This window comes from Mycolicibacterium baixiangningiae, assembly GCF_016313185.1.
GTDB classification, from domain to species: Bacteria; Actinomycetota; Actinomycetes; order Mycobacteriales; family Mycobacteriaceae; genus Mycobacterium; species Mycobacterium baixiangningiae.
Window position 1 is genome coordinate 457,874 of record NZ_CP066218.1, and the last position, 57,071, is coordinate 514,944.

53 protein-coding genes and 1 pseudogene (2 of these 54 running past the window's edge) are annotated in these 57,071 nt (G+C 68.2%); 29 read left to right on the forward strand and 25 right to left on the reverse strand.

Features of this window, described 5'->3' with window-relative positions:
• From fadD2 to I7X18_RS02145, 3 genes are all read left to right on the forward strand, one after another.
• Positions 1-367: the end of a long-chain-fatty-acid--CoA ligase FadD2 gene (gene fadD2 / locus I7X18_RS02135; protein WP_193044776.1), read on the forward strand. It extends 1,325 nt beyond the left edge of the window; only the last 367 of its 1,692 coding nucleotides appear in the window; its start codon lies off the left edge, out of view; the stop codon is at positions 365-367.
• A 282-nt stretch (positions 368-649) separates the two neighbouring features.
• The gene (locus tag I7X18_RS02140; protein WP_226862970.1) at positions 650-1,174 is read left to right on the forward strand and encodes a nuclear transport factor 2 family protein; all 525 of its coding nucleotides are present in this window, start codon (positions 650-652) and stop codon (positions 1,172-1,174) included.
• 36 nt (positions 1,175-1,210) lie between these two features.
• Positions 1,211-1,639, forward strand: a complete 429-nt coding sequence (locus I7X18_RS02145; protein WP_226862968.1) for an Atu4866 domain-containing protein — start codon at positions 1,211-1,213, stop codon at positions 1,637-1,639.
• Positions 1,640-1,925: 286 nt separating this feature from the next.
• Here I7X18_RS02145 and I7X18_RS02150 read toward each other — a convergent pair whose 3' ends face one another.
• The 3 genes from I7X18_RS02150 to I7X18_RS02160 all read right to left on the reverse strand — a co-directional run bounded on the left by I7X18_RS02150 (position 1,926) and on the right by I7X18_RS02160 (position 3,874).
• Positions 1,926-2,279 (reverse strand): aldehyde dehydrogenase family protein, encoded by a 354-nt coding sequence (locus tag I7X18_RS02150; protein WP_193045020.1) that lies wholly within the window; start codon positions 2,277-2,279, stop codon positions 1,926-1,928.
• 250 nt (positions 2,280-2,529) lie between these two features.
• Positions 2,530-2,904, reverse strand: coding sequence for a DUF1097 domain-containing protein (locus tag I7X18_RS02155; protein ID WP_408632900.1), 375 nt, complete (start codon positions 2,902-2,904; stop codon positions 2,530-2,532).
• Between the two features lie 208 nt (positions 2,905-3,112).
• Positions 3,113-3,874, reverse strand: a complete 762-nt coding sequence (locus tag I7X18_RS02160) for an SDR family oxidoreductase (RefSeq protein ID WP_193044774.1) — start codon at positions 3,872-3,874, stop codon at positions 3,113-3,115.
• Positions 3,875-4,363: 489 nt separating this feature from the next.
• Here I7X18_RS02160 and I7X18_RS02165 point away from each other — a divergent pair, with 489 nt between their 5' ends.
• Complete coding sequence (locus tag I7X18_RS02165) at positions 4,364-5,914, forward strand: acetolactate synthase large subunit (RefSeq protein WP_193044773.1); 1,551 nt, start codon at positions 4,364-4,366, stop codon at positions 5,912-5,914.
• A 26-nt stretch (positions 5,915-5,940) separates the two neighbouring features.
• Here I7X18_RS02165 and I7X18_RS02170 read toward each other — a convergent pair whose 3' ends face one another.
• The 3 genes from I7X18_RS02170 to I7X18_RS02180 all read right to left on the reverse strand — a co-directional run bounded on the left by I7X18_RS02170 (position 5,941) and on the right by I7X18_RS02180 (position 7,563).
• Positions 5,941-6,270, reverse strand: a complete 330-nt coding sequence (locus I7X18_RS02170; RefSeq protein WP_193044772.1) for a hypothetical protein — start codon at positions 6,268-6,270, stop codon at positions 5,941-5,943.
• Between the two features lie 52 nt (positions 6,271-6,322).
• Positions 6,323-6,631: a hypothetical protein gene (locus tag I7X18_RS02175; RefSeq protein WP_193044771.1), complete on the reverse strand. Its 309-nt coding sequence runs from the start codon at positions 6,629-6,631 to the stop codon at positions 6,323-6,325.
• A 728-nt stretch (positions 6,632-7,359) separates the two neighbouring features.
• Positions 7,360-7,563 (reverse strand): hypothetical protein, encoded by a 204-nt coding sequence (locus tag I7X18_RS02180; RefSeq protein WP_226862967.1) that lies wholly within the window; start codon positions 7,561-7,563, stop codon positions 7,360-7,362.
• Between the two features lie 444 nt (positions 7,564-8,007).
• Here I7X18_RS02180 and I7X18_RS02185 point away from each other — a divergent pair, with 444 nt between their 5' ends.
• Entirely contained in the window at positions 8,008-9,927 is a 1,920-nt protein-coding gene (locus I7X18_RS02185; protein WP_232375530.1) for a potassium transporter Kup, read from the forward strand.
• Between the two features lie 21 nt (positions 9,928-9,948).
• On the opposite strand, the gene I7X18_RS02190 is transcribed toward I7X18_RS02185, so the two are convergent.
• Both I7X18_RS02190 and I7X18_RS02195 read right to left on the reverse strand, forming a co-directional pair.
• Positions 9,949-10,470 (reverse strand): DUF6611 family protein, encoded by a 522-nt coding sequence (locus I7X18_RS02190; protein WP_193044769.1) that lies wholly within the window; start codon positions 10,468-10,470, stop codon positions 9,949-9,951.
• Positions 10,471-10,663: 193 nt separating this feature from the next.
• The gene (locus I7X18_RS02195) at positions 10,664-11,338 is read right to left on the reverse strand and encodes a hypothetical protein (RefSeq protein ID WP_193044768.1); all 675 of its coding nucleotides are present in this window, start codon (positions 11,336-11,338) and stop codon (positions 10,664-10,666) included.
• A gap of 254 nt (positions 11,339-11,592) precedes the next feature.
• Between I7X18_RS02195 and lysA the strand changes: the two genes are divergently transcribed.
• From lysA to I7X18_RS02210, 3 genes are all read left to right on the forward strand, one after another.
• On the forward strand, positions 11,593-12,999 hold the full coding sequence (lysA, locus tag I7X18_RS02200) for a diaminopimelate decarboxylase (RefSeq protein ID WP_193044767.1): 1,407 nt from the start codon (positions 11,593-11,595) through the stop codon (positions 12,997-12,999).
• Between the two features lie 26 nt (positions 13,000-13,025).
• A complete protein-coding gene (locus I7X18_RS02205) occupies positions 13,026-13,337 on the forward strand; it encodes a WhiB family transcriptional regulator (RefSeq protein ID WP_193044766.1) in 312 nt (103 codons plus the stop codon).
• 190 nt (positions 13,338-13,527) lie between these two features.
• Positions 13,528-14,226, forward strand: a complete 699-nt coding sequence (locus tag I7X18_RS02210) for a type III PLP-dependent enzyme domain-containing protein (protein ID WP_193044765.1) — start codon at positions 13,528-13,530, stop codon at positions 14,224-14,226.
• Positions 14,227-14,422: 196 nt separating this feature from the next.
• On the opposite strand, the gene I7X18_RS02215 is transcribed toward I7X18_RS02210, so the two are convergent.
• From I7X18_RS02215 to I7X18_RS02240, 6 genes are all read right to left on the reverse strand, one after another.
• Complete coding sequence (locus I7X18_RS02215; RefSeq protein ID WP_193044764.1) at positions 14,423-14,665, reverse strand: acyl carrier protein; 243 nt, start codon at positions 14,663-14,665, stop codon at positions 14,423-14,425.
• A 109-nt stretch (positions 14,666-14,774) separates the two neighbouring features.
• Positions 14,775-16,040, reverse strand: a complete 1,266-nt coding sequence (locus I7X18_RS02220) for an MFS transporter (protein WP_193045018.1) — start codon at positions 16,038-16,040, stop codon at positions 14,775-14,777.
• 77 nt (positions 16,041-16,117) lie between these two features.
• On the reverse strand, positions 16,118-16,414 hold the full coding sequence (locus tag I7X18_RS02225) for a DUF4193 domain-containing protein (protein ID WP_193044763.1): 297 nt from the start codon (positions 16,412-16,414) through the stop codon (positions 16,118-16,120).
• 100 nt (positions 16,415-16,514) lie between these two features.
• A complete protein-coding gene (locus I7X18_RS02230) occupies positions 16,515-18,719 on the reverse strand; it encodes an acyl-CoA dehydrogenase family protein (protein ID WP_193044762.1) in 2,205 nt (734 codons plus the stop codon).
• Between the two features lie 72 nt (positions 18,720-18,791).
• Positions 18,792-19,916, reverse strand: coding sequence for an alpha/beta hydrolase (locus I7X18_RS02235; protein ID WP_226862966.1), 1,125 nt, complete (start codon positions 19,914-19,916; stop codon positions 18,792-18,794).
• 111 nt (positions 19,917-20,027) lie between these two features.
• Entirely contained in the window at positions 20,028-20,645 is a 618-nt protein-coding gene (locus tag I7X18_RS02240; protein WP_193044760.1) for a TetR/AcrR family transcriptional regulator, read from the reverse strand.
• A gap of 75 nt (positions 20,646-20,720) precedes the next feature.
• On the opposite strand from I7X18_RS02240, the gene I7X18_RS02245 reads away from it, so the two are divergent.
• The 13 genes and pseudogenes from I7X18_RS02245 to eccE all read left to right on the forward strand — a co-directional run bounded on the left by I7X18_RS02245 (position 20,721) and on the right by eccE (position 36,550).
• Positions 20,721-21,632, forward strand: a complete 912-nt coding sequence (locus tag I7X18_RS02245) for an oxygenase MpaB family protein (protein ID WP_193044759.1) — start codon at positions 20,721-20,723, stop codon at positions 21,630-21,632.
• An 18-nt stretch (positions 21,633-21,650) separates the two neighbouring features.
• Positions 21,651-21,790 (forward strand): annotated as a pseudogene (locus I7X18_RS30030) (class I SAM-dependent methyltransferase); the annotation flags it as partial.
• Between the two features lie 195 nt (positions 21,791-21,985).
• Positions 21,986-23,818, forward strand: coding sequence for a type VII secretion AAA-ATPase EccA (gene eccA, locus I7X18_RS02255; RefSeq protein ID WP_193044758.1), 1,833 nt, complete (start codon positions 21,986-21,988; stop codon positions 23,816-23,818).
• Positions 23,815-25,347 (forward strand): type VII secretion protein EccB, encoded by a 1,533-nt coding sequence (gene eccB / locus I7X18_RS02260; protein WP_193044757.1) that lies wholly within the window; start codon positions 23,815-23,817, stop codon positions 25,345-25,347. The genes eccA and eccB overlap by 4 nt, the downstream gene beginning before the upstream one ends.
• Entirely contained in the window at positions 25,344-29,297 is a 3,954-nt protein-coding gene (gene eccCa / locus I7X18_RS02265) for a type VII secretion protein EccCa (RefSeq protein WP_193044756.1), read from the forward strand. Before eccB ends, eccCa begins: the two co-directional genes overlap by 4 nt.
• Positions 29,297-29,605, forward strand: a complete 309-nt coding sequence (locus I7X18_RS02270) for a PE family protein (RefSeq protein WP_193044755.1) — start codon at positions 29,297-29,299, stop codon at positions 29,603-29,605. Before eccCa ends, I7X18_RS02270 begins: the two co-directional genes overlap by 1 nt.
• Before the next feature lie 69 nt (positions 29,606-29,674).
• Positions 29,675-31,252 (forward strand): PPE family protein, encoded by a 1,578-nt coding sequence (locus I7X18_RS02275; protein WP_193044754.1) that lies wholly within the window; start codon positions 29,675-29,677, stop codon positions 31,250-31,252.
• A 49-nt stretch (positions 31,253-31,301) separates the two neighbouring features.
• Positions 31,302-31,595 (forward strand): type VII secretion system protein EsxG, encoded by a 294-nt coding sequence (esxG, locus tag I7X18_RS02280; protein WP_193044753.1) that lies wholly within the window; start codon positions 31,302-31,304, stop codon positions 31,593-31,595.
• 38 nt (positions 31,596-31,633) lie between these two features.
• Entirely contained in the window at positions 31,634-31,921 is a 288-nt protein-coding gene (locus I7X18_RS02285; RefSeq protein WP_193044752.1) for a WXG100 family type VII secretion target, read from the forward strand.
• 24 nt (positions 31,922-31,945) lie between these two features.
• On the forward strand, positions 31,946-32,836 hold the full coding sequence (locus I7X18_RS02290; RefSeq protein WP_193044751.1) for an ESX secretion-associated protein EspG: 891 nt from the start codon (positions 31,946-31,948) through the stop codon (positions 32,834-32,836).
• Positions 32,818-34,233: a type VII secretion integral membrane protein EccD gene (gene eccD / locus I7X18_RS02295; RefSeq protein WP_193044750.1), complete on the forward strand. Its 1,416-nt coding sequence runs from the start codon at positions 32,818-32,820 to the stop codon at positions 34,231-34,233. Before I7X18_RS02290 ends, eccD begins: the two co-directional genes overlap by 19 nt.
• Positions 34,230-35,600: a type VII secretion-associated serine protease mycosin gene (gene mycP / locus I7X18_RS02300; RefSeq protein ID WP_193044749.1), complete on the forward strand. Its 1,371-nt coding sequence runs from the start codon at positions 34,230-34,232 to the stop codon at positions 35,598-35,600. The genes eccD and mycP overlap by 4 nt, the downstream gene beginning before the upstream one ends.
• On the forward strand, positions 35,597-36,550 hold the full coding sequence (gene eccE / locus I7X18_RS02305; RefSeq protein ID WP_193044748.1) for a type VII secretion protein EccE: 954 nt from the start codon (positions 35,597-35,599) through the stop codon (positions 36,548-36,550). Before mycP ends, eccE begins: the two co-directional genes overlap by 4 nt.
• On the opposite strand, the gene I7X18_RS02310 is transcribed toward eccE, so the two are convergent.
• A complete protein-coding gene (locus I7X18_RS02310; protein ID WP_193044747.1) occupies positions 36,536-37,516 on the reverse strand; it encodes an L-lactate dehydrogenase in 981 nt (326 codons plus the stop codon). The two genes, eccE and I7X18_RS02310, sit on opposite strands and share 15 nt — an antisense overlap.
• A gap of 4 nt (positions 37,517-37,520) precedes the next feature.
• Complete coding sequence (locus I7X18_RS02315) at positions 37,521-38,717, reverse strand: alpha/beta hydrolase family protein (protein ID WP_193044746.1); 1,197 nt, start codon at positions 38,715-38,717, stop codon at positions 37,521-37,523.
• Positions 38,718-38,843: 126 nt separating this feature from the next.
• Here I7X18_RS02315 and I7X18_RS02320 point away from each other — a divergent pair, with 126 nt between their 5' ends.
• Positions 38,844-39,605 carry a trans-aconitate 2-methyltransferase gene (locus I7X18_RS02320; protein ID WP_193044745.1) on the forward strand — a complete coding sequence of 254 codons (762 nt, stop codon included), beginning with the start codon at positions 38,844-38,846 and terminating at the stop codon, positions 39,603-39,605.
• A gap of 12 nt (positions 39,606-39,617) precedes the next feature.
• Here the strand turns inward: I7X18_RS02320 and I7X18_RS02325 are convergent, their stop codons facing one another.
• The 5 genes from I7X18_RS02325 to I7X18_RS02345 all read right to left on the reverse strand — a co-directional run bounded on the left by I7X18_RS02325 (position 39,618) and on the right by I7X18_RS02345 (position 46,009).
• A complete protein-coding gene (locus tag I7X18_RS02325) occupies positions 39,618-40,853 on the reverse strand; it encodes an amidase family protein (RefSeq protein ID WP_232375392.1) in 1,236 nt (411 codons plus the stop codon).
• An 85-nt stretch (positions 40,854-40,938) separates the two neighbouring features.
• Complete coding sequence (gene cysC, locus I7X18_RS02330; protein ID WP_193044743.1) at positions 40,939-42,825, reverse strand: sulfate adenylyltransferase subunit CysN; 1,887 nt, start codon at positions 42,823-42,825, stop codon at positions 40,939-40,941.
• Positions 42,825-43,745: a sulfate adenylyltransferase subunit CysD gene (gene cysD / locus I7X18_RS02335; RefSeq protein WP_193044742.1), complete on the reverse strand. Its 921-nt coding sequence runs from the start codon at positions 43,743-43,745 to the stop codon at positions 42,825-42,827. Before cysD ends, cysC begins: the two co-directional genes overlap by 1 nt.
• Positions 43,742-44,545 carry a trehalose 2-sulfotransferase gene (gene stf0 / locus I7X18_RS02340; protein ID WP_193044741.1) on the reverse strand — a complete coding sequence of 268 codons (804 nt, stop codon included), beginning with the start codon at positions 44,543-44,545 and terminating at the stop codon, positions 43,742-43,744. Before stf0 ends, cysD begins: the two co-directional genes overlap by 4 nt.
• Before the next feature lie 66 nt (positions 44,546-44,611).
• Positions 44,612-46,009: a sulfatase family protein gene (locus tag I7X18_RS02345; RefSeq protein WP_232375393.1), complete on the reverse strand. Its 1,398-nt coding sequence runs from the start codon at positions 46,007-46,009 to the stop codon at positions 44,612-44,614.
• Positions 46,010-46,111: 102 nt separating this feature from the next.
• On the opposite strand from I7X18_RS02345, the gene I7X18_RS02350 reads away from it, so the two are divergent.
• Positions 46,112-46,534, forward strand: a complete 423-nt coding sequence (locus tag I7X18_RS02350) for a PPOX class F420-dependent oxidoreductase (protein WP_193044740.1) — start codon at positions 46,112-46,114, stop codon at positions 46,532-46,534.
• A 6-nt stretch (positions 46,535-46,540) separates the two neighbouring features.
• On the opposite strand, the gene I7X18_RS02355 is transcribed toward I7X18_RS02350, so the two are convergent.
• Complete coding sequence (locus I7X18_RS02355; protein WP_193044739.1) at positions 46,541-47,023, reverse strand: hypothetical protein; 483 nt, start codon at positions 47,021-47,023, stop codon at positions 46,541-46,543.
• 62 nt (positions 47,024-47,085) lie between these two features.
• On the opposite strand from I7X18_RS02355, the gene I7X18_RS02360 reads away from it, so the two are divergent.
• Positions 47,086-48,162 carry a permease gene (locus tag I7X18_RS02360; RefSeq protein WP_193044738.1) on the forward strand — a complete coding sequence of 359 codons (1,077 nt, stop codon included), beginning with the start codon at positions 47,086-47,088 and terminating at the stop codon, positions 48,160-48,162.
• 16 nt (positions 48,163-48,178) lie between these two features.
• On the forward strand, positions 48,179-48,841 hold the full coding sequence (locus tag I7X18_RS02365) for a phosphatase PAP2 family protein (RefSeq protein WP_193044737.1): 663 nt from the start codon (positions 48,179-48,181) through the stop codon (positions 48,839-48,841).
• Here I7X18_RS02365 and I7X18_RS02370 read toward each other — a convergent pair.
• A complete protein-coding gene (locus I7X18_RS02370) occupies positions 48,795-50,285 on the reverse strand; it encodes a bifunctional phosphatase PAP2/diacylglycerol kinase family protein (protein WP_193044736.1) in 1,491 nt (496 codons plus the stop codon). The two genes, I7X18_RS02365 and I7X18_RS02370, sit on opposite strands and share 47 nt — an antisense overlap.
• A 117-nt stretch (positions 50,286-50,402) precedes the next feature.
• Between I7X18_RS02370 and I7X18_RS02375 the strand changes: the two genes are divergently transcribed.
• Positions 50,403-51,056, forward strand: a complete 654-nt coding sequence (locus I7X18_RS02375; RefSeq protein WP_193044735.1) for a L,D-transpeptidase family protein — start codon at positions 50,403-50,405, stop codon at positions 51,054-51,056.
• 3 nt (positions 51,057-51,059) lie between these two features.
• Here I7X18_RS02375 and I7X18_RS02380 read toward each other — a convergent pair whose 3' ends face one another.
• Positions 51,060-51,518, reverse strand: a complete 459-nt coding sequence (locus I7X18_RS02380) for a nuclear transport factor 2 family protein (protein WP_193044734.1) — start codon at positions 51,516-51,518, stop codon at positions 51,060-51,062.
• A gap of 46 nt (positions 51,519-51,564) precedes the next feature.
• Here I7X18_RS02380 and I7X18_RS02385 point away from each other — a divergent pair, with 46 nt between their 5' ends.
• Positions 51,565-52,332 carry a DUF3159 domain-containing protein gene (locus I7X18_RS02385; RefSeq protein ID WP_226862964.1) on the forward strand — a complete coding sequence of 256 codons (768 nt, stop codon included), beginning with the start codon at positions 51,565-51,567 and terminating at the stop codon, positions 52,330-52,332.
• On the opposite strand, the gene I7X18_RS02390 is transcribed toward I7X18_RS02385, so the two are convergent.
• Entirely contained in the window at positions 52,333-53,838 is a 1,506-nt protein-coding gene (locus I7X18_RS02390; protein ID WP_193044733.1) for an FAD-dependent oxidoreductase, read from the reverse strand.
• Between the two features lie 82 nt (positions 53,839-53,920).
• Between I7X18_RS02390 and I7X18_RS02395 the strand changes: the two genes are divergently transcribed.
• Both I7X18_RS02395 and I7X18_RS02400 read left to right on the forward strand, forming a co-directional pair.
• Entirely contained in the window at positions 53,921-55,705 is a 1,785-nt protein-coding gene (locus I7X18_RS02395) for an Hsp70 family protein (protein ID WP_193044732.1), read from the forward strand.
• A gap of 240 nt (positions 55,706-55,945) precedes the next feature.
• Positions 55,946-57,071, forward strand: partial view of a fatty acid desaturase family protein gene (locus tag I7X18_RS02400; protein ID WP_193044731.1) — the 5' portion only. The gene runs 2 nt beyond the window's last position; the window shows 1,126 of its 1,128 coding nt (coding positions 1-1,126); the start codon lies at positions 55,946-55,948; its stop codon straddles the right edge of the window (only 1 of its three bases is visible, at position 57,071).

Consider the following 57,071-nt stretch of genomic DNA (forward strand, 5'->3'; position numbering starts at 1 on the left):
CGGATACTTCGACGAGCACGATCTGCTCTACGTGTCCGGCCGAGACGACGAGATGATCGTGTCCGGCGGTGAGAACGTGTTCCCGGCCGAGGTGGAGGACCTCATCAGCGGCCACCCCGAGGTGGTCGAGGCCACCGCGCTCGGCGTCGAGGACAAGGAGTGGGGGCACAGGCTGCGAGCGTTCGTCGTCAAGGCCGAGGGCGCCTCGGTTGACGAGGAAGGCATCAAGGGCTACGTCAAGGAACACCTGGCGCGGTACAAGGTGCCGCGCGAGGTCGTCTTCCTCGACGAGCTGCCGCGCAACCCGACCGGAAAGATCCTCAAACGCGAATTACGCGAGATGGAGCTTGGCGGCTCGTCGGAATAGTCGGCCGGACGCGGTCGTGCTGGGTGGGCGTGAACATCGATCTGAGCGGCAAGACCGCCCTCGCCGCCGACGTGACCACCGACAACGGTTGCGTCGGGAAGACGTCGCGCTGTTGGCAGGTCCCAGTGTCGATTACTTCGCACGTCTGGAGAAGGGCCCTCTGCAACTGATGGGTAGCTCGGCGGCTTTGCGTGGGCGAGTCATTATGCAACCGCGGGCCGCCTCGATCCAGGGAGGACTGGGTCCTCCCAGGATCGCGCCCACGCGCCTACCTTCATTTGCATGACGCTAGAACTCACGCGGTGGGGCACGCGGGTCAAGACCATCGCAATTGCCGCCGTACTGGCGCCGCTCATAGCGGTCGGTTCTAGTGGCACCAGTGCCGCAGACGAACCGCCAACGCCACAGGAACGCAACGCCGAAGTGGTGCGCAACGCTTTTGCGCTCGGCGTCGGACACGACGCGCACACCTTCTATTCCATTCTGGCCGAGGATGTGCAGTGGACGGTTGCGCGTGCCGACGCGCCGAGGACCTACACCAGCCGATCCCAGTTCTTGCAGGAAGGTGCGGGGCCAATCCAGTCTCGGCTCACTGGACCGATACAGGCGAATGTACGACAGCTGATCGCCGAAAACGATGTTGTCGTCGCGATCTGGGATGGCACTGCGACGGCGCGTGACGGCCGCCCCTACTTCAACAGTTACGCCTGGGTGTTGACCATGCGTGACGAACGGGTAGTGCGCGCGACGGCATTTCTCGACCTTGTGGTTCTCAACGAACTGCTAGAGCGGGTAGAGCCGGCCTGACGCACCTCGGAGTGCTAAACGATCAGAGGAGCGAACATGGCCAGCAGTCCACTCGACGAAGTCGAGGTCTCCACGGGACCAGCGAAACACGCCGGTAGGCGACGCACGCTCTGGTCGTCCGTCGCTATGACCATCGGCGTGTTCGTAACCGTCGCATGTCAATCGGCAGCACCACCCCCGGACGGCTCACGAGAGTCGACACAACAACGAGGGCCGGCCCAAGTCGACCACCCCTATGTCGGCATGTGGGTCACCAGCGACGGACTCATCCGGCAGGAGCTTCTGCCAAACGGACGCTACGACGAAGCCAGGGGTGAACGCGTGAGCGCCTACACCGGTCGCTACGAAGTGCGTGGCAATCACATTGATTATTGGGACGACACAGGGTTCACGGCGGACGGAATCTTCGTTACCGACAACGAGCTCCACCACGGCGGCATGATTTTCTACCGGCAACCACAGTAACTCCACTCTGCCAGTAGACCGGAATTCTTCCAGCCGAGATCGTCTCTTCGTCGGTGCGGAAGCGCAGCACTGAAACCACCACTGAAAGCACCGGGCCGAAGACTTCCTGTCCTGCGATGCGGTGGTTTGCCTATATCGAGCTCAGGACGGTGGGTTCGATGAGATGAATAGCCCTCGTTCGACGCCGAAAGAGTTTCCGTCGCCGGTCAGTACGTGGGCACCTTCTGAGGCGGCGTCAGAGATGAAGCTCAGGATACGGTCGTGCTGGACCGATTGACGATGGTGCCTAGCACTGCTGCGGGGCCGAGCGGAGACAGGTACGCGCGGCCGCAATGCATCTCGACAACCTGGCCCACCGATTCATGAACTTCTCGCGGTCCGGGCAGCCATCACCGGCGACGAGGCCCAACGCGCCCGGCGGCAGCCCCGTGTTGGCGATCTTGCCGAACTCGAGCGCGGGCGTTGCCTCAGCTAGTTTCAACATTACCGTGTTGCCGGCCACCAGCGGAGCCGCTATCTTGCTGGCGGCGAACATGATCGGGTGGTTGAACGGAACGCGAGCCAGCGAAGTAGTGCAGATGCTCGAGGAGAAGTTGTACGTCCGCCGCGATGGCGGAGATCGGTGCTCCGTCGTCGACAGCCTCGAGCACTGCCGTCGGGCACGTCGACGATTTGCATTGCGGTGTAGGGGTTGAAGACTGGAAAAGTTGCACCGTTGGAAGACGCCATCAGTTCGCCATCGATGAGGAAGCGTGGTTGGTCGTTCAGCAGATGACGGACTCGAGTAGTACTGTTGTGCAAATCATTTCGGCTTGATGTCGAAAGCGCGGTCTTGCACCTCCAGCGATCGCGGCATCCTTTATCGGCTAGCGGTGAGGAAGCATGCATTTCTAGTGTGCTGGTGCGAAGCGGTGGGTCACAGTTACGCTCGCCCACGCGGCCAGGCCGCCGATCGCTGATGCTGCGACGAGTTCGAGTATTGGTGCGGGGGCGATCTCGATGTGCGCTGCGAAGAAGGTGACCAAGCCCAAGAACCATGCCAGCATGTTGTTCACGAACGCGGTGGTGCGCAGTCCCACAATGAGGAGTGCTACCAAGAACACGACAATCGGCACCGCGAGTGCACCGAGAGTAGGCGTCAGGTTGTGCATGGACCAGTATGCGGCTGCACCCAGCCCGATGCCCAGCCACATGCAGGCCAAGGCGGACAGGCCGTCGCGGACCGATGACGGACGGGTGAACCAGGCGATGAATCCGGCGAACATGACCCAAACCTCGAAAGCCAGTGCGGTGCTGACAGTGGAGGCGGCCGCGGCTACGGCGGCGGAGAGCAGTGTGTAGGCAGCGAACTGCTTCACAGATGGTCGCGTACCGGATGGGGCCGGCGGTCGGATGGCAGCACTCATGGTCTTGTTTCCTTTCGAGGAGGGGCGTTACACGGGGTTTCGGTGTTTGATGAAAGTGAAGTTGGAGTCAGACCATGCCGCCGTTGGCGCGCAGGATCTGGCCGTTGATCCAATGGCCTCCAGGGCTGGCGAGGAATGCAACAACGTGGGCGATGTCTTCCGGAGTTCCGAGGCGTTGCAGCGGAGGAACTTTCGCCAGTGTGTCGATCTGTTCTTCGGTCTTTCCGTCCAGGAACAGTGACGTGGCGGTGGGGCCGGGGGCGACGGTGTTGACGGTGATGTCCCTGCCGCGTAACTCGCGCGCCAGGATCATGGTGAAGGCCTCCACGGCGCCCTTGCTCGCTGCGTAGGCTCCGTAGGTGGGAAGTTGCGAGCCGACGACGGAGGTCGACATGCCGACGAAAGAGCCGCCGGCTCGTAGGCGACGCGCGGCCTGCTGGGCCATGACAAACGTGCGGCGGATGTTGGTTCGATGCAGCTGATCGAGGACATCGAGATCGAGATCGACGATGGGAGACAACACCATCCGACCGGCTGAGTTGACGACGACGTCGACGCCACCGTACTGCGCTTCTGTGCGGTCGAAGAGCACTGCTACGGCGGCCTCGTCGGCGACATCAGCGGCAACGGCCATGGCCTGACCGCCACGTGCGGTGATCGATTCGACGGTCTCATCAGCCGCGGCGGTGTCGCCGGCGAAGTTGACGACGACAGCGAAGCCGTCCGCGGCCAGTTTCAGCGATATCGCGCGGCCAATCCCGCGGGAACCACCGGTGACGATCGCGACGCGTTGCTGCGCTGCGGCTTTTGGTGAGGTTGTGGTTGTCATGTGATCGATACTCCTGTGCTAAATCGGCGAGTGCCAGGGAGGGCTCCACCCTGGTTGGCGGGAATAGCGGTGCGTTCTTGGTCAAGGGATTACGAAGAACAGATCGGCGATCAGCGGGGCGATGATGATCATGCTGAGTGTCCAGACGAGGAGTTTGCGGGAACAGCGGTCGGCTGTCCTCGGGCGGTGCGCCGGCGATGGTGAGGGCACCGACAGTGTCGCGCCAAGGGGGCCTTGTGGTGACAGTCGAAGCGCGACTAGCTTTCCTCCTCTGGCAGCACAGTATTCGCCAAGTGCGATTGCGACCACGACAGCGCAAACAGGGCACAGCCAGCGGGGGCAACGTAAGCTAGCGAGTGCCACGCCGGGGGTGGCACGTCGGGCATCCCAACGAATCGCTTGTGTGTTCAACCGGCGGAAACGGCAGTTCGGTTGGTGGCGCGGGGATGGTCCGCGTAATGGCGACTAGTCAATGTCGAAGGTGTCCTGATGCATACGTATGCCGCTGAATTGTTAAGGCTGATTGCTGATTCCGGAGTGCGGACACTGTTTGCCAACGCTGGCACAACTGAAATTCACTACTTGGCGGCCTTGGAGGGTGAGCCTCGACTTCGGCCAGTGCTCTGTCTGTTCGAGGGAGTTGCGACCGGCGCCGCCGACGGATGGGCGCGGGTCATGCGTACCCCGGCGGCGACGTTGCTGCACCTGGGCCCGGGTTTAGCCAACGGGCTGGCCAACTTGCACAATGCCCGCCGCGCCGGGACACCTATGATCAACATCGTTGGCGACCACCCGGATGCACACGCTCGCTTCGACACACCCCTGCAGTCCGACGTACTCGCGTTGGCCCGCTGGACTCAGGGATGGACGCGGCGCGTCGGCGGCGGCTCGTCCCTCGGTTCGGACGCCGCGGATGCCTTCCGCGCGGCCGTTGAGGGGCAAAGCATTGCGGCGCTGATTGTTCCGGCCGACATCGCGTGGTCGGCAGTGCGTGACGCGGAAGGCGAGACCCCCCAGATTGCAGCCGCGTCGGCGGCACCAGCCGCCGACCGCGTGCATCACGCCGCGGGGCTACTCGCCGCCGGACCCCGGACGGCCATCGTCGTCGGTCGGCCAGCCCGCGACGAGGCAGCACTTCGCGCCGCGCACCGGATCCACGTTGCGACAGGCGCTGTGGTCCTCGTCGACACATTCCCCGCTCACATCGTGCAGGGCCGCGGCATTCCGTCATTCGAACGACTCGGCTATTTTCCGGCCGACTCGGCACGCCAGCTTGAGGGAGTCGATCAGGTGATCTTGGTTGGCGCCCGCATACCCGCCACGTTCTTCGCCTACCCGGGCGAACCGAGCCTGCCCCTGCGGCTCGACCGACTGCACCGGCTCGCGGGCGTGGAGGAAGATGGCACGGCCGCGCTCGAATCGCTGGCCGCCCTTGTCGCCTCCGAGGCGTCCGACGAGGTCGAGTACGTACCGCTACCTGAGGAAGAACGTGCAGCGCTCAATCCCCACAACTGGGCGCCTGTGGTCGCACGGCTGCTGCCACAGGGCGCCATCGTTTCTGACGAGGCTGTGACCATGGCTGGTGCGTTCGCCAACATTGCTCCCGCCGCGGCGCGCCACGACGCGCTCGGATTGTCTGGCCTGGCGATCGGTCAGGGTCTGCCGGTGGCCCTGGGGGCAGCACTCGCCGCCCCGGATCGCCCGGTTGTTGCACTGCAGGCCGATGGCAGCGCCATGTTCACCCTCACGGCACTGTGGACGATGGCCCGCGAGCGCGTCAATGTCACGATCGTGATCCGCGACAACGCCGGGTACGCCTCGATCGATCGTGAGACGGCCCGAATCGGCGGACTCCAATCTCGGAGTCGAGCCCTGACGGAGTTCAGTGAGCCATCCATCGACTTCGTCGCCATCGCCACCGGTATGGGCGTTCCCGCGACACGCGCCGACACGACAAGCGATCTCGGCCGGCAGTTCGAGGCCGCCCTCCGATCACCTGGACCGCATCTCATCCACGCGAAGATCGCTGGACCCAGCTGAACAAGTGGCGTGCGCCGACGACATGTTCAGCGACGTAGTTGGGCGCACGGAACGGGCATCAGGGGTCGGACGGGAGCCGCATCCTTGTGGCGCACGAGCCGGTAGAGCAGATCGGCGCCGGTGCCCAGGAGTACCCAAGCCGGATGCGGTTCCGTCCGCCCGGTCAGCGTGGCGAGGCCACCGAGGGCGCCGACGTCGGTCAGCGCGACCTCGCGGGTGCTGCGGGTGAACAGGGCGCACACCGACGAGGTGTTCGAGCTGCTTGATCGCAGTCGATAACGCGGGCTGGCGATGAACAGCCGCTCGGCGGTGCGGTGGTAGTTCAGTTCCGTGCGATCACAGCGCTGCCGTCCCATGGAACCTAGCAAGAACGATGCACATACCTGACCCGAAAGCATCTGTAGCTCCTCAACCCGTCATCGCCGACCCCGGTACCGACAGGCACACCAGGAACAGCGTGAACAGGAACCATCCCGCGCCGTGCCAGATCGGCCACGTGCCACGTGCTTTCCAGACGCGGTAGGTCTGGATGAACGCGCCGACCCCGCCGGCGAACAGCACCACCGGGACGAGCACCGCCGCGATGACGGAATGGTCGGCGGGTATCGCATAGAACGCGAAGCACACAGCCGCCACCGCGACTACCGCGACGACGTAGGTGACGGCGGCGCGGAAAGCCTGCGGATCGCGCCAGCGCTTCTCGACGTCGTCGGTCATGGGCACCGGTTTCCCGGGGAGCACCCGGGGGAAACTGTCGAGACGGCACTCGTGAAATTCGAGCCGCATGTACACACTGCGGGCCTGAGCACTCGACGGCCCCCGTGGCCTGCGTAAGGATTTCGTTCAGATCCGGATTGTCGAGATGACACTTTTGCTTGTGTAGGAGAGCATGGAGACCGCTACGGTCCGAGCCGGCCACCCCAAACTGAGAGCCACTCTTGACCTTTGGTCTTTGGCGATGGCCGAGCAACACGCGCCGTGACTCTCGCACGCGACCCGTCTCGTTCGGGGCGATGACGCCCGAAGCGGGGTGAATCGCGACCGGGTGGCGCGAAGTCCCGCACCCTCATAAAGGAGTCCATGTTGACTGAAGCGCAGTTGCAGCAGGTCCGCATACAGTGTCTGCGCTGTAGTGCGTCGCGTACCTTCAACCCTCCCTCCATGGCGAGTGCTGCGGTCGTCAAGAACAACATCAACGAGCTACTTGTCGACTTCGGTTGGTTTCCGACAACTCAGGGCGCTCTGTGCCCCATCCATGCCCGGCCCTTTCGCGAGATCGTGGACACCCGACGGAGGTCGCGCCATCGGGGGTGACCCGACCGCCAAAGGCGGTTATCACCAAGTGGAGACCTGTCCGCGGTGGTCGCGAAGTTCGCCAAAGTGGTTGGCGTACAGCATGGATAGCGAACTGACATCCACTAGCGCCTTCATGACCACCTCGGAGCTCATTCCACCTCGGCGCCGTACACGGTTGCGAAAACGAGCAGCGTTATCAGCAGTGCCAGCACGCCGAGGCTGCCGCCGTTCACCGCGTCGCGCCCGTTGGTGGCGTGCCCTTGGTCAGCGCGGTTGAAACCGATGAGACCGGCGATAACAGCCGCGATTGCGGCCGGAATGGCGACGAAATCGCCTAGGACCGGGACGAACACGAACGTGATTGCGACTATGCCGAGAGTCAGGGCAGTGCGTCCCGCACCGTTACGCGGTGGTGGTGTCGGAACGCTCGAGTCCGTCGTCAAAACTGTTCACGTTCAGGGGCCTCGCGTCGAGTCGAGGCGACATGGAGGAGGTGCAAGAGGTCTCCCACTAGAGAGATGGCACGGTGTGAGATGAGGCTACCTACACAGAGGCACCTGGTCACGTGTCGCTACCCGCGACGACACGGGGCGGGAGCATCCGCGGCGATTATGCCGATACGCGCATAGATTTCGTCAAGACGCTCGCTATCGGCGATGTCCATCCGCTGAGATTGGTGTCATGAGCCCTGTGTTGCTAGCGCTGCGTGGCGTCGGCGTCGATTCCAGTGATCCGGTCAGCGTGTCGTCTCAACCGACAGAAGACGGGTGTCTGTGAACACTCGATCAGTCGGTGAGGTGACGGCGACCTCCGGTCGGACGACGGCTCACCCGTTGCGGTTGGCGATCATCGTCGGCGCTCTCGGGGTGGTATTCGGCGATATCGGCACCAGCCCTATCTACACCATCCAGACCGTGTTCAACCCCGCCGATCCCCACCCGGTGCCGTTGAACGAAGCCAACGTCTACGGTGTGATCTCACTGATCTTCTGGTCGGTGATGGCGATCGTCACCCTCACCTATGTCACGTTGGTCATGCGCGCCGACAACCACGGCGAGGGCGGCATCATGGCCCTGATCACCCTCCTGCGGCGCGGCGCCAGCCCCCGCGGGCATCGCACCGCGATGATTCTGGCCGCGCTCGGCCTGTTCGGCGCGGCGCTATTCTTCGGCGACTCGATGATCACCCCGGCCATCTCGGTGCTTTCAGCGGTCGAAGGCCTCAAGACCATCGAGCCTGGACTCGAGACCTGGATCGTGCCGATAACCGCCGTCATCATCGTCGCGCTGTTCACTGTGCAACGGCACGGAACCGCCCTCGTCGGCAAATTCTTCGGGCCCGTGATGATCGCCTGGTTCGCCGCGATCGGCGCGTGTGGCGTGGGCGGAATCCTTACCAACCCCGGGATCCTTGCCGCGATATCACCGACGTACGCAATCGCGTTCATGACCAACCACTTCCACATCGCCTTCTTCGCGTTGGCGGCCATCGTCCTGGCGGTGACCGGCGCCGAAGCCCTTTACGCCGACATGGGCCATTTCGGTCGCCGCGCCATCACCGTCGGATGGCTGGGGTTGGTGCTGCCCGCCTGCACATTGAGCTACTTCGGACAGGGTGCGCTGCTGCTGACCGACCACGATGCCCGCAGCGCACCGTTCTTCCTGCTCACTCCGGAATGGGCACGAATCCCCATGGTCGCGCTGGCAACAGCAGCCACGGTGATCGCCTCGCAGGCCGTGATCACCGGTGCCTTCTCGGTGGTCTCGCAAGCTGTGCAGCTCGGTTATCTTCCCCGACTGCGCATCACGCACACCTCAGCCTCCACGATCGGACAGATCTACGTACCATGGATCAACTGGGTGCTCATGGTGTCGGTGCTGACGCTCGTGTTCGCCTTCGAAACCTCGGCCGCCCTGGCCTACGCATTCGGCATGGCGGTAATCGGCACCATCACCATCACCACCCTGCTGTTCCTGTATTACGCACGACAGCAATGGAAGTGGCCACTGTGGGCGATGCTCGCAGGTGGTGCGGTGCTGTTGACGGTCGACCTGTTGTTCCTGACCGCGAATCTGACCAAACTCGTGCACGGCGCCTGGCTCCCGCTCGTCATCGCCGTCGTGGCATTCACAGTGATGACCACCTGGCAGCGAGGCCGGCATCTGGTGACCACCGCGCGTCGTAAGATCGAAGGGCCGCTGCGGCCGTTCATCGACGACCTGGGCCGGCAACGCCCAGGTCCGGTCCGCCTCCCGGGCACCGCGGTATTCCTCAACCGCGGTGATGACACCACTCCGCTGGCGATGCGGGCAAATGTCGAACACAACCATGTCCTCCACGCACACGTCGTCATCGTCGCTGTCGAGACCATGCCGGTACCCAGGGTGCCCGACGCACAGCGGGTGACGGTGGACAACCTCGGCTACCGAGACGACGGCGTCCTCCATGTCACGGTGAACACCGGCTACATGCAGCGCCCCGACATCCCCGCCGCGCTGACGCTCGTGCCCGACGATGCCGCCGAGGGTGGGATCGACTTGGGCGCCGCATCCTACTTCCTGTCACACGTGGAACTCATTCCCGACGGCGACGGCGACATGGGGGCGTGGCGTAAACGACTGTTCGTCGCGACGTCGCTGATGACAGCGGATGTGGCGGGATACTTCAACCTGCCACCAGAGCGCACCGTCATCGTCGGCTCGCGGTTGCACTTCTGAGTCGGCACCCGCTGTGTCACTTCAGTCCTGCTGAGATGCGGTCCGAGGGTTGCGAGGTGGGCCGGACTCCGGTGCCATGGCGTCGTAGACGTGCCACCAGAGCATCTCGTACTCCACTGCGGACAGCTCACCGCGGCTGTGGTGGACGTGGGCGGCGAGCAGCGTTGTCGCGAACAACCGCAGCCGGCGTTGATCTTTCGCCGAGTCGGGATCGGCCCCCGCGGCGAACACGCAGGCCGTCAGGGTGCGCACCCGGCCCCGAGTGGCTGCGGCCATCACAAAGGCGGTAGCGCCCGCGGCGGAACAGACGCCGACGGCGGCGGCGATAGCGTGCCACGGAGCCATCACGTGGAACAGGCACACCTGCAGTGCGAACCACAGCGGTCCACCCCAGATGGCGAATCCGCGCCATAGTCGTAGCCACCGCCGGTCCGTCTTCGTGATGCCTGGCGGATAGACGATCAATTGTCGCTGGGTGGCGCCGTAGCGCAAGGGTGTGGAAATGACTGCACCCCAGGGAAAGTGGCCGTCGAGAAGCGTCATCGATTGCCGTCGCCACGTCCTGCGGAGAGATGCCACTGTACCCACAGCAGTCAGGTCTACCGGTCCGCGGACTCAATCCACCGGGTTCATACGCCTTCTTGATGGCGGGTAGCCACAATTTTGCGAGTTCTTTTCCACGCCCGGGACGTTCGCACCCCGGGCGTGCGATCCACCACCTGGGTACAGCGGTGGCTCACACAGCGGTCAAGGCCGCCAGTGTCACGGCTGGGCGGGTCAGCTGCCAGTGCTGACACTCGTCCCGTACCGCTTGATCGACAGCGCCGACGATTCTGCTCGCGTGCGAGGCGTCAGGAGCCAGCCACAACTGTGTCGACCCGCCGCTGAGGGCGATCCGTTTGACGGTCGACCCGCAGGCTTTCAGAACCGCCGAACGGCCTATCAGACGCTGCGCTGCACAGGCCCATTCGGCAGCGCTCTCAGGATCGGTGACCTCGGTGTGCAAGCCGATGACCTTCAGGCGCTTGTCGCCCAGCATGAGCGGCGCCTGGTCGTCAAGGTAGAGGTACCTCGTGCTGGGTGCGCTTTCGGCGATCCGAGCCATGTGTTGTGGTGTGCTGACGACGAATCGGGAGACGCCGAGTGCCACGGCGCGGCGGAGGGCAGTCGTGGCCGTCCCGCACCGGTACACCACTTGGACGGCCCGGATGTTGTGGTACTGCACCAGGTCGAGGTCGTGGTCGTCTCGTGCGGTGACCGAGACACTACGGGAGCGAACCCAGCCCGCCAGCTCCCGATCGGTCAGCGCGGCAGCGGGGACGCTGCAACCGGCGTTGACGAAGGCTCGTGGTGTCAGCGCGCGGGAGGTCGGTGATGGAGGTTCCTCATCGGTCTGCAAAGCAAGTGTCATGCGTTCAGGTGTACGGGAAAAGTGGCGCGCTGACCGGGTCCATACGTACCCCCTACATCGTCGGGGTGAATCTTTGCGCGATGTTGATGGGCACGCCCGTTCGGACGGCCTCCGACAGAAGCGGATCGAGCCGCCAATCCGGAGACGTCTCCACCGCGACAGACCGGTGGCAATGCGTCAAAATGCGGACCATCACCGTCAACGTGGCGTCAAGACAGTGGGTTTCGCGCCTCACTGCCCGCAAGGTGAGGAGTATGACCTCCCTTGACTGCGAAAGGCACGACGCTGTGCTCCCCGACCCGAAGCTCTCCACACCGATTTGGCCGCTCACGGCCGACCTCGACGCGTCGGGGCGGTTGTGCGTAGGCGGCGTTGCGCTGACCGAGATAGCCGGCAGGTTCGGGACGCCGGCTTATGTGCTCGACGAAGCTGATTTCCGGCATCGGGTCCGCAGCTACCGCCAGGCTCTGCCCGACGTCGAGCTGGTGTACGCGGGCAAAGCCCTTCTGACCACCGCGGTGGCACGGTGGGCTGCTGAGGAGCACATCGGCGTCGATGTGTGCTCCAGCGGCGAGTTGACGGTGGCGCTCGCCGGGGGCGTGGACCCCGCCCGCATCATCGTCCACGGCAACGCCAAGTCTTTCGATGATCTTCGTGGCGCCGTGACCGCGGGTGTGGGACGCATCGTCATCGACTCCCTGACCGAGATCGATCATCTTTCCCGCATCGCCCGTCGACCCCAGTCGGTGCTGATCCGCGTGACACCCGGTGTCGACATCCACGGGCACGCAGCGGTGACCACGGGCATCACCGACCAGAAGTTCGGATTCCCGCTTGGAAGCGCCCAGGCCACCGAGGCGGTGACCCGCGTACTTGCCGAGCCCGCGCTCTCGCTCGTCGCCTTGCACTGCCATATCGGCTCCCAGGTCACCGACCCCGCCCTCTACGGCGAGACGGCCCGTCGAATGATCATGGCAATGGCCGACATCCGCGACCAGCACGACCTGCTGCTCAAGGAGCTCAACATGGGTGGCGGGCACGGCGTTCCGTATGTCGACACCGACGCCGAGCTCGACATCACCGAGCTGGCGGCGGCGGTCGGCGAGGCAGTGGACTCCACGTGCGCGCAGCGCGACTTCCCGCGGCCGCAGATCGTGATGGAGCCCGGCCGCGCCATCAGCGCGCGCGCCGGAGTCACCGTGTACCGGGTCCTGGGGATCAAGACCCAGCCGGGCGCGCGGACCTTTGTGGCCGTGGACGGTGGCATGAGCGATAACCCCCGAGTCGAGCTCTACGGCGCGAAATACACTGCCACCGTGGCCAACCGCCGCTCCACGGCGCCCACACAGCTGATGACCATCGCCGGGCGTCATTGCGAAGCCGGCGACGAACTCGTCCGCGACGTCGAGTTGCCGTCCGACTTGAAGCCCGGCGACCTTCTGGCGGTGGCCTGCACCGGCGCCTATCACCACAGCATGGCCTCCACGTACAACATGGTGGGGCGCCCACCACTGGTGAGTGTCGACCGTGGCAGGGCGACCGGACTCGTTCGCCGCGAGACCATCGCCGATCTGTTGGCGCGCGACCGCGAATGGGTGGAGAGCGCTGTCGGTGCCCTGTGTCAGCGGGCCGGATATGCCGCACTGCTGGATGGCGAGTAGCTGCCTCACCGAACACAGTCCGCTGAATGAAAGGACATCCGTTGAGCGCGCATAGCCGGCTCGAGGCGTTGAAGCACGGTGGTTCGCCGGCGTTGCCACGACCGCTGTGGGACTTGTGGAGTTGGCAGATGCGCGGGCGCTGCCGGGACTATCCCGCCGAGCTGTTCTTCCCCGAAAGCGGCGGGCGGGACGGTCTGAGGTCACGTGAGGAGCGGGCCAAAGACATATGCCAGGAGTGCCCGGTGATCCTCAGCTGCCGTGAGCATGCGCTGCACACCCCGGAAATGTACGGCGTGTGGGGCGCGATGACGGCGCGTGAAAGAGCGAACCTGCAATGAGTTGCACCGCAGCCGGATCACTCGGTGAGCTGGTTGTCACAGAGCACGCAGCCCTTGACGTCCCTTTGATCCTGATCCGGCGCGGGCAGAAACAGGTGCGGTGTCAGGAAGCCGTCAAAATTCACCGCAGCGGCGTCAGTGTTGCGTTGGGTCAGCCCCCTCAGGGCGCGGAGCGGGGTAGGTATGAAACATGACAACCGCACTTGCACAGGAAGACACCGCCGTCGACCTCGGCGCGTCTTTGACGGCTGTTCGCCGCGTCCTGCCGTCGGCGGGGTACGGCGTCACGGCGACGGACCTGATCGACCGTGGGGCGGCACGATGGGTGAGAGCGCACGGCGTCTCGGTCTTCGCGCAGAACGAGGACGATTTGGAGGTGCTGGCGCGCAACAGCATCCGTCCGGTCCAGGTCGTCCTGCGGTGCGGCTCGACACCGGAGACGATCCGCCGTGCGGTGAATGCCGGCGTCTCGCGGTTCGTGGTGTGCACTGCCGCCGAATCGGCGCTTCTGGCCGAGTTCGCCCACCGCACCAAGTACATCTATCTAGGCGGCGGTGCGCCGGTCCCCGTACCTCACCGCCGACTACAGGTCATCGGATTACATTGCGAAGTAGATGATTCCAGCGGCCGGATCGAATGGGCAGACGCCACTGAGCGGATGCTCTGCAGGCTGGCCTACCTACGCTCCTGCGCATTGCGTCCGGTGCGGTTGACCCTGACAGGACGTCCGACGCCCCAGGGGCGCTGCGCGTCGGCCGAGGAAACATCGCTCATCGCCTCCGCAGTCCGCGACGCCCTCGACGAGGGATGCCATCGGTGGCGATTGAACCGCCCCAAAGTCCTCCTGGGTCCCGGCCGCCTCGCCGGTATGGACACCGTGGCCGCTTGAGTATTGCCCCGCAGCCAACCGTTTTCTGTGGTCGTCTCCACCCGGTACGAGAAATCGTCGATCATTGTGGGGAATGCCGGACCGGGGCGATGAGGGGATGAGACGGTGGCTTCGACGCACGAACAGTCCCCCGGGCGCCACTTCGGATGACACCGCGTTGACACTGCCGCGGTGCTCCGGGTGTCGACGGGTTGATTCAGCTGGTGGCGGGACCCGCGGCCGAGGATCCCTGCATCCTGCCCAGGAATTCGTGGCACTGGCGCGCCCGCGCCGAGTCCTCGGACATCACCTGTTCGAAGAACGACGCGATGTCGTCGAGGCCGGCGTTGCGTGCGTCCCGCACGTACTGCCCGTAGTCGTGCCCCGCTTTGAGCGAGTGGTACTGAACTGAGATCAAGTCGAACGTCACATCGTCGAAGCCGGTCTCTCCAGTAGCCATGTCTTCCTCCGATCCGAGTTTTTTCTGGGATACCGCAGGCACTACCCGGCGCCGGTATCTGTAAACGAGGCGATGTGAACGCGTCCATCCCGGCGCGGCGACCGGGCGCCTAGTTTCTCGTGGCCGGGTCGGGGGCCGTACGTAGGACGAGCACGACCGCCGCGGAGATCACCATCATCACCCCGACCGCCCACATGCCCGCCCTGGCCGAGTCCATCGCATCGTCGAGGGCACCGGTCAGGTACGGGGCGGCGAATCCGCCCAGATTGCCGACGGAGTTGATCAGCCCGATCGCACCGGCCGCGGCGGCACCGGTGAGGAACCGTGACGGCAGGGCCCAGAAGCTGGGGATCGCGCTGAACACCCCCATGGCGGCGAGCGTCACCGGGATCATCACCAGCACCGGGCTGTCGAGGTACAACGCGACCGGTATCGCCAGCCCGCCGATCAGCATGGGAATCGCGACGTGCCAGGCGTGTCCGCCGGTGCGGTCGGCGTGGCGCGACCACAGGTACATGGACACCGCGGCGAACGAGTAGGGGATCGCGGTGATCAGCCCGACCTGCTCGATGGACAGCGTCAGCCCGAAGCTTTCGCGGAAACCGGCGATGATGGACGGCAGGAAGAACGCCAGCGCATACAGGCCGTAGGCGACGCCGAAGTACACCACCGCGAGCGCCCAGACCCGCGGGCTGGTCAGCGCACGCCGCAGCGGGAAGTCGAACCGGCTGCTGACCTCGCGCTCCTCTGCCGCAAGAGCATCTGTCAGCCAACGCTTTTCGTCGTCGGGCAGCCAGGTGGCGTCGGCGGGCCGATCGGTCAGGTAGAACCAGCACACGACGCCGAGCACGATCGCCGGGAGACCCGAGCAGATCATCATGACCTGCCATCCGGCCAGCCCGAACAGTCCGTCGCCGACGTCGATCAGCCACGCGCCCACCGGTGTGCCGACCGCCGCGGCGACTGGACTGGCCAGCATGAACATCGCGACGACCCGGGCCCGGTAGGCACCCGGGAACCAGCGGCTGAGGTAGAAGATCACGCCGGGGAACAGCCCGGCCTCGGCCATCCCGAGCAGGAAGCGCAGCGCCAGCAGGGTCGGGGCGTTCGGCGCGAATCCGATGGCGACGACCACGATCCCCCAGGACACCGCGATGCGGGCCAGCCACCGGCGCGCCCCGAACCGGTGCAGCGCGAGGTTGGACGGTACTTCCACGAGGACGTAGCCGATGAAGAAGATGCCCGAGGCGAAGCCGAACATCGTGGCCGACAGCTGCAGGTGCGCGCTGATGTCGGCCTTGGCGATGCCGAGATTGGTGCGGTCCAGATAGTTGACGAAGTACAGCGCCATCAGGATCGGGACGGTGCGCCACATGACCCTGCGCACCGTGCCGTGCCGCGTCGTCACGCCGTGATCGTATGCTGCCGGCCCGCCGGGGGCCGGTGTCTACGTCAGGCGCAGTCGGCGCAGATCAGCGCGTCGCCGGCGTTGCGGGCCAACCGGCTGCGGTGGAACACCAGGAAACAACTCGTGCAGGTGAACTCGTCGGCCTGCTTGGGGATGACCCGCACGGTGAGTTCCTCACCGGACAGATCGGCCCCGGGGAGTTCGACGGACTCCAGCGGGTCGGCGTCTTCGAGGTCGAGGACTGCTGCGCGGGCATCGCTGCGCCCGACCGGCAGTTCGTCGAGCGAGTCGGTTTCCAGGTCTTCTTGCTTGCGGCGCGGTGCGTCGTAGTCCACGGTCATGATGACTGCCTCTTGGGTTGTAGCGGCGAATGGCACAGCACTCAACGGACGCTGATCGCCTGTTGTTCCCGGCTGGCGGACCCATCAAACACGTCGCACATTACGGATCGCGAGGCAGCCCCAGTAAACGCTCGGCGATGATGTTCAATTGGACCTCCGTCGTGCCGCCGTAGATCGTCGTCGCGCGGCTGCCGAGCAGGTATTCCACCCACGTGAACTCCAGGGAATCCGGTTCGGCGAGCACGCCGTCGGTGCCGAACGACGACACCGCGAACTCCGCATAGCCCTGACCGGTCTTCATCGACAACAGCTTGGAGACGGCCGCCGACGGCATCGCGTCCCCGCCGGCCAGCGTCAGCAGCGTCGAGCGCAGGTTGAGCAGTTTGGCGGCGTGCCCTTCGGCGATCAGCTGCCCGGCCTTGTTCTGGCCGATCCGATCGAAGTGGCCGTCGCGGATGAATCCGACGAAACCGTCGAGCGTGGCCAGGAACGGTGGCTCGCTGCTGCCGATCGACACCCGCTCGTTGGTCAGAGTGTTGCGGCTGACCTCCCAGCCGCGGTTGACCTCACCGAGGACGAGTTCGTCGGGGATGAACACGTCGTCGATGAACACCGTGTTGAACATCGCGTTGCCGGTCAGCTCGCGCAGCGGTTTGACCTCGACGCCTTCGCTGTTCATATCGAGCAGGAAGTACGTGATGCCATTGTGCTTCGGCGCGCTGGCGTCGGTGCGTGCGAGCAGCGCACCCCACTGGGAGTACTGCGCGCCGGTGGTCCAGATCTTCTGGCCGGTGATGCGCCAGCCGCCGTCGACCTTGGTGGCCTTGGTGGTCAGGCTCGCCAGATCGGATCCGGCTCCCGGCTCGGAGAACAACTGGCACCAGATCATCTCGCCGCGGAAGGTGGGCGGCAGGAACCGCTGCTTCTGCTCGTCGGTGCCGAACGCCACGATCGAGGGGATCAGCCAGGCCGCGATCCCCATCTGCGGGCGCTTGACCCGCCCGGACGCGAACTCCTGGGCGATGAGGATCTGCTCCACCGGACCGGCGCCACGTCCCCACGGCTTGGGCAGGTGCGGCACCACCCAGCCGCCCTCGGCGATCGCGACGGTGCGGTCCTCGCGCGGCAGCGCCTTGAGCCCGGCGACCTCGGCGCGGATCTCCTCGCGCAGCTTCTCGGTGTCGGGGTCGAGGTCGATGTTGATCGGGCGCATACCCGTGGTGGTCGCCGTGTCGACCACGTGCTGCGGGTAATCCGATCGGCGGCCGAAGGCGGCGGCGAGCACCAGCGCGCGGCGGTAGTAGACGTTGGTGTCGTGCTCCCAGGTGAAGCCGATGCCGCCGTGCACCTGGATGCACTCCTGGACGCAATACTGCGCAGCGGTCGGGGCGAGCGTCGCGGCGACGGCGGCGGCGAACTCGAAATGTGAATCCGCTGAACCGTTTTCGCGGGTCCCGTCGAGGGCGCGCGCGGCATCCCACACTGCGGCCGTGGCCCGCTCGGTCTGGGCGATCATGTCGGCGCACTTGTGTTTGATGGCCTGGAACTGGCCGATCGGCCTGCCGAACTGTTCGCGGATCTTGGCGTAGGCGGCCGCCGTATCGGTTGCCCACCGCGCCACGCCGATCGCCTCGGCGGACAGCAGGGTGACGATCAGCGCCCGGGCCACCGGACGGGTGAGGCTACGCAGCACGCGGTCGTCACCGATCTCGACGGCGTTCGCGCGCACGTGGGCGACGGGCCGCAGCGGGTCGACGCTCGCCACCGGTTCGATCTCCAGTTGTTCTGCGTCGAAGACCACCCATTCGTCCCCGCTGCTCGCATCGTCGAGGCCGGCGACGGGCAGCACCAGGACGGAGGCCTGCGCGGCGGCGGGTACGGCGCGCACCTCGCCGCGGACGACCAACCCGTCCCCGTGCCGGGTGGCGGTCAGGCCGGAATCGATCGCGTAGGCGGCGATGACGTCACCGGAGGCCAGGTCGCTGAGCACTTTGGCGTCGGGGTCATGGGCGGCGATCAGCGCACTGGCGATCGCCGAGGGGACGAACGGGCCGGGAACCGCGCCATAGCCGAATTCGGCCAGCACGATGGCCAGTTCGAGGATGCCGAAGCCCTGGCCGCCGGCGGACTCGGGGAGGTGGACACCCTGCAGCCCCTGCTCGGCCGCCGCCTTCCAGAACGGGGGTGGGTTGGGGACCGGGTTCTCGAGCGCATCGTGGAGCACTTCGGACGGCGCGACCCGCGCCACTAGGGAGCGCACGGAATCGGCGAGGGCGTTGTGCTCTTCGGTGATCGCAATGGGCATAGCTTCGTTGCCTTCCCTATTAACCGTTTGGTTGGGAGCCAGGCTACCTCGCGTCCGCGGCGGCCTCGATGCTCAGCGCCACCGTTTGGCGATCCACTTCGCGATGAGGTCGGCCTGCTCGCTGCGGGCACCCGGGGTGGTGAAGTAGTGGTCGGTGTCGATCGACGCGCTGGTCTTGTCCTCGCTCGAAAGCGCTTCGTGGATGCGTCGGGCGTCCGACGGGAAGACGCCGGTGTCCTGGTCGGCGGTGACCACCAGTGCGGGGCATCTGATGCGCGCGAGATGCGGTTCCGCGCGGGTCTGAGCGTGGCGCAGACTCCACATGCCGAGCCAGTTGCGCAGCGTCGCGGCCGCGGCGATTCCGTGTGCGGAGCGGTTGGCCTTGACCGGGGTGCCGACGTAGCAGGTGTTCGCCGGGCGGTTCGACGGTTCCAAGGTGGGATCGACCATGCGGAGGTCCGCCCATGTCCGCAGCACGGTGAACGGCCGGTCGGAGAAGCCGGCCGCGCGGACCCGCGTCCACTCCGATTCCACCCAGTCGGTGATCGCCTCGTTGCGCGCGAACTGCGCGGCGCGGTAACAATCCACGAATTCAGGGGAGTAGGGCGGCCCGTTGCGCTCGTCGAACGGGTCGAGCCCGGGATCGCTCGCCAGCGGATCCGCCTCGTCGACCACCGAGGCGTCCATCCACGCGGTCAGCACGTCCGGCCGGCCGGGATGAGCGGCGCTCGCGATGTAACCGTCCGCGGGCAGCAGGTCACCCAGGCCGGCCGCCGGCCGCATCCCGTCGAGCGGGGCGACATGCTTGTCGCACGCCTGTGCCTGATAGGCGGCCATCAACGAGCCGCCTCCGGAATTGCCCAGCAGGATCACGGTTTCGATGTTCTGCACCTCGTGCAGCCAGCGCACACCCACGCCGATGTCCACGAGTGCGTGATCGAGCAGGAAACTGCTCTCGAATCCGCGGAAGCGGGTGTTCCAACCGAGGAACCCGATCCCGCGGGTGGCCATGTAGTCGGCGAGATAGTGCTCGGAGAAGTCGATCTGGTAGTGCGCGGCGATGATCGCGACCTTGGGCCTGCGGCCCATCCCGCGGTGGTAGATGCCCTGGCAGGGATGGCCGCCCGAGCCCGCCCGCAGGGCGGCCGGAGAGTTCAGCCCGACGAATTCCCTTGTGACGCCGGGCGTTTTCGACATCGAACTTCTGGTCACTGGATCCTCTCGCTCGAGGCGCCGATCGACCGATCGTAGAGTCGAGCCGCCCCGTTGGCAGCGGGTTGCGCGAAAATAGCTGTGGCGCACAGGGTGTCAGTACAGGCGCGGATCGGCGAGTTGGTCGATCATGACGGTGAGCTGGTCGACGAGCTGCTCTGGCGCGAGCGCCACGTCGCCGGCCAGCCACGCGCTGATGGTCTGCCCGACGCCACCCACGGCGAAGTGGGCGGCGGCTTTGATCCGGTCGTTCTCGGACTGCCGGAGTGCGGCGCTGGCATGCCTGCCGGACAGCATCGCGAACAGTGCGCCGGACTCGGCGCGTTTGCGCGTGACGACGGCGTTGGACAGGTGTGAGCTGAACAGCAACCGGCCGATCCTGGGGTCTTCGGAGATGGTGCGGACGATGTCGGTCATCACCGCACGGCTCTGTGCGCGCGGCGGTGCGGCGGCCGCAGCGGCCTGTGTCGTCGTGGCGATGCCGTTGATCACCCAGTCGAACACCGACGCGACGAAGTCGTCCTTGTCGGTGAAGCTCTCGTAGAAGTACCGGACCGCCACCCCGGCCTGCCGGCAGATCGCCCGGACCGTGAGGTCGGCGAGGTCGTGTCCGGGGGATCCGAGCAGGTCCAGGCCCCCTTCGAGGAAGCGCTGCCTGCGCTGCGCGAGGCGCTCCGGAGCCTCGACGCCGCGGTAGGGGCGGACCTGTCCCATGCGTCCATCTTGACACCCGTCGACGTGGCGGGAGAAAATCAGGAAACATTCGTTCTCACTTTCCGGGGGTGGCCGATGACGGTCAAGGAACCGCTTCCGCATGTCGAGCGTCCGGTCAGCGCACCGGCCCATCCCGACGCGCTCACCCCGCCGCCCACGCTGGCGCGCCGCGCGGCCGGCATGGAGGACGGCTTGATGGGCGTCGCGCTGCTTGCCGGCCCGGCGAACGTGATCATGCAGCTGGCCCGTCCGGGCGTCGGGTACGGAGTGCTCGAGAGCCGCGTCGAGAGCGGCCGCGTCGACCTTCATCCGGTCAAACGTGCCCGCACCACGTTCACCTATCTGGCCGTGGCAACCCGGGGGAGCGACGCGCAGAAGGCGGCGTTCCGTCGGGCGGTGAACAAGGCGCACGCGCAGGTGTACTCGACGGACGAAAGCCCGGTGTCCTACCACGCTTTCGACAAAGACCTGCAGCTGTGGGTGGCGGCATGTCTGTACAAGGGTGCGGTGGACATCTACCGGCTGTTCGTCGGAGAGATGGACGAGCAGGCCGCCGAAGAGCACTACCGCGACAGCATGACGATGGGCACCACACTGCAGGTGCCGCCGGAGATGTGGCCCGCCGACCGGGCGGCGTTCGACAAATACTGGCAGGAGTCGCTCGACAAGGTCCACATCGACGACACCGTCCGCGAATACCTCTATCCGATCGCGGCGTCGCGGCTGCGCGGGTTGAGACTGCCCGGACCGCTGCAGCGGCGCAACGAAGCACTCGCCCTGCTGATCACCACCGGCTTCCTACCGCAGCGCTTCCGCGACGAGATGCGGCTGCCGTGGGATGCCGAGCGGCAGCGCAGCTTCGACCGGCTGATCGGAGTGCTGCGCACTGTCAACCACGTCCTGCCGCGGTTCGTCCGGCAGTTCCCGTTCAACGTGCTGCTCAAGGACCTGGATCGGCGCATCCGCACGGGGCGCCCGCTGATCTGACGCGTCGCCGCGGCGTCGGCCAGACCCTCGGCGTGGCTGGCCGAAGGGTTGCTGATGTACCTACGCGCGGTCGCGCAGGACGGCTTGTTCGCGGCATCGACGCGCTGTCCGCGCCGGGTTGCTGGGCTGCCGTGGAGGAGTCGGTTCCGATGCCCGCCTCCGATCCCGAGGCCGGCGCGATGCTCAGCGCGATTCGACTGGTTGCGGAACCAAGGGGTGAGCAGGGTCACCGGGGCATCGGGCCGCCGTGCGTCTCGACACTTAGGTTGTGCAATGCTAACTTCAGCGAAAGTTAGCCTAGCCATACTTAAGGGGAGAATGCGGGGGCCGTGTGCTCCCGCGCGTAACGACCAATGGAAATGCCTACTGACACGCTCGCAGCGCCGAGAACCGCGTCTACCCGGGTCGACCGTGACGTGGTCAGCCGGTTTGCCACCTGCTGCCGTGCCCTGGGCCTGACGGTCAACGACCGGCAGCGCCCCGCCGACCTCCCCGCCGCCCGCACCGGATTCGCCGCGCTGACCCATATCGCGCACGAACAGTGCGACGCGTGGACCGGTCTGGCCGCCGCCGGGGACGTCTCGGCTCGCGTCGTCGAGGCGATCTGGTCGACCCGCGGCAGTGCGGGTGCGCTGCAGCGGCACGTCGAACTCGCGCCGGGTGCGCTGGGCTACCACTACGACAGCGGGCTGTACCTCCAGTTCCGGGCCGCCGACCCCGACGACTTCCAACTGTCCTACGCGGCTGCGCTCTGCGACAACGGCGCGTACGCCGACGCCGACGCGCTGGTGGGGGAGCTGATCGAGAAGCGCCCCGGATGGCCGCAGGCCCGCTGGCTTCGCGTCGCGATCCACCACCGCACGCAGCGCTGGTCGGATGTCGTCCGGCTGCTCACTCCCGTCGTCAACGATGCGTCACTCGACGCGACGTATGCGCACGCCGTGCGGATCACCCTCGGCATCGCCCTGGCCCGGCTCGGCATGTTCGCCCCCGCGATGTCCTACCTCGCCGAACCCGCGGGACCGGTCGCGGTCGCCGCGGTCGACGGCGGGCTCGCGAAAGGCCTCACGCTGCGTGCGCAGGGTGAGGAGGAGGACGCCGCCGAAGTCCTGCAGGACCTCTACGCGGCCAACCCGGAGAACGCGGAGATCGAGGCCGCGCTGACCGATCCGACGTTCGGGCTGGTGACCACCACCGCGGCCCGCGTCGAGGCACGCAGCAATCCGTGGGACCCCGAGACCGAACCCAGCGAATCCGATTTCGTCGACCCGGGCGCCAAGGACCGCAAGGCCCACCTGCTCGTCGAGGCCGAAGCCGAGTTGGCCGAGTTCATCGGGCTCGAAGAGGTCAAGTACCAGGTGGCGCGCCTGAAGAGTTCGGTGGCGATGGCCATCCGCCGCCAGGAGCGCGGTCTGGCCGTCGCCCAGCGCACCAACCACCTGGTGTTCGCGGGCCCGCCCGGCACCGGTAAGACGACGATCGCGCGCGTCGTCGCCAAGATCTATTGCGGCCTGGGGATGCTGCGCAAGGAGACCGTCCGCGAGGTGCACCGCGCCGACCTGATCGGCCAGCACATCGGCGAGACCGAGGCGAAGACCAACGCGATCATCGATTCCGCGCTCGACGGCGTGTTGTTTCTCGACGAGGCGTACGCGCTGGTGTCGACCGGCGCGAAGAACGACTTCGGGCTGGTCGCCATCGACACGCTGCTGGCGCGGATGGAGAACGACCGCGACCGCCTGGTGGTCATCATCGCCGGGTACCGCAAGGACCTCGACATGTTCCTCGACGCCAACGAGGGTCTGCGGTCGCGGTTCACCCGCAGCATCGACTTCCCCTCCTACGCGCCGGGTGAGCTCGTCGAGATGGCCGTGCGCATGGCCGAGAAGCGCGACAGCGTCTTCGACCCGGCCGCCCACGACGACATGGAGAAGTTGTTCGCCCAACTGGCCGAATCGTCGAGCCCGGACGCCAACGGCGTCGACCGGCGCAGCCTGGACATCGCCGGTAACGGCCGGTTCGTCCGCAACCTCGTCGAGCGGTCCGAGGAAGAGCGCGAGTACCGCCTCGACCATTCGGCCAACGACGACTTCACCGACGAGGAACTGATGACGATCACCGTCGACGACGTGCGCAAGTCGGCCGAACCGCTGCTGCGCGGTCTCGGGCTGACGGTGTCGGCATGACCGGCCCCGGCGACCGGCGGTCGTTCAGTTCGCGCACGCCGGCCAACGACAATCCCGAACGCGTCACCTACCGCCGCGGTTTCGTCACCCGTCACCAGGTGTCGGGATGGCGTTTCGTCATGCGCCGCATCGCTTCCGGCGTCGCGCTGCATGACACCCGGATGCTCGTCGACCCGTTGCGCACCCAATCGCGTGCGGTCCTCACCGGCGGGCTGATCCTCATCACCGGTCTCGCGGGGTGCTTCGTCTTCTCACTGATCCGTCCTGGCGGCTCCGCGGGAACCGACGCCGTGCTGGCCGACCGGTCGACGGCGGCGCTCTACGTGCGCATCGGCGAACAACTGCACCCCGTGCTCAACCTCACCTCGGCGCGCCTGATCGCCGGGCGGGCGGACAACCCGACAACGGTCAAGACCAGCGAGATCGACCAGTTCCCCCGCGGCAACCTGGTCGGCATCCCCGGCGCCCCGGAACGCATGGTGCAGAACGACTCCCGTGACGCCGAGTGGACGGTGTGCGACGCCTCCTCCGGTGCGAACACGGGGGTGACCGTGCTCGGCGGCCCGGTGGCCGACGGCGGTGAACGGGCCGAACCCCTCGCCGACGACCACGCCGTGCTGGTGTCGAACGACGCCGGCGCGTGGCTGTTGTGGGACGGCCGGCGCAGCCCGGTCGACCTGGCCAACCGCGCTGTCACCGACGCCCTCGGCTTCGGCGGCACCGCGACGGCGCCGCGGCCCATCGCGCCCGGACTGTTCAACGCCATCCCCGAAGCGCCTGCGCTCAGCGCTCCGCCGATCCCCGACGCCGGTACGCCGCCGCGGTTCCCGCTTCCGGTGGAGGCACCCGTCGGGGCCGTCGTCGCCGCCTTCGAGGCCGACAACACGATCCGCTACTACGCCGTGCTGCCCGACGGACTTCAACCCGTCTCGCAGGTCCTGGCCGCGATCCTGCGCAACACCAACTCCTACGGCCTGAACCAGCCACCGCGCCTCGGTGCCGACCAGGTGTCCCGGCTGCCGGTGTCACAACTCCTCGACGCCGATGCCTACCCGGCGGCACCTGTCACGGTCGTCGACGCCGCAGCCGAACCTGTTACCTGCGCCCAATGGACGAAACCGGCTGACGCCGAGCAGAGTTCGCTGAGTGTGCTGTCGGGGGCGGCGCTGCCGATGCCGGAGGGGATGCGCACGCTCGACCTCGTCGGGGCCGGTAACGGCGTGACCGCCGACCGGGTGGCGCTCGCGCCCGGGCGCGGTTACTTCGTCCAGACTGTCGGCCAGGAACCGGGATCGCCGACGGCGGGCTCGTTGTTCTGGGTCGGCGACACCGGGGTGCGTTACGGCATCGAACCGGGAGAAAACGACCAGACCATCGGCGCGCTGGGCCTTTCTGCGCCGCCCGTCCCCGTGCCGTGGTCGGTCCTGGCGCAGTTCGCCGCCGGGCCGACGCTGTCGCGTGACGACGCGCTGCTCGCCCACGACACCCTGACACCCGATTCGAATCCCGCGCGTCTGGAGAACCGATGAGCCGGCTGATCTTCGAGGCGCACCGCCGGCTGCCCCCGCCGGCGACCCGCAAGGGCACCATCACCATCGAGCCGCCGCCGGAACTGCCGCGGCTGGTGCCGCCGTCGCTGCTGCGTCGCGTACTGCCCTACCTGATCGTGCTGCTGATCGTCGGCATGATCGTGGCGCTGGTCGCGACCGGCATGCGCCTCATCTCGCCGACGACGCTGTTCTTCCCGTTCGTGCTGCTACTGGCCGCGACCGCCCTCTACCGCGGCAGCGACAACAAGATGCGCACCGAGGAGGTCGACGCCGAACGCGCCGACTACCTGCGCTACCTGTCGGTGGTGCGCGACAACGTGCGCGCCCACGCCGCCGAACAGCGTGCGGCGCTGGAGTGGTCGCATCCGGCGCCCGACGTGCTGACGACGATTCCCGGTACCCGCAGGCAGTGGGAACGCGATCCGCGTGACGGCGATTTCCTGGTGCTGCGCGCCGGTCTGCACGACACCCCGCTCGACACCACGCTGCGGGTGAAGGACACCGCCGACGAGATCGACCTCGAGCCGGTGTCGCACACCACGCTGCGCGGCCTGCTCGACGTCCAGCGCACCGTGCGCGACGCGCCGGCGGGCATCGACATCACGAAGGTCTCGCGGATCACCGTGTCCGGCGAAACGGACGAGGTGCGCGGGGCACTGCGGGCCTGGATCGCCCAGGCCGTCACCTGGCACGACCCGAGCCTTCTCGGGGTGGCGCTGGCCGCCCCCGACGTCGACGGGGACGACTGGTCGTGGCTGAAGTGGTTGCCGCACACCGACGTTGCGGGCGAAGCCGACGGCGTCGGGCCGGCCCGTCACCTGTCCGCCGACGTGGCCGGACTGCGCGCGTCGCTGGCCCCGGCACTGGCCGACCGCCCCGCCTTCCCCGGCGACTCCGACCGCGCGTTCCGCCACCTGCTGGTCGTCGTCGACGACCCCGACGCCGACATCGACGACCTGATCCGCACGCCCGGCCTGGTCGGCGTGACCGTCGTGCACCGGGTCGCGAACGCACCGCACCGGGAGCAGTACTCGAACCCGGAGCGGCCGATCCTGCGGATCGCCGACGGCAGGATCGAACGGTGGCAGACCGGGGGCTGGCAGCACTACGTCGACTCCGCGGACACCCTCGGCGTCGCCGACGCCAGCCACCTCGCGCGGCGGCTGTCGCGCTGGGACTCCAACCCGAGCCACGCCCGCTCTACCACCACCGGCGGTTCGACCTTCACCACGCTGCTCGACATCCCCGACGCATCCGCGCTCGACGTGGCCGCCCTGTGGGCCCCGCGGCGCCGCGACGACGAACTGCGGGTGCCGATCGGCATCACCGCGACCGGTGAGCCGCTGTACTTCGACCTCAAGGACGAGGCCGAGGGCGGGATGGGACCGCACGGCCTGATGATCGGCATGACGGGCTCGGGCAAGTCGCAGACACTGATGTCGATCCTGTTGGCGCTGTTGACGACTCATTCCGCCGAGCGGCTGAACGTCATCTACGCCGACTTCAAGGGTGAGGCCGGCGCCGACATCTTCCGCGACTTCCCGCAGGTCGTCGCGGTCATCTCGAACATGGCCGAGAAGCGGTCGCTGGCCGACCGGTTCGCCGACACCCTGCGCGGTGAGGTCGCCCGGCGTGAACAGTTGCTCAAGGAGACCGGCCGCCGGGTGCAGGGCAGCGCGTTCAACTCGGTCACCGAGTACGAGGCCGCCATCGCGGCGGGCCATGACCTGGCGCCCCTGCCCACGCTGTTCGTGGTCGCCGACGAGTTCACCCTGATGCTCGCCGACCACCCCGAGTACGCCGACCTGTTCGACTACGTGGCCCGCAAAGGCCGCTCGTTCCGGATCCACATCCTGTTCGCCTCGCAGACCCTCGACGTCGGCAAGATCAAGGACATCGACAAGAACACCTCCTACCGCATCGGTCTGAAAGTGGCCAGCCCCAGCATCTCTCGCCAGATCATCGGGGTCGAGGACGCCTATCACATCGAATCCGGACGCGAGCACAAGGGCGAGGGCTTCCTGGTGCCGGCTCCGGGTGCGATGCCGATCAAGTTCCGCAGCACCTACGTCGACGGCATCTACGATCCCCCGCGGGTGGAGAAGTCGATCGTGGTGCGGGCACTGCCCCAACCGCAGCTGTTCACGGCATCGCGCGTGGAACCGGAACCGGACACCGTCATCCCGTCGGCCGAACCCGAGGTCGAGGCGGCGCCGCCACGGAAACTGATCACCACCATCGGCAGGCAACTGGCGCAGTACGGGCCAAGGGCTCCGCAGCTGTGGCTACCCCCGCTCGACGAGCCCATCGAGCTCGTCGAGGTGCTGCAGCGCTCGGCCGTGCCCGCGCGGCAATGGCAGTGGCCGCTCGGAGAGATCGACAAACCGTTCGAGATGCGGCGCGATCCGCTGGTGTTCGACGCCACCTCGTCGGCGGCGAACATGGTCATCCACGGTGGGCCGAAGTCGGGTAAATCGACCGCGCTGCAGACGTTCATGCTGTCCGCGGCTTCGTTGCACTCACCGCGCGACGTGACGTTCTACTGCCTCGACTACGGCGGCGGCAAGCTGGCCCCGATGGCCGGTCTCGCGCATGTCGGCAGCGTCGCCACACCGCTGGAGCCCGAACGGATCCGGCGCACCTTCGGCGAGCTCGAGCAGCTGCTGCGGGCCCGGCAGGCGCGTGGTGCCCGCGGCGACGCCTTCCCGGACGGCTACGGCGAGGTGTTCCTCGTCATCGACAACCTGTATGCGTTCAGCCGCGACAACACCGACACCTTCAACACGCGTAACCCGTTGCTGAACAAGGTGACCGAGTTGGTGAACTCGGGTCTGGCGTACGGCATCCACGTCGTCATCACCACACCCAACTGGCTCGAGGTGCCGCTCAATATGCGCGACGGGCTGGGGTTGCGGCTCGAACTCAAACTGCACGACAGCCACGACAGCAACGTGCGGATCGTCGGCGCCCTGCGCCGCCCCGCCGACAGCGTGCCCGCCGGCCAGCCCGGTCGCGGGTTGACGATGGCCGCCGAGCACTTCCTGTTCGCCACGCCCGCCTTCGAACTCATCCCCACCATCAACGCGCGGTTCCCCGAGCAGAGCGCACCCCCGGTGCGGCTGCTGCCGCACGAACTGGCGCCCGACGCGCTCGGGCCGCTGTACCCGGGGCCCGACCGGGTCGTCATCGGTCAGCGCGAGGAGGACCTCGCCCCCGTCGTCCTGGACTTCGCGCACAACCCGCTGGTGATGGTGTTCGGGGACAACCGATCCGGTAAGACGACTCTGCTGCGCCACATCATCCGCACGGTGCGGGAGAACTCGGGCGCCGACGACGTCGCGTTCACCGTCATCGACCGGCGCCTGCAACTGGTCGACGAACCGCTGTTCGCCGACAACGAGTACACCGCGAACATCGACCGCATCACCCCGGCGATGCTCGGGTTGTCGGCGCTGATTGAAAAGCGCCGTCCGCCGGTCGGTTTGACCCCCGAGCAGTTGCGCGAGTGGAACTATCGCGGCCACACCCACTATCTGATCATCGACGACGTCGACCAGATTCCGGACGGGCCCGCCGTCAGCGGACCTTACGTGGGGCAGCGGCCGTGGACACCGCTGATCGGGCTGCTCTCGCAGGCAGGCGATCTCGGGCTTCGGGTGATCGTGACTGCCAGGGCGACCGGATCGGCGCACGCGGTGATGACCGCACCGCTGCTGCGCAGGCTCAACGACCTGCAGGCGACCACACTGATGTTATCCGGCAACCCGCAGGACAGCGGCAAACTGCGCGGCCACCGGTTCAGCCGGCTGCCCGCGGGCCGGGCGCTGCTGCTCGGCGACAGCGACACCCCGACGTTTGTCCAGCTCGTCAATCCGCTTGTGGCCGAGTCTGCCGGCTCGACCCGCACCCATGGAAAGGACTACCGCTGATGACCCTTCGCGTCGTCCCTGAAGGCCTCACCGCCGCCAGCGCCGCGGTCGAGGCGCTGACCGCCCGGCTGGCGTCCGCGCACGCCGCCGCCGCACCGTTGATCGGGGTGGTCCTGCCGCCCGCGGCCGATCCCGTCTCGCTGCAGACCGCCGCCGGCCTGAGCGCCAACGGCGGCCGCCACGAGGCCCTCGCCACCCAGGGCGTCACCGAACTCGGCCGGTCCGGCGTCGGTGTCGGCCAGTCCGGTGCGAGCTACGCCGGCGGCGACGCACAGAACGCGTCCGCGTACCTGATCGCCCGCGGCTGACATGGTCAATTCCCCCGTCGCTCCGCTCGCCCTGGCGATGTTTTCCCCCGTCGCTCCGCTCGCCCCGTCATGACCGCCCCCATCTGGATGGCCCTGCCACCCGAGGTCCACTCGGCGCTGCTGTCCAGCGGCCCCGGACCCGGGTCGCTGCTGGCCGCAGCGGGGGCATGGCAGTCGCTGAGCGCCGAATACGCCTCGGCCGCGGCGGAATTGACCAGTGTGCTCAGCGCCGTCCAGGCCGGAGTGTGGGAAGGGCCAAGTGCCGAGCGGTACGTCGCGGCGCACACCCCGTACCTGGCGTGGCTGGCGCAGGCCAGTGCGAACAGCGCGGCGACGGCGGCGCAGCACGAAACGGCGGCCGTCGCCTACACGACGGCGCTGGCGACCATGCCGACGCTGCCCGAGCTCGCCGCCAACCACGCCACCCACGCAGTGCTGCTCGCGACGAACTTCCTCGGCATCAACACCATCCCGATCGCCGTCACCGAAGCCGACTACGTGCGGATGTGGATCCAGGCCGCCACGAGCATGAGCACCTACCAGGCCGTCGCCGGCGCCGCGGTGGCCGCTACCCCGACGACGTCGCCCGCACCCTTCCTGCTGGTTCCCGGCGTCGGTGAGGCGGGCCAGGCGATGGCGTCGGTGCAGCAGTTCGGGGCACAGGCCCAGGCGAGCGAATCCGGTTCGGCACTCAACATCTCCGAGAGCATCAACCAGTTGCTCGAGGACTACCTCCGCAGTGTCCCCGGGGGCGATTCGATCATCGACTTCCTGCGGGATCCCCTGGGCAACCTGCAGACGCTGCTCAACGATTTCATCACCGACCCGTCGGCCGCACTGGTGACGTGGGGTCCGCTCCTCCAGGCCCTGGCCTACCAGGTGTTCACCAACCTCGTTGGCTGGCCGACGTGGGGTCTGATCCTGGCCTCGCCGTTCCTGCTCGCCGCGCTCATCCCCCTCGGCATCGCCGGGCTGGTGTTGATCATCGACGCACTCAAACCCGAACTGGTGGAAGCGCCTGCCCCGCAGCCGGAATCGTCGGCACCCGCGCAGATGCCCCGGCCCGAGCAGCAGCAGGCGTTCCCGGTGGCCGGTGTGCCCGCAGGTGCCCCCGCGGCGCCCGCCCCGGCGCCGGCCGGCAGTTCAGCGGCCACCCCGGCCGCCCCCGCCCCCGCCGCGCCGGCGGCCGCACCCCTGGTGCCGTATGCGGTGCGGGGTGGCGATCCGGGCGAGGGGTTCACGCCGACGCTGCGCGACTCCGCCAGCGCCAAAGCGCCGGCCTCCGACATCCCGGCCGCAGCAGCGGCCGCGGCGGCGGCCTCGGCGGCCGCCCGGCGAAAGCGCAGGCGCCGCAAGGTCGCCGAGGTCAAGGGCCGCGGATACGCCGACGCCTACATGGATTACGAGGACGACCCCGACGAGCCGCCGGTCGACGAGCCCCGGGTGGCGGCGTCGACGCGCGGTGCGGGCCCGATGGGGTTCACCGGCACCACACCCGGCGCGGCGGATGCGCGGGCGACCGGGCTGACGACGCTGTCCCCGGACGCGTTCGGCACGGGGCCGGTCAGCCCCATGCTGCCCGGCACGTGGGACCCCGACGGCGAGCCGTCGTCCGGCGCCGATCCGGAGGGGGGACCGCGCACCTGACCAGACATTCAGTGCCCCAGCAGCTTTCCGCACGTCGAAAGGAACAACCATGAGCATGCTCGACGCCCACATCCCCCAGATCGTCGCCTCCGAGGCGGCCTTCGGCGCCAAGGCCGCGCTGATGCGAAGCACCATGGCCCAGGCCGAGCAGGCCGCACAGTCCTCCCAGGCCTTCCACATGGGCGAGGCATCGGCCGCCTTCCAGGCCGCCCACGCCCGCTTCATCGAGGTCTCGGCGAAGATCAACGCCCTGCTCGACATCGCCCAGGTCAACCTGGGTGACGCGGCCGGCACCTACGTGGCCGAAGACGCGGCCGCCGCCAGCACCTACACCGCCATCTGACCGCCGAGACGTACACGCGAAAGACTGAGGAGACCAACATGTCCCAGATCATGTACAACTACCCGGCGATGGTGGCCCACGCGGGCGAGATGTCCAGCTACGCAGGCGCGATGCACGCCGTCGGCGCCGACATCGCCAGTGAGCAGGCCGCGCTGGCGGGCGCCTGGCAGGGCGACACCGCCACCACCTACCAGGCCTGGCAGGCCCAGTGGAACGCCAGCCTCGAGGAACTGGTCCGCGCCTACCGGGCGATGGCGAGCACCCACGAGATGAACACCATGTCGATGGGCGCCCGCGATCAGGCGGAGGGCGCCAAGTGGGGCTGACCCCGCGGGCGGGCATCGGGTGCAGTGGGTCCCAACGCCGTTGAGCTGACCGCCGCCCAGGCGTGGTTCGTCGCCGACACCATCGGGGCCGGGTCGCTGCCCTGGGTGCTGGCGATCACCCCGCCGTACAGCCGCGAGGCGGACCGCGCGGCGTTCACCGCCGAGACGGCGGCTGCGCTCGAATCGCTCGGGGTGCTGTCCGGTGACGGGGTGGTCGACGCCAGGGTCGCCGACTGGGTCCGGGTGGTGTGTCGCGCCGAGCAGTGGCTGGACCTGCGGTTCGTATCCGGCCGCGGTGGACTTCTGCGCGGTGTGGTGGCGCGCCGCGGCGGACAGACGGTCGTCGCGTTGCGCAGCGGCTCCCTGGTCACGTTCACCCGCATGAACATCGACCATCCGCACGCGCTGGTGCCGGTGCTGTGCGCGGGGCTCTCGCAGCGTCCGCCGGCCCGGTTCGCCGAGTTCACACTGCCGACCGACGTGGGCGCCCGCGCGGACGAGCGGATCCGGCAGGGCACGCCGCTGGCGGAGGTGCTCGAATTCCTCGGCATCCCGCCGTCGGCGCGACCCGTCGTCGAGGCGGCGTTCGACGTCACGCGGACCTACGTCGAGATCGTGGCCGGCGAGCACCGCGACGGTCACCGGGTCAGCGCCCAGGTCGGCGTGAGCATCGTCGACACCACCGAGGGCCGGGTGCTGGTGAGCCCGGCCAGGGCATTCGACGGCGAGTGGGTGTCGACGTTCACGCCCGGCACCCCGTTCGCCATCGCCGCGGCCGTCGAACGGCTGACCGGATCCCTGCCCAGCGGGGCGTGGTTTCCCGACCTGCACCTCACTCGAGATTTCGACTCCCGACACCGCGACGACCACAACACGAGAGAACCGAGAACACGACAATGTCCGACAACACTGTGATGCCGATCGTGCGGGTGGCCGTACTCGCCGGTGGCGACGACGGCGGCCGGCTGACCGAGATGGCGCTGCCGGCCGACCTGCCGCTGCGCGAGATCCTGCCTGCGGTGCAGCGTATGGCGCGCCCGCACGACGACGGCGAGGACGGCGACGACTCCGCGGCCCAACCGGCGAGGCTGAGCCTGGCGCCCATCGGCGGTGCGCCGTTCAGCCTCGACGCGACGTTGGACACGGTCGGTGTGGTCGACGGTGACCTGCTGGCGCTGCAACCGGTGCCCGCCGGACCTTCCGCGCCGCGGATCGTCGAAGACATCGCGGACGCGGCGGTGATCTTCTCCGCCGCGCAGGAGAAGCGCTGGGGCCCTTCGCACATCAAGCGGGCTGCGGCATTCGCGGTGCTGGGTCTGGTCCTGGCCGCGACCGGACTGAGCGTGGCGCACCGGATCGTGACCGGGGCTGCCCTCGGCCTGTTCGTCGTCTGCGCGGTGGCGATCGCGGCGGTGCTCGCAGCGCTGCTCAGCCGCGCCGCCGCACCCGCCCTCGCCAGCGCCCTGGCGATCGTCGCGCTGCCGCCGGTGGCCGCCGCGTTCGCGCTCGCGGTGCCCGGCGACTTCGGCGCCGCGCAGATCCTCCTCGCAGCCGCGGGCGTCACCGCCTGGTCGGTGATCAGCCTGACCACCGGGGATCGTGCGGTCGCGCTGTTCACCACCGCCGCCGCAACGGGTTTCGGGGTGCTGCTGACCGCCGCCGTGGCGTCGGTGTGGGCGCTGTCGGAGACCGTGCTGGGCTGCGTGCTCATCCTCATCGGCCTGCTGGTGACCGTGCAGGCCGCACAGTTGTCGGCGATGTGGGCGCGGTTCCCGCTGCCGGTGATTCCCGCGCCCGGTGACCCGACACCGTCGGCGCAACCACTTCGGGTGCTCGAGGACCTGCCGCGCCGCGTGCAGATGAGCCAGTCACACCAGACCGGGTTCCTGGCGGCGGGGGTGCTGCTCAGCGTGACGGGATCCGTTGTGCTGGTCGGGCAGCAGGACGTGTCGCGCTGGGCGTGGTACGTGGTGGTGGCCGCGGCGGCCGGTGCCGTGCTGCGCGCCCGGGTGTGGGATTCGGCGCCCTGCAAAGCGTGGCTGCTGGCCCACCCCCTCCTGCTGACCGTCGTGCTGCTCGTGATGTTCGCCGCCACCGAGCGGTTCGACGCCGCCTGGTGGTCGCTGGCCGCCGCGGCCGTGCTGGCCGTGGTCTGGATCGTCGTCGCCCTCAACCCCTCGATCGCCTCACCCGAGACGTACTCGCTGCCCATGCGGCGCCTCGTCGGCTTCGCCGCGGCGGGTGTCGACGCGTCGCTGATCCCCGTGATGGCCTTCCTCGTCGGGCTGTTCAGCTGGGTGCTCAACAGGTGATCCGACCCCTCGCCCTGCTGGCCGTCACCGGTGCGGTCGCGCTGCTCGGTGCGCCGCCCGCGGTGGCGGTGAGCCCGCCGCAGGTGGAGCCCGGCACGCGTCCACCGTCGGGCAGCGCCGGACCGGTGCAGCCGATGGCGCAGCGCGGTGAGTGCGTCGTCGGCGGCGTGCTACCGGGCAGTGACCCGGGTGCGGTCAGCCCGAACCAGCTGGCGCTCAACCTGTCCGACGCGTGGCAGCACAGCCGCGGGGAGGGCCAGACCGTTGCGGTCATCGACACCGGCGTCACACCGGGCCCACGGCTGCCCGACGTCGAACCGGGTGGGGACTTCCTCGCCTCGACCGACGGGCTCACCGACTGCGACGGGCACGGCACGCTGGTCGCCGGACTGATCGCCGGCCGGCCCGGTGACGACGGTTTCTCCGGCGTGGCGCCCGGCGCGCGGATCGTCTCGATCCGGCAGAACTCGCCGCGGTTCTCACCGGTGAACCCGGGGGAGGACCCCGTGGTGTCCCGTGCCGCGGCCGACGTCGCGAGTCTCGCCCGCGCGGTCGTGCGTGCCGCGGATCTCGGTGCGCGCGTCATCAACATCTCGGTCGTGAGCTGCCTGCCCGCCAACAAGAACGTCGACCAGACCGAACTCGGTGCGGCGCTGCGGTACGCGGCCCGCGAGAAGGATGCGGTGATCGTCGCGGCGGCGGGTAACAACCGCGCAGGCATGAGCACCGGGTCGGCGTGCGAAGCCAATCCGCCTGCAGACCTCAGCCGTCCGGACGACCCGCGCAACTGGGGCGGGGTCACGTCCGTGTCGATCCCCTCCTGGTGGCAGCCGTACGTCCTGTCCGTGGGATCGCTGACCACCGCGGGGCAGCCATCCGAATTCAGCATGTCCGGCCCGTGGGTCGGTATCGCCGCGCCGGGGGAGAGCATCGCGTCGGTCGGCAACGGCCCGGGCGGTGGACTCGTCAACGGCCTGCCCAACGACCGCAACGAACTGTTCCCGGTCAACGGAACGAGTTACGCAGCCGCCTACGTCTCGGGTGTCGCGGCGTTGGTGCGCAGCAGGTTCCCTGACCTCACCGCCGAGCAGGTGGTGCAGCGCCTCACGGCGACCGCCCACGGCGGTCCGCGGTCACCGTCGAATGTGGTGGGTGCGGGCAGCGTCGACCCGGTCGCCGCGCTGACCTGGCAGATCCCCGCCGATCCGGTGGCGACCGTGAATGCGAAACCCGTTGCGGCACCCCCGGTTCCGCCGGAAACCGACCCCATGCCCCGGACCGTTGCCCTGATCGGCACCGCGGCGCTCGCCCTCACGGTGCTCGCCGCCGTGGTGGCGGCCCGACGACGAAAGGACGAGGCCTCATGACGGCCAGGATCACGTTGGCGCTGCTGTTCGTCATACCGGCGGCGCTGGCCTACCCGTGGCGGTCCACCGCGGACCGGTGGCTGCTCGGCGTGGCGATCGTCGCGGTCGTGGTGCTCTTCGCTTGGTGGCGGGGACTTTTCGTCACCGACATCGCGCGCCGCCGCGTCGCGATCCTCGTCCGCAACCGGCGCGGCGGCCACCCCCGCCGCGCGCCGGAGCAGTTCGCCACGGTGGCGCTGCGCGTGGACGCGGCACCGTCGGGGGATCTGCCGCTGCCGCTGCTCGCCGGCTACGTCGACCGCTACGGGGTGCGCGCGCACAAGGTGCGGGTCGTCAGCAGAGATGTCGCCGGTGAGCGGACGACGTGGATCGCGCTGACCGTCGGGGCGGCCGAGAATCTGGCCGCGCTGCGTGCCCGGTCCGCCCGGCTGCCGCTGCATGAGACCACGGAGATCGCGGCCCGCAGGCTCACCGATCACCTGCGTGAACTGGGCTGGACGGTCACCCCCGTCGACGACACCGACTCGCCTTTCCCGCAGTCGGTGCGGGAGACGTGGCGCGGGCTGCGCAGCGACGACGGGTATGTCGCGGCGTACCGGGTGACGGCCGGCGAACAGCTGGTCGACACCCTCGCCGCGGTGGCCGCCCAGCCGTCCTCGGAGACGTGGACCGCCATCGACATCACCGGAACGCCACGGCATCCCGAGGTGAGCGTGGGATGCGCGCTGCGCACCGAGGACCGGCCGCAGGCCCGCGGCCCGCTGCCGGGTCTGACACCCCAGCGTGGCAGGCACCGTCCCGCGGTCGAGGCGCTGCATCCGCTGTCGGTCGAGCGGCTCGAGGGCCGGCCCGCATCGGTCGCCGCGGATGTCCTGGGCCGGCTGACGTGGCCGGTCGACCGGCGGCCGACGCCGGAACTCGTCGAAGCCGCCGCGTCAGACACCCAGTGACCGCTGGACGGCCCGCAGCGTCTGCGCCGACCGTCGCAGCCCGTCGAGTTCGTCCGGGGCGAGCGCCACTTCCAGGACGCGCCCCGCGCCGGCGGCCGACACGACGGTGGGCAGCGAGAGCGCGACGCCGGTGAGGTCGTAGGCGCCGGACTGCACTGCCGACACCGGCAGCACACGGTGCTCATCGCCGACGATCGCTTCCACGATCCGCGCCGTCGCCAGGCCGATGGCGAGGTTCGTGGCACCCTTGCCCGCGATGATCTCGTAGGCGGCGTTGATCACACCTGCGGTGACGGCGTCGCGCGTCGTTCCGTCGAAGACCGGGCGGCCGTCCACGTAGTACGCATCGGCGCGGACACCGCCGATGGAAAGCGTTGACCAGAGCGGGATTTCCGAGTCGCCGTGTTCACCGACGACGAAGGCGTGCACGTTCGCGACGGCGACGGCCGCGCGTTGCGCCACGAGGTAGCGGAACCGGCTGGAGTCGAGCACGGTTCCGGTGCCGAGGATCTGTCCCGGTGCGGCATCGACCGCGTTGGCCGCCGCGTAGGTCACCACGTCGACCGGATTGGTGACGAACAGGATCACCGCGTTCGGCGACTGCGCGAGGAGTTGCGGAGTCATGCTCTGCGCCATCGCCACGTTGGCGGCCGCGAGGTCGAGCCGGCTCTGCCCGGGGTGCTGTTTGGCGCCGGCGGTGACGACAACCACCGCGGAGTCGGCCGTGACGGCGATGTCGTCGGATCCGCCGACCGTGCATTCGGGAACGAACTGGCTGCCGTGGTTCAGGTCGAGGACCTCGGCATGCAGCTTGGCCGCGTTGGTGTCGTAGAGCATCAGCGACCCGGCGGAACCACGGATCAGGCAGGCATAGGCGATCGCGGTGCCCACACTGCCCGCACCGATGATCGACACCTTCGGTGACCGGGCGTTGGGGTTCGGTGCTGTGGGCGAGGAGAGGGTCACGTCGTCAGTCGAACATGAAGTCACGCAGGAAGCGCGTCATCCGGCGAAGATAATCCGGCTGGCTGACGTGCAGGAGATGGTTACCCGGGAACCAGTGGAACGCACACCGATCCCAGTGCTCCCACAGCAGTTCGGCCTGCTGCGGCGGGGCCAACCGGTCGCCGAGGCCGGTGATGATCAGCCGGCGGTCCCGAGCCACCAGCGGCGGATAGTTCAGGGGTGAGGGGTAGCGTGACGCGGCCGCTTCGAGTTCCGGATCCACCCCGGCGATCTGCCGGTTGAGCGCCACCAGCTTGTTGGCGGGGAACCATTCGTCGACCGTGCGGTCGGGGGTCACCACCGGCACATTGGGGATGACGGCCTGGATTCTGTCGTCCACGCATGCCAGCAGTGCCGAGGTGAACCCGCCCAGTGAGATCCCGGTGACCGCGACCCGGTCGACGCCGGTGAATTCCAGATAATCGACGAGGGACCGGAAATCGTGGACGGCCTGGGCCATGGCCTCGGCGAAGCCGGCGAACCCGTTGGCGAAGTAGCCGTATCCGCTGTAGGGAGAATACTTTTCGGCGCGCTGACCATGGAACGGCAGCGTGTACAGCAGGACGTCGTAACCGGACCGGTAAAACCAGGGCAGCGACAGGAATTGGCCGTTGAACAGGTATGCCGACCCCATGAACCCGTGGATGACGCACAGCGTCGGACGCGGTCCGTCGTCATGGCGCCAGTGCTGCGCGTGAACGACGTTGTTTCGCGTGAAACCACGGCACTGGTCACGCAGCGCCGGGTTGACCGCCTCGAAACCGCTGCGGAACCGGATGTTGTGGACGCGGCCGTGCGCCGTCCACTCGGCGACCGGGTTGGCCGGCCGCGAGGAGATGCGGGGCGGCTCGGTCGGCGCCGGATACGACAGTTCCGGATCCTGGGCGGCGGCCAGTTCGCCGTAGAACCGCAAGCGGTCGGCCTCGGCCCGGGTGGTGGACGGCCGCAGCGCGGAGGCGATGACCGACGGCAGCATCGCCGCCCCCACCATCGAGGCGACACCGGTGCGCAAGACGATGTCGGCGGCGGCAGAGGAGTCGACGATCAGGCGCTGGCGCAGCGTGAGGTCGCCGCGTCGCGGCAGCCCGCGCCCACCGGCATCGCCGCCGGCCACGTCGGGCAGTGGGACGGGTGGGTCGACCGGGTCGGCGGATGGTGTCATCGGAGCCGATGGTAGCCCGCGAGGACTGCGTCGAGTGTGTACTCGGGGCGGGAACAAGCGCCGGATCGCACGCTGATCACACACTCGACGCCGGCGACACCCAGTCGGCGGTGCAAGACTGGCGGTATGTGGAACCCCGAGGTGTATCTCGAATTCGCCGACCACCGCGGCAGGCCGTTCTTCGACCTCCTGGCCCGCATCGGTGCGGCGGCGCCCCGGCGGGTGGTCGACCTCGGCTGCGGCCCAGGCAATCTCACGGCGACGCTGCACGGCAGGTGGCCGTCGGCAGTGGTGGAGGCGTGGGACAACTCGCCGGAGATGGTGGCGGCCGCCCGTGAGCACGGGGTGGAGGCGAACGTCGGCGACGTGCGCGACTGGTCACCGCGACCCGACACCGACGTGGTACTGAGCAACGCCACGCTGCACTGGGTGCCCGAACATCGCGAGCTGCTGACGCGGTGGGCCGGTGCGCTGGCGCCCGGATCGTGGCTGGCCATGCAGGTGCCGGGAAACTTCGACGCCCCGTCGCACGACGCGGTGCGGCGGTTGGCAGGTCAGGAGCCGTGGGCGGCCCCGCTGCAAGACATCTTCGCGGCGGACGACGTCGTCGACACGCCGGCGGCCTACGCCGAATTGCTCACCGGCGCGGGCTGCACCGTCGACGCCTGGGAGACCACCTACATCCACGAACTGACCGGTGAGCACCCGGTGCTCGACTGGATCACCGGCACCGCGCTGCGGCCGGTGCGGAGCCGGTTGACCGACGAGCAGTGGGACCGGTTCCGCGACGAGCTGATCCCGCTGCTCGACGAGGCCTACCCGCCGCGGCCCGACGGGCGGACCTTCTTCCCGTTCCGCCGGGTGTTCGTGGTGGCGCGGACCGGTTGAAATCGGGAGTGCTCACGATCCGTTCACGCGCAGCGCCGCGAGCGCACGGTCCGAATTGCGTGGCCCGACAGCGCAAATACCGATGGGTGGTCCGGCCACCGGCAGCGGGCTGCTGACCGCGGGCCGTCCGGTGATTCCGGCCAGGCATGTCAGCTGGAAGGTGCGGGCGCGGATGTCCTCGATCACCTCGCCGCCCAGCGCGGCGCTGTCTCGCGGAGGTGCCACCGATGACGCCGACGGCAGGATCAGCACCGCATCGCCGAGCGCCCCGTCGATCGTGGCGCGCGCGCTCGCCAGGACCGCGTCCGCGTCAGACAGCTCTTCTGCGCTGCGCTTGGCCGCCGCTTCGAAGCGTGACCGCACATCGGGGTTCAGCGACTCCCAGTGCAGGTCGATCCACGCGCCGTGCGCCCGCCACGCCTCCCAGCCCTGACGAGTCTGGAAGGCCTTGACCCACAGCGCCAGCTGGCCGGCGTCGAACTCGATCCGTTCGATCGGCAACTCCACCGACCAGTTGGCAATCGCGCCGCGCACCGCAGAGCCCACGTCCGGATCTGCCAGAGCGATCAGCGACTCAGCGTACACCGCACGCGGGAACGGCACCGCCGCAGGAAGATTCGGCTCCAGAACGTCTGCCACCTTGACCAGCTCGGCGCGGTCGCGCGTCATCCAGCCGACGGTGTCGAACGACGGCGCCAGCGGGATCAGCCCGTCGGCCGAGATCGCACCGTGCGTGGTGCGGATGCCGTACAGCCCCTGATAGGACGAGGGGATCCGGATAGAACCTCCGGTGTCGGTGCCCAGGCCGATCGTCGCCTGCCCGAGTGCGACAGCACTGGCCGGACCCGACGATGATCCACCCGGGATGCGATCCGGGGCGGCGGGATTGGGCGGGGTGCCGTAGTGGCCGTTCGTCCCGGCCAGGCTGTAGGCGAACTCGTCGGTGCGACTGATGCCGGCGATCGCCGCGCCGCCCGCCAACAACGCGGCCACCGCGGGCGCGGTCGATGTCTCGACCGGCGCCTGGGCAAGCCACACCTCGTTGCCTGCCCCGACCTTGTGACCGGCGACGTCGTAGAGGTCTTTGACCGCAACGGTACCGCCGGTGAGCGGCCCGGAACCGGTGGGTCCGACCAGGGGTGTGCCGTATTCACGCCACACGGTGCTGTCGAAGTCGGAGTCGGGCGCCGCCCACGAGGTCGCCGTGGCGGCGAGGCCGAACGCTCCCACCGTCGCAGTACTTGTCACTGCCAAGAACCGCCGTCGAGTGATCGCTTCCATCGTCCGCCTTTCGGGAGCCGGGTTGCCTGTCCGAGACTGTAGGGGCACCCTGTTACCCAGGCGTAAAACGCTGCCTGCTGTCGAGTAGGTCGATCACTTGCGCGACGAGGGCGGGGATGTCCGCGCCCGTGGTGTCGAGGACCAGGTCGGGATCATCCGGCGGCTCATACGGCGCGTCCACCCCCGTCAGACCCTTCAGCTCGCCGGCGCGGGCGCGGGCGTAAAGCCTCTTCGGGTCGCGCTTTTCGCACTCCTCGACCGGGGTGGCCACGTAGACCTCGATGAACGGCAGCTTCGCCGCGTGGTTGAGGGTGCGCGCGATCTCCCGGTCGGATTTCAGCGGCGATACCAGCGACGCCAGCGCGACGACACCCGCATCGGCGAACAGGCGGGTCAGATGCCCGACTCGGCGGATGTTCTCGGCCCGGTCACCCGCGGAGAAGCCGAGGTCGTCGGACAGCCCGTGGCGGATGTTGTCGCCGTCGAGCAGATACGCCACCTGTCCCGACTCGACGAGCGCACGTTCGACCGCGACCGCGATCGTCGACTTGCCGGAGGCGGGCAGCCCGGTGAACCAGATCGTCGCACCGCGCTGGCCTGTCGACGTCCACCGGTGGGTGCGGTCGAGTGACGAAGGGTGCCAACGGATGTCGTTGCGTGTCTGCGCCCCGGGGGTGACCTCGCGCGGCTCGAGGATAGTGCCGGCGCCGACGGTGTCGTTACTCGACTCGTCGATGAGGATGAACGCGCCGCTGTCGCGGTTGTCGGCGTACGCGTCGGTCACCACCACCGAACTGGTGCGCAGCGTCACCGAACCGATGTCGTTGAGCACCAACTCCACCGGGTTGTCGAGCTCGTCGAGCGTCTCGGGATCGAGACGGCTGTGCAGGGCCTGGACCGTCGCGCGCACCGTGCTGGTGCCCTGTTTGAGCGAGAGCCGGTCACCGGCGCGCAGCGGGGCGTCGGTGAACCAGCACACCGTCGCATCGAGTTCGCGGGCCATCACCGGCAGGGCGGCGTCCTCGGTGCCGCTGACGAAGACATCGCCCCGGCCGACGTCGATGTCGTCGGCCAGTTCGATCGACACGGACAGTGGGGCGACGGCGGTGGGCCGGTCGTCGTCGAGGGTGTCGACCACCGTGACGGTCGAGCGGGTGCCGGCCGGCAGGCTCACGACGGTGTCGCCGACGCTCAGGGTGCCCGCCGACAGCCGTCCGGTGTAGCGGCGGCGTTGCTCGGCCGTCGGCCGCGACACCCACTGCACCGGCAACCGGAGCTTGGCCGGCTCCGGGTGCGGTGGGATGAGTTCGACGGCCTCGAGGTACTCCAGCAGCGTCGGCCCGTCATACCAGGGCGTGCGCCCCGACCGGTGCACGACGTTGTCGCCCTGTTTGGCCGCGATCGGGATGACCGTGAGGTCGAGGCCGCCGAGCCGTGCCGACATCTGGCGCAGTTCGCCGTGCACCCGGGCGAAGCGGTCCGCGTCGAAGTCGACCAGATCGATCTTGTTCACTGCCGCGACGAAGTGCTTGATGCCCAACAGCTTTGCGATGCGGGCGTGCCGATTGGTCTGGCGCAGCACACCGGCCCGCGCGTCGACCAACAGCACCGCCACGTGGGCGTTGGAGGCGCCGGTGAACATGTTGCGGGTGTAGCGCTCGTGGCCGGGGGTGTCGGCCAGGATGTAGCTGCGGTTGGCCGTGGAGAAGAACCGGTAGGCGACGTCGATCGTGATGCCCTGCTCGCGTTCTGCGCGCAGACCGTCCGACAGCGCGGCGAGGTCGGCGATGCCCTCTTCGTCGGTCACGGCCTCGAGGTGGTCGAGCGGCAGGCTGTCGGTGTCGTGCAGCAACCGGCCGATCAGCGTGTTCTTGCCGTCGTCGACGGAACCGGCGGTGGCGATGCGGAGCAGTTGGCGGGTCGTCTTCTGAGATGACATCAGAAATACCCTTCGCGTTTCCGGTCCTCCATGGCCGCAACGGAAGTGCGGTCATCCGCGCGGGTCTCACCGCGTTCGGACACCGTCGCCGCGGAGATCTCGGAGATGACGCGCTCGATGTCGGTGGCCTGCGAGCGGACCGCGCCGGTGATGGTCAGGTCGCCGACCGTGCGGTAGCGCACCCACTCCACTGCGGCGGTCTCGCCGTCGGCGGGCTGCGTGTATTCCGACACCGCGAGCAGGATGCCGTCACGGGCGAAAACCTCACGCCGATGGGCGAAGTAGATCGACGGCAGCTCGAGATCCTCCAGTTGGATGTAGCGCCAGACGTCGAGTTCGGTCCAGTTGCTCAGCGGGAACACCCGGACCTGTTCGCCCTTCTTGATGCGTCCGTTGTAGAGCGACCACGGCTCCGGGCGCTGTGCGCGCGGATCCCACTGCCCGAACTCGTCACGGAAACTCAGGATGCGCTCCTTGGCGCGGGCCCGCTCCTCGTCGCGGCGGGCGCCACCGAAGGCCGCGTCGAAGCCCCCCTCGTCCAGCGCGTCGAGCAGGGTGCGGGTCTGTTGCCGGTTGCGCGACGCCCCCGGACCCGGATCCGCCACGCGCCCTGTGTCGATGGACTCCTGCACCGAGGCGACGATGAGTCTGTGGCCGTGTCCGGTGACGCGGCGATCGCGGAACTCGATCACCTCGTCGAAGTTGTGCCCGGTGTCGACGTGCATGACGGGGAACGGCAGCGGGGCAGGACGGAACGCCTTCTCCGCCAACCTCAGCAGAACAATCGAATCCTTACCGGCGCTGAACAGCAGGACGGGGCGTTCGAGTTCGGCGACCACCTCACGGATGATGTGGACGGCTTCGGCTTCCAGGAGCCGCAGTTCGTCGACCCGCAGGGCGTCGAGGTCGGCGGTCGTCATGTCGGCAGACCGTTCCGCTCCGCATCGGCGCGGTAGCGGTCCACCCACTCATCGGAGCGCTGGTCGGCCTGGCGTTCGAGCACCGGGGACGGCGCCAGGCGGGGGTCCTGGCCGAGTCTCTCGAGGACGTCGGCGACCACCTCGGTGAGGTTGCGCCACAGCACCGGGTAGGGCACGTCGATCGGCTCGACGTTCTCCTCGGCGAACCAGGTGCGCCAGCCTTCCTCCTGTGCGCGAAGCATTTTCACGACGTGGGCGATGGCGCCGGCGTGATACTCCGCCCGGGCGTCGCGCCCCGGGTCCGGGCGGCCGCGCCACACCCGGGTCTGCACGGCACGCCAGAACGAGACCGCCTGCGAGATCACGTCGGGCCGGTACACGTGCACCAGCACCGGATCGCTGCCCACGACGTCGCGGATGGCGGCGAGCAGTCCGTCGCCGGAGCGGTCCGGCAGGTCCTTGGCCCGGTCGAGCAGCAGCGGCGTCTGGTTCCACATCAGCTTGCCGCCCCAGATGCCGTTGGGGGTGCGGCCCACCGTGCGGATGTAGTCCCGCCAGATGGTCGCGGGCGCCAGATCCGGTGTCCCGGCGTCGAGGGGATCCAGAAGACGCAGGATCGATTCGTCGTCCACGTCGGCGAACCATTCCCGCGGCTGGGGCGCCTGACTGGTCTTGGGCAGGTACTGGAAGAACTCCTGCGGTTCACCGGCGACACCGGTGGCGCGCAGGGATTCCACCAGTAGCGTGCTGCCACTGCGCTGCGACGCGAGGACCAGATATGCCGTGGGCTGAGAAGGCATGGGCGTGAGCCTAACCGCACCGCAATTCGGCTGCCTACCCGGCAGTTACGTTCACGGTGAGTAAATTCATTGCGCTGTCCGGCGCTCGTCTTCGATGCCGCGGTCGGCGGCGATGGCCGAACGACTGGTGACGTCGCGCCCGTGAATGCGCAGATACGTCTCGGTGTATCGGTCGGATATTCGCGTACCCGCGAAATCCGACGGGATGACGTCATTGGTTTTCACGCGCCAGTCGTCCAGGAGCAGCGCGAGATCACCCGCGACCGTCTCGGCGTTGATCTTGTTCTCCGACGTCAGCAGGTTGCGCTGCTCGGTCGGGTCGGCGCGGAGGTCGTAGAGCTCCCGCGCGGGGCGTTCCGTGCGTGCGCGCGGTCCGACGATGCGTCCGGGGGCGCTTTCGGCGATGTCCCAGGGCAGGTCCAGCAACGGTCGATTCGCGTAATTCTCGATGTAGCTGTATTTCTTGGTGCGGATCGCCCGGATGGGGTCGAAGGAATCGTGATAGGTCTTTGTCGTGTACACCGCGGTGCGCACCTCCCGTGTGTTTTCGGGGCCGCCCAGCAAATTGTCGGCATGCGAAAGACCGTCGACTTCTCCGGGAATGTCGACGCCGAGCACGTCGAGCAGCGTGGGCAGTAGGTCGACACCGCTGAACAGATCGTCGTAGACGCCGGGGGAGATGCCCGCGTCACGCGGTGGCCGGATGATCATCGCGATGCCGGTACCAGCGTCATAGAGCGTGGACTTCGCCCGCGGCAGCGCCGGGCCGTGGTCGGTCATGAACACCACCCAGGTGCTGCGGTCCAGACCGGTGGCCTCCAACGTGTCGAGCAGCGTTCCGACCGCGGCGTCCGCGACCGTGATCGACCCGTAGAAGTCGGCAAGATCCTGGCGTACCGCGTCGTCGTCGGGGAGATAGTCCGGCAGCTCCACGGCGTCGGCGTCGGCCGGTTCGTAGCGTTCCCGCGGGTAGGGGCGGTGGGTTTCGAAGAAGCCCGCAGTCAGCAGGAACGGTTGCCGAGGTGCGTTCTGCAGCCAGTCGGTGGCGTGTGCGACGACGTATTCGCAGTAGGAATTGGACACGTCGAATTCGGCGAAACCCAACTTCGCCGGATACGACGTCTCGTGTTGCATGCCGAAAAGAGCCGTGTGCCAACCGTTCTCGGAGAGCACATGCGGAAGGGTGCGGACACCGGCGCGATACTCCCAGCCGTGGTGCGCCAACCCGACCAGGCCGTTGCCCTGCGGGTAGCGGCCCGTGAACAGCGACCCTCGCGACGGTGAGCACAGCGGTGCGGTGGCGTGGGCGCGGGTGAACAGGATGCTCTCGGCGGCGAAGCGGTCGAGGCGGGGGCTGTGCACATCCGCGTGCCCGTAGGCGCCGAGGTAGCGGCCGAGGTCGTGCCAGTGGACGATCAGCACGTTGGCGCGCTGCGAGGGTGTCACGTGTTCTTGTCCGGTCACGCTGCTCCACAGAAGCGGTTCGCGGTCTGTTCGGCAAGTGTTCGGCTCATTCGAAGCAACTTATCCGCGACCGCCGGCCGTCCGCAGATCTAGGCTCATCGCATGGACGAGTTCTCCGACGACGTGGTCGCGTTCCTGTCCGGGGGCACGCGAACCGCCAAGCTCGGCTACGTCGCATCCGACGGCAGGCCACTTGTGGCGCCGGTGTGGTTCGTGGTCGACGGCAACCAGCTGGTCTTCAACACCGGGCGCGACACAGCGAAGGGGCGTGCGTTACGCCGCGACCCCCGGGTGGTCATCTGCGTCGACGATCAGCATCCGCCCTACTCGTTCGTCCAGGTGCAGGGCATCGCGTCGGCGATCGAAGATCCCGAAGAGGTGCTCGACACCGCGACGCGTATCGGCGGGCGGTACATGGGGCAGGACCGCGCGGAGGAGTTCGGTCGCCGTAACGGGGTGCCGGGCGAACTGGTCGTCCGCGTCACGCCGACGAAGGTCATCGCAGCGTTCGATCTCGCCGACTGACCGGTCTTACGGCCGGTAGGGCACCCCGACCGCCCGGAAGACCCACTCCGGGGGAACGCTGTAGGCCAGCGAACAGGTGGGCAGTCCCAGCAGGATGTCCTCGGGGATGTCGTTCTTGTAGTGCAGCGTCAACTGGCCTTTGCAGCGTGGATCCACCGCGGAGACGTCGACCTCGATGTGTAGGCCCGTCGCGGACAGTTCAGCGGTGACCGGCCCGTCGGCCGGCGCGTCCCAGCGCTGGTCGATGGTCCGGCCGGCCAACCCCGGGACGGTCGACAGAGTGGCGAGCACACGGTGATTGGTGAGCACGAGTGCGCCGGTGTATCCCGACACGCTGCCGGCGGAGCGTTTACCCGGGATCGACCCGGTGAACCTGCGGGTGACGGGGACGAACTCCGCCAGGTGCAGGACACCCTCGGCCTGCACCTGGGTACGCATCTCCTCGGGCAGCTTGCCGATACGGAGCAGCTTGCGAAGGAGTAGCGCCATGTGAAGTGAGGGTAATCGCCGGACCGGTATCGCGATCGGGGCGTCGGTTACCGTTTCCCGATATGGTCGCCCACCCGAACAACGTGGTCGCGTCTCGCCGGGCCGTCACGGCGGGCGTCGCGATCACCGTCGGAGTGCTCGTGGCCGGGCTGTGCTGGGCGAAGTGGACGCCCTACCTCGGCAAGGCGATGACGGCCGCACGCACCCACGAGTGGTCGGGCAAAGACATCCTCGGCGTCGGAGGTGTCCGCGCGGGTGACGCCCCGACGTGGTCTGCCGCCACGTCGTTCGTCGAGGCCTACGTGCTGTCGATCTGGCCCGCCCTGGTGGTGGCTCTGCTGCTCAGCGCCTGCGTGCAGGCATTCGTACCGCGCGCCTGGCTGCCGCGGCTGCTGAACCGCCGGCGTCTCGTCTCGACCGCACTGGCCGGCGGCGCGGCGAGCATGCCGTCGATGATGTGCACGTGCTGCGCGGCGCCCGTGGCGGTGACGCTGCGGCGCAGCGGCGTCACCAGGGCGGCGGCGGTCGCGTACTGGCTGGGCAATCCGCTGCTCAACCCCGCGGTGCTGGTGTTCCTCCTCTTCGTCGCACCGTGGCAATGGACGGTGACCCGGCTGGTGGTCGGCGCCGCGGCGGTCGTGGGGATCGCCGCCCTGGTGGGCCTGCTCACGCGGCGAGACGACGTCCCCGCACCGTCGAGCACCGCAGGCGCATGGGCGGGTGACGGCGGAGCAGCGGAATCCGCACCCAAACGATTAGTCACGGCGCTGCTGCGGCTCTGCCTCGTTCTCCTGCCCGAGTACCTCGTCGTCGTGCTGGTGATCGGCGCGACCAGGGGTTGGCTGCTGTCGCTGATCGAGCCGGAGCACCAGGGACTGCTGGTCGTGGTCGTCGCGGCGGTGCTCGGCACGCTGCTGGTCATCCCCACCGCCGGGGAGATCCCGATCCTGCAGGGCCTTGCGCTGCTGGGGCTTTCGTCGGGGGTGCTCGGCGCCCTCCTGATCACCCTTCCGGCGGTCAGCCTTCCCGGCGTCGCGATGGTCGTCCGCGCGTTCGGATGGAAGACGGTCAGCGTCACCGCCGTCATGGTCGTGCTGGCTGGGCTGGTCGGGGCAGCGGTGCTGACCCTGCTGCTGTGACGGGTAGACAGGCGTGATGCCCCACCGCGCATGGCTCGTCGGTTCGGCGGTGTTCGCGGTCGGGGTGTTCGCCCTCATGTGGGTCGGTTATTCGCAGCAGTGGCCGTGGCTCGCCCGTGCCGACCTGGCCGCCCTCGAACCGCTCGACCGCTACGGCGCCGCCCACCCCGGGTGGGTGACCGCGTGGGATCTGTACTGCACGGTGCTGGGGCCGACGGTGTTGCGGCTCGCGGGCCTGGTCGTCATCGCCGTGGCGCTGGTTCGGCGCCGGGTCAGGACCGCGGTGTTCCTCGTGCTGACCGTCGAGCTGTCCGGCCTGCTTCTGGTGACCGCCAAGGCGATCGCCGACCGGCCACGCCCGGCCACCGCCTTGGTGCTCGCACAGTCGACGTCTTTTCCGTCCGGCCACGCCCTGGGTCTGATGGTATGCGTGCTGGCGTTTCTCACCGTGCTGCTGCCCATGCTGCCCTCCGCCGCACGCGGCTGGGCGATCGCGGCGGGGGTGGTGCTCATCGCGTCGATCGGGGTGGGCCGGGTCGTCCTCAACGTCCACCACCCCTCCGACGTCGTGGCCGGGTGGGCGTTGGGCTATGCCTACTTCATCGTCTGCCTGCTGCTGTACCCACCGCGTGTCAGTCCAGGGGACGGAACACCGGCAGCACCCGGTACTGCGCGCTGAAGCTCGCGGTCTCGACCTCCAGGCCGACTTCGCCGTCGCACGCCAGCACGGTGGGTCCGTCAACGGCGGTGAAGGTGAACTGCGGCACCCGCATTTCGTGGTAGAGCGGGCTGCGCGTCAACCGGCCGAGCATCAGCGCGGTGAGTATCCGCACCCGGCTGAACCGCCGCCCGGTCTCCAGGATGCGCACATCGAGGAGCCCGTCGTCCATGCGGTGCCGTTGCGCCGGTGCGAAACCCGACGGCAGGTAGGTCGAGTTGCCCAGGAAGAACAGCGGCGTCTCCAGCGTCTGGTTGTCGTACTGGATGCGCACCGATTCGCCACGGCGCAGCGTGTGGAACATCGCGTACAGGCCCGCCAGCGGTTTGCCGACCTTGTGCTCCAACTTTTCGCGGGTCTGCACGAACTGCGGGTAGGCGCCGATGCTGGCGGTGTTGATCACCATGTGGTCCTCGTTGAGGCATACGAGGTCGACGCATGCCACGGTGCCGCGCCGGATGGCCTCGACCGTCCTGGCCACCGAATCGCAGCCGATGTCCTTCGCGAAGTGGTTGAACGTGCCACCCGGGAACACCGCGAGCGGTAGCCCCGCCTGCAGCGCGATACCGGCCGCGGACGCCACGGTGCCGTCCCCCCCGCCGACGGCCAGCACCTCGGCGCGGCCGGCAGCCTCCCGCAGCACCGCCTTGAGGTCGGCGCCCTCGCCCAACTCGACGATCTCGGTACGTGGCAACGCCTTACGAACGTCCTCGACCACCCGCGCGCCGTTCCCGCCGCCGCTGGCCGGGTTGATCACCAGCACCACTCCGGCGCCGTCGGGCCGCGGCGGCGTGGGCACGCGCAGGGGGGCGGCCGTCGGCAGCTTCGTCGGCGTGGTCGGCGGAACCACCCGGGCGCCGAGCACCGCGATGCCCGCGCCGAGACCGAACCCGGCGAAAACGTCGCCGGGATAGTGCGCACCTGTCGCCACCCGGGACAGCCCGACGAGTCCGGCCAGTAGCGAAACCGCCAAACCTACTGGGGGACTTTCCAATCCGACACCGACCGCGAATGCCGCCGCACTCGCCGAGTGGCCCGACGGCAGTGAGTTCGACGTCGGGAAGCGCCGACCCCGCCGGGCCAGCGGCACCAACGCATAACTGGGCCGCGGGCGCTTCCAGATGCGCTTGGCGCCCTGGTTGGCGACCAGGCTGGTGATTCCCAGTGTCATCACTCCGCGCGCGGCGCCGCGCCGCGTCCGCGGCCCGCCGACCGCCATCAACCCGGCGGCGAGGGCGAACCAGAGCTTCGAATGGTCGGCCGCCCTGGTGAGCCGGGGCATCGTCGCGTCGAGCAGCGGACTTGGCGAGTTCGCGACCGCCTCGAAGACCTCACGGTCGAGGCTGCCGAGGCCCTTACCGATCTGTCGGAGGCTGTTACCGCGGCGCCGGATACGCAGGTCCATACGGCCAACCTAGCGGGCGCACTGTCGGCACGCGTTCACCTGGGACGTTCTCGGTCGCGACCCGATCGTGTCCCGACGTTGACGTAACCGAGAAGTGGCCCGCCCAAGATGGGTGGGATGCGCCGACTGTTCACCTTGCTGTGCGTGGTCGCGGTGCTCCTGGTCGCCGGGGCGCCGGCCGCACCCGCCGCCGCGCCGTGGTTCGCGTCGTCGGTCGGTGCGGCCACACAGGTGATATCCGTTGTCGGCGTGGGGGGTTCCTCGGCGAAGATGGACGTGTACCAACGCGGCGCGGCCGGTTGGCAGCCGATCGGCGTCGGAATCCCCGCATTCATCGGCGCCAAGGGGATGGCGCCGCAGACCCACGACGGCCAGATGAAGACGCCGATGGGGGTGTTCACCCTCGACTTCGCGTTCGGCACCGCCCCCAGCCCCGGCGGGGGTCTGCCCTACGTCCAGGTCGGGCCCGACCACTGGTGGGACGGCGATATGAAGAGCCCCACCTACAACACCATGCAGGTGTGCAAGAAAGACCAGTGCCGCTTCGACACGTCGCTGAGCGCAGGGACCGAGAACCTCGACATCCCGCAGTACAAGCACGCGGTGGTGATGGGGGTGAACAAGGCGCGCGTGCCCGGCAACGGCGGCGCGTTCTTCGTGCACTCCACCGGGGGCGGACCGACCGCCGGCTGCGTGGCCATCGACGACGGCACACTGGTCGAGGTCATGCGGTGGCTGAGGCCCGGTGCGCTGATCGCGATCTCGCAGTAAATGTCAGATATGCAGTGCGCGACCACGTTTGAGCTTGAAGTTCAGGTTCTCCAACGACATGCTCGCGTCGTAGGTCCGGTCGTATCCGGTGGCGCAGATCTTCCAGCCCTCAGGTGTGCGGCGGTACCGGTCGCGGTAGAACGCCGCGCCGATCAACATGAAATTGAAGTCCGGTGCGATCACCCGGTCCTGTAGATACCAGGTGCCCGCAGCCTCGTCGCCGTCCACCGTGATCTCCGGGTGGTCGACGCGGTGCTCGGTGACCACCTCGGGCCCCAGCGACGTCCGCATGAACGAGACGAGCGCGTCGCGGTCGGTGAACCGGTGGTCCTCACCGAGCGACTCCCCGTAGTCACCGACGACATCCTCGGTCAGCGTATCGGCGAACTCCGCCCAGTCCTTGGTGTCGAGCGCACGCAGATACCGGTACTTGACGTGTTTGATCTCGTCGATGTCGCCCATGGACCACATTGCAACACAACAGGCGGGGACCGCATAGGCTTCGATCATGAAATTGATTGACGGCTACGTCAGATCCCCGTTGGCAGGCCTTGCGCCGTGGATCCTCATGGCGGTCGTCAACGGTCCTGGCCGTTTCGAGGAGGCGGTCTCCGCCGCGCTGGGACTCGCCCTGCTGACGCTGTGGATCGGTAAGCGTCACGGCGTCGCGGTGCACGCACTGGAAGCGTTCAGTGTCGCGTTCTTCGCGGTGCTGGCGGTCCTCGGACTCACCGCTCCGCCGGACGCCATCCGGTGGATCGAGATGTGGGCCGGCGAGCTGAGCAACATCGCCCTGGCGAGCTTCGCGATCATCACCTTGCTGATCCGCCGCCCGTTCACCCTGGCGTACGCGAAAGACACTGCACCGCCGGAACTTTGGGACAACCCCGTCTTCCTGCGAATCAACTACGTCATCTCGGCGGTGTGGGCGGGCGCCTTCCTGGTGTCCGCGGCGGCAGGTGGGTACGAGGACGCGGTCCTGCACGACAACGGCAACTTCTGGTTCGGGTGGATCCTGCCGCTCGCGGCCCTGATCTTCGCCGGCGCGTTCACCGACTACTACCCGGACCGGGCGACGGGGGAGAGCACCGCCCCGTGGGCGCGGGTGTTCGACTGGCTACCGGTCTTCGTCGTGATCACCGGCGTGGTCGGCTGGGTGTCCGACGAGATTCCCGACGCCCTCGGCATCGCGCTGATCGTCGTCGGTGCCGTGGGTTCGGCTGTCATGCGCAAGGTCTTCCCGGACGAGCCGGCGAAAGTCCCCGAGCTGTCGTAGTCACTGGGAGCGCGTGAGATCGCGCGTCGCCGGACCCTCGAGCAGGGTGCCGTCCGGTGCGAAACGCGAGCCGTGCAGCGGGCACTCCCACGCCTCATCGGAGTCGTTCCAATTCACGACGCCCCCGAGATGCGTGCACACCGGCGACACCCGGTGCTCCACGCCGTCGACCACGCAGCGCGCCTCCAGCGCCCACGGCGGACCGCTGACCACTCCACCGGAGCGCGGGGTGCGGTCGGCGATCCGCGTGGCCGGGGTGACCCAGCCCTTGGCGAGGTCGAAGCCGACCTCGAGGTTGTAGTACACCGCCGTCGGGATCCCCGACACCTCGTGCGGACTCCAGCTCGCGAACGCCTCGGCCCAGTCCATGCGCCCGCCCAGGATGCGACTGGACAGGGCGAGAGCGGCGGCGGTGCCGTTGGACATGCCCCACTTGTCGAAACCCGTTGCCACGAAGATGCTGTCGTGCCCGGGCAGGATGGGTCCGACATAGGGCAGTTGGTCGGCCGGGGTGTAGTCCTGCGCCGACCAGTAGTGGGTCCGCACCGCACCCGGATAGTGCAGTTTGGCCCACTCGTCGAGCTCCCGGACCGACGACGCCGGACTCTTCTTGCGTCCGACGGTGTGCCCGGCGCCGCCGACGATGAGCCGGTCACCGTCGGGGGTGGGCGCGTAGCGCACCGAACGCGTCGGTGAGTCGGTCGAGAGGTACATGCCCCGGGTGACGGTGCCGGGCACCTGGTAGGCCATGCAGTAGGACCGGCTGGGCTTGACCCGGGCGAAGAACCCGCCGCGGTCGAGAATCGGTATACCCGTTGCCAATACGCACTGGCGAGTGCCCACGTCGAACTCGTGACCCTCCGACGTGCGCACGTGGAGCGTCAGCCCATCGTCCGCGCCGGAGACCCGCTGCACCCGCACGCCCTGCACCAGTCGGCCACCACGCTCGTCGAGTTCCACGATCAGGCTGTCCAACAACGGCATCGGATCGAACTGGGCCTGATCGGCCAGCCGCACCGCGCCGTGGAAGGGGAATGGCACATCGGCATCGTCGACCCACTCGGCGGGCAGTCCCGCGGCCTGGCAGGCCTCCAGTTCGGCGCGCGCGGAGGGGACGCCGCGGGGGGACTGCGCGAACGTGAAGGCGTCTTCGCGCTGCACCGAGATGCCGTGTGCCTCGCAGCGCTGGATCAGCCATTCCTGACCTTCGAGGTTGCCCTCGACGTACTGCTTCGCGACTCCCGCGCCGTGTTTGCCGACGATCTTCGACAGCTTCGTCCCCTGCAGGAGGCTGATCTTCGCGGTTGTGTTGCCCGTCGCGCCCGCCCCCGCCCGGAACGCCTCGAGCACCATCACGTCGCGGCCGGCGCGAGCCAGCAGCACCGCGGTGGTCAACCCGGTGATCCCGGCGCCGACGACAACCACGTCGGCGGAGCGGTTGGATTCGTCGAGCGGGTTCGGTGGCAGGGCCTGCTCAGGGCGGCCCGCCAGCCACAGAGACGTCATGAGGTGGCTTTACCCCCGGAGAACCCGCCGAAACGAGGGGTAGACGGCGCCAGCCCCTCGGTGCCGTTAGGGTAGTGACCCGATGAGCGACCCGTTGGGCTTGTCGATCGGGACCACCAACCTGGTTGCGGCACGAGTCGGCAATGAACCTGTGACACGGCGTTCGACGCTGAGTTTGTTCGGCGATCGCACGCCGCAGGTCGGCGTGCCCGAACGTTCCGCCGGCCTGGTGCTCACCGGCTTCGTCGAGAGGGTCGGCGACCCCGTACCCCTGGTCGCCGCGGACGGTACGTCCTACCGCGCCGAGGCGCTGCTCGTCGAGGCGCTCGACGCGATGACCGAGGCCACGGGTGCGGCGCCCATCGGCGACATCGCCATCGCCGTGCCCGCGCACTGGAGTACCTCGACGGTCTACACGCTGCGCAACGCACTGCGCACCAACCCGTTGTTCGCGCCGAACGGCACCCCCGCACGGCTGGTGTCCGATGCGGTGGCCTCACTGACCGCCCTGCACGCCAACCCCGGCCTGCCCACCACCGGTGTGGTCGCGTTGCTCGACTTCGGGGGCAGCGGGACGAGCATCACGCTCGCCGACGCGGCGGCCGGATTCGAACCGGTCGACGAGACCACCCGGTTCACCGAGTTCTCCGGTGACCTCATCGACCAGGCGCTGCTCACCCACGTGCTGTCCGGCATCACCGAAGCCGGTGGAGTGGACCCGGCCGGCACCGCGGCCGTCGGCTCGCTGGCGCGGCTGCGGGAGCAGTGCCGCAACGCCAAGGAGCGCCTGTCCGCCGTCACCGTCGCCGACGTGGCGGCCGAGCTGCCCGGCTACCGCTCCACCGTCCGGATCACGCGCACCGAACTCGAGGAGCTGCTGTCGCGGCCGCTGGCCGGGGTGCTGGCCGCGCTCGACTCGGTACTGGAGCGCACCCGCATCGGGTGGGCGGGCGTTTCGGCGGTCGTGACGATCGGCGGCGGGGCGAGCATCCCGCTGATCACCCAACAGCTCTCCGCGCACACCCGTGTCCCGGTGGTCACCACCCGGCAGCCGGCGCTGGATGCCGCGGTGGGCGCGGCGCTGTTCGCCGCCTACAGCGCGGCGGCCGAGGCGCCGACGGGGATGGCCGCCGCAGCGCCCGTCACGGCGATGATCGACGACGCACCGGGTTCGGCGACCTTCCGCGCACTGGCCTGGTCGCAGGACGACACCACGTCGGACGAGCCGGTGCCCTACACCGGTGACGACGCCTACAACCCGTATGGCCCGTATCCCGCCGAGGCCACCGGGGTGCGACCGGCCGTGCAGTATCTGCCCGCCGACGAACCGGTCGACGAGCGCCGCGGCTGGCATCTCCCGCAGCTGGCCGTCGCCGCAGCGGCGGTGGTCGCCGCGATCGCCGTCGGTGGAGTCGCCTACGCGCTGACCGGAACGTCGACCGACAGCACACCCGTCACCGAGATCGAGACCACGCGACTGCCTGCCAGCGCGCCCATCCCCGAGCCGTCGGCCGCGCCGCCGCCCCCGGTCCTCACCGTCACCACGGCACCACCCGCCCCACCTCCACCTCCGGAGCCGCCCGCGCCCGCACCACCACCCGAAACGGTGACCACGACGACGACGACGACGCCGACCACCACGACCACCACAACCACAACCACGACGACGACCACCACCACCACGACCACTACGACAACGCCGCCGACGACCACCACCACTCAGCCGACGACGACCCAGCCGACAACGACCCGGCCGACGACGACCCAGCCACCGCGGACCACGACGACGAGGCCACCGCTGACGACCACCTACGTCACCGTGCCGTTCGTGCCGATTCCCATTCCGATCCAGGTGCCCAACAATTGACATACATCACTAAAGGCGTTGCCCGACAAGGGTTATACGCTAGTAACGCATTGGCGGGTTTCCGCCCGCGTGATCGGGGTACCCCGGTGGAAAGCTCCCGCGCGGACGGGTGCGCTCGACCGACGACGTAGTCGTGTTGTGTCGCACACCACAACCCGCCTCCACCCGGGAAGGCTCAGGTGCCCAAAAAGCGCGGCACCGTGCTCTCGACACGCTCTTTCACACGTACAAGGACACACCATGGCTATTTCAGACGTCGCGCAGTACGCGCATCTGAACAGAACCGACATCGAATCGCTCGGGGCTGAACTCGATGCGATCCGCAGCGAGATCGAAGAATCCCTCGGCGCTCGCGACGCCGCCTACATCCGTCGCACCATCGCGTTTCAACGGACGCTCGAAGTCGCCGCGCGGCTGCTCATCGCCGCCGGCCGCTCGAAGGTGAGCTGGGTCGCGGGAACCGCGGCGCTGGCGTTCGCCAAGAGCGTCGAGAACATGGAGATCGGCCATAACGTCGGGCACGGTCAGTGGGACTGGATGAACGATCCCGAGATCCACTCGAATACGTGGGAGTGGGATATGGCCGGGCTGTCCGCCCAGTGGCGGTATTCGCACAACTACGAACACCACGTGTTCACCAACGTCATCGACATGGATCACGATCTCGGCTTCGGTGTGATGCGAATGACCAGCGATCAGCCGTGGGAACCGCGTCATCGGATGCAGCCGCTCCGCAATCTCCTCCTGGCGCTCGGATTCGAATGGGGAATCGCCCTGCACGGCGTCCACGCGGCCCAGGATCGCGTGCAGTCCGATGGTGAGAAGAAAGCACAGTCACGCGCGGTCGTGAAGAAGATCGGCCGCCAGATGGTCAAGGACTACGTGGTGTTTCCGGCGCTGAGCCGGTCGCGGTGGCGCAGGACCCTGGGCGCCAACTTCACCGCGAACATCGCGCGCAACTTGTGGGCCTACGTGGTGATCTTCTGCGGCCACTTCCCCGACGGTGCGGAGAAGTTCGCCGCCGAGGTCGTCGAGGAGGAAAGCAAGGCGGAATGGTATCTCCGCCAGATGCTCGGCACCGCGAACTTCGATGCCGGCCCGCTGATGGCGTTCGCCAGCGGACACCTGTGCTACCAGGTCGAACATCACCTGTTCCCCGACCTGCCCAGCAACCGTCTCCCCCAGGTCGCGCTGCGCGTGCGGGCACTGTGTGAGAAGTTCGACCTGCCCTACACCAGCGGTTCGTTGTCGAGCCAGTATCTGCAGACGCTGCGCACCATTCACCGGCTCGCGCGACCCGACGGTGATGACGGTCACCGCCGCGGCACGTTTCTCCGACGGAACCGCGGTGAACACCTAGTCGACT

Coding starts and splice junctions, on each gene's coding strand:
- I7X18_RS02140 (WP_226862970.1), top strand. CDS start 650: ATGACGCTAGAACTCACGCGGTGGGGCACGCGGGTCAAGACCATCGCA.
- I7X18_RS02145 (WP_226862968.1), top strand. CDS start 1,211: ATGGCCAGCAGTCCACTCGACGAAGTCGAGGTCTCCACGGGACCAGCG.
- I7X18_RS02155 (WP_408632900.1), bottom strand. CDS start 2,904: ATGTTCGCCGGATTCATCGCCTGGTTCACCCGTCCGTCATCGGTCCGC.
- I7X18_RS02160 (WP_193044774.1), bottom strand. CDS start 3,874: ATGACAACCACAACCTCACCAAAAGCCGCAGCGCAGCAACGCGTCGCG.
- I7X18_RS02165 (WP_193044773.1), top strand. CDS start 4,364: ATGCATACGTATGCCGCTGAATTGTTAAGGCTGATTGCTGATTCCGGA.
- I7X18_RS02170 (WP_193044772.1), bottom strand. CDS start 6,270: ATGGGACGGCAGCGCTGTGATCGCACGGAACTGAACTACCACCGCACC.
- I7X18_RS02175 (WP_193044771.1), bottom strand. CDS start 6,631: ATGACCGACGACGTCGAGAAGCGCTGGCGCGATCCGCAGGCTTTCCGC.
- I7X18_RS02190 (WP_193044769.1), bottom strand. CDS start 10,470: ATGACGCTTCTCGACGGCCACTTTCCCTGGGGTGCAGTCATTTCCACA.
- I7X18_RS02195 (WP_193044768.1), bottom strand. CDS start 11,338: ATGACACTTGCTTTGCAGACCGATGAGGAACCTCCATCACCGACCTCC.
- lysA (WP_193044767.1), top strand. CDS start 11,593: ATGACCTCCCTTGACTGCGAAAGGCACGACGCTGTGCTCCCCGACCCG.
- I7X18_RS02205 (WP_193044766.1), top strand. CDS start 13,026: ATGAAAGGACATCCGTTGAGCGCGCATAGCCGGCTCGAGGCGTTGAAG.
- I7X18_RS02210 (WP_193044765.1), top strand. CDS start 13,528: ATGACAACCGCACTTGCACAGGAAGACACCGCCGTCGACCTCGGCGCG.
- I7X18_RS02215 (WP_193044764.1), bottom strand. CDS start 14,665: ATGGCTACTGGAGAGACCGGCTTCGACGATGTGACGTTCGACTTGATC.
- I7X18_RS02220 (WP_193045018.1), bottom strand. CDS start 16,040: ATGTGGCGCACCGTCCCGATCCTGATGGCGCTGTACTTCGTCAACTAT.
- I7X18_RS02225 (WP_193044763.1), bottom strand. CDS start 16,414: ATGACCGTGGACTACGACGCACCGCGCCGCAAGCAAGAAGACCTGGAA.
- I7X18_RS02230 (WP_193044762.1), bottom strand. CDS start 18,719: ATGCCCATTGCGATCACCGAAGAGCACAACGCCCTCGCCGATTCCGTG.
- I7X18_RS02235 (WP_226862966.1), bottom strand. CDS start 19,916: ATGTCGAAAACGCCCGGCGTCACAAGGGAATTCGTCGGGCTGAACTCT.
- I7X18_RS02240 (WP_193044760.1), bottom strand. CDS start 20,645: ATGGGACAGGTCCGCCCCTACCGCGGCGTCGAGGCTCCGGAGCGCCTC.
- I7X18_RS02245 (WP_193044759.1), top strand. CDS start 20,721: ATGACGGTCAAGGAACCGCTTCCGCATGTCGAGCGTCCGGTCAGCGCA.
- eccA (WP_193044758.1), top strand. CDS start 21,986: ATGGAAATGCCTACTGACACGCTCGCAGCGCCGAGAACCGCGTCTACC.
- eccB (WP_193044757.1), top strand. CDS start 23,815: ATGACCGGCCCCGGCGACCGGCGGTCGTTCAGTTCGCGCACGCCGGCC.
- eccCa (WP_193044756.1), top strand. CDS start 25,344: ATGAGCCGGCTGATCTTCGAGGCGCACCGCCGGCTGCCCCCGCCGGCG.
- I7X18_RS02270 (WP_193044755.1), top strand. CDS start 29,297: ATGACCCTTCGCGTCGTCCCTGAAGGCCTCACCGCCGCCAGCGCCGCG.
- I7X18_RS02275 (WP_193044754.1), top strand. CDS start 29,675: ATGACCGCCCCCATCTGGATGGCCCTGCCACCCGAGGTCCACTCGGCG.
- esxG (WP_193044753.1), top strand. CDS start 31,302: ATGAGCATGCTCGACGCCCACATCCCCCAGATCGTCGCCTCCGAGGCG.
- I7X18_RS02285 (WP_193044752.1), top strand. CDS start 31,634: ATGTCCCAGATCATGTACAACTACCCGGCGATGGTGGCCCACGCGGGC.
- eccD (WP_193044750.1), top strand. CDS start 32,818: ATGTCCGACAACACTGTGATGCCGATCGTGCGGGTGGCCGTACTCGCC.
- eccE (WP_193044748.1), top strand. CDS start 35,597: ATGACGGCCAGGATCACGTTGGCGCTGCTGTTCGTCATACCGGCGGCG.
- I7X18_RS02315 (WP_193044746.1), bottom strand. CDS start 38,717: ATGACACCATCCGCCGACCCGGTCGACCCACCCGTCCCACTGCCCGAC.
- I7X18_RS02320 (WP_193044745.1), top strand. CDS start 38,844: ATGTGGAACCCCGAGGTGTATCTCGAATTCGCCGACCACCGCGGCAGG.
- cysC (WP_193044743.1), bottom strand. CDS start 42,825: ATGTCATCTCAGAAGACGACCCGCCAACTGCTCCGCATCGCCACCGCC.
- cysD (WP_193044742.1), bottom strand. CDS start 43,745: ATGACGACCGCCGACCTCGACGCCCTGCGGGTCGACGAACTGCGGCTC.
- stf0 (WP_193044741.1), bottom strand. CDS start 44,545: ATGCCTTCTCAGCCCACGGCATATCTGGTCCTCGCGTCGCAGCGCAGT.
- I7X18_RS02350 (WP_193044740.1), top strand. CDS start 46,112: ATGGACGAGTTCTCCGACGACGTGGTCGCGTTCCTGTCCGGGGGCACG.
- I7X18_RS02355 (WP_193044739.1), bottom strand. CDS start 47,023: ATGGCGCTACTCCTTCGCAAGCTGCTCCGTATCGGCAAGCTGCCCGAG.
- I7X18_RS02360 (WP_193044738.1), top strand. CDS start 47,086: ATGGTCGCCCACCCGAACAACGTGGTCGCGTCTCGCCGGGCCGTCACG.
- I7X18_RS02365 (WP_193044737.1), top strand. CDS start 48,179: ATGCCCCACCGCGCATGGCTCGTCGGTTCGGCGGTGTTCGCGGTCGGG.
- I7X18_RS02370 (WP_193044736.1), bottom strand. CDS start 50,285: ATGGACCTGCGTATCCGGCGCCGCGGTAACAGCCTCCGACAGATCGGT.
- I7X18_RS02375 (WP_193044735.1), top strand. CDS start 50,403: ATGCGCCGACTGTTCACCTTGCTGTGCGTGGTCGCGGTGCTCCTGGTC.
- I7X18_RS02380 (WP_193044734.1), bottom strand. CDS start 51,518: ATGGGCGACATCGACGAGATCAAACACGTCAAGTACCGGTATCTGCGT.
- I7X18_RS02385 (WP_226862964.1), top strand. CDS start 51,565: ATGAAATTGATTGACGGCTACGTCAGATCCCCGTTGGCAGGCCTTGCG.
- I7X18_RS02390 (WP_193044733.1), bottom strand. CDS start 53,838: ATGACGTCTCTGTGGCTGGCGGGCCGCCCTGAGCAGGCCCTGCCACCG.
- I7X18_RS02395 (WP_193044732.1), top strand. CDS start 53,921: ATGAGCGACCCGTTGGGCTTGTCGATCGGGACCACCAACCTGGTTGCG.